The sequence below is a fragment of the Bacteroidota bacterium genome (assembly GCA_016213405.1).
In the GTDB taxonomy this organism is placed as follows: domain Bacteria; phylum Bacteroidota; class Bacteroidia; order Palsa-948; family Palsa-948; genus Palsa-948.
On sequence record JACRAM010000100.1, the window covers coordinates 1 to 57,671 of the forward strand.

The following is a 57,671-nucleotide window of genomic DNA, read 5'->3' on the forward strand; positions in this document are numbered from 1 at the left end:
CTTCTATGATGAGTTCGGCAGCGAAATAAAATCCGTAGAACTTCCCTACAAAGGAACAAAAGCAGAATTGAATCTTTCCACTTCCAACCTCGCATCAGGAATTTATTCCTACTCACTTGTGGTTGATGGAAAAATTGCGGAGACGAAGAAAATGATTAAGAGCAAGTAAAGCAAAGCAGGTATAAAGGTATAGGGTATAAGGGAAAAAACTTATACCTCTATACCCTATACCCCACTCCCTCCCATTCAGCAATTCTCCTTCGTAAAAATCCCTGCCTTCCATGCTTGATGCACTGCGCCTGTGATGGACTGAACGCCCAACTTCTGACGAATCATTCTCAAATCCCAATCCACAGTGTGGCTGCTCATGCTCACCTTAGCAGCTATCTGTTCTTTGGTGAATTCCATAGCAGCATGTTTGAGCGCTGAAAATTCCCTGCTTGTTAATGGGAGTTTCGCAATTTTTGCGGGCTTCTTTTTTTTCTGTTTCATAGCGTATATGGTTTAAAAGTTATGGAACAGAATTACGCAAACCCGTAACACCCGCGCATCTTTTACATACTTTCATAAATTACATTTGTGCCTCAATAAATCAATCATTAATCATTAACCTTTTATCTTCATGTCAAAAAAAAATCTTCCTAAAATCGTATTGGCGCTCAATACGCGCAAAATGGACACGCCCACATTAGTGAGTTCTGCAAAAGGAATTATACTGACAGGCGACCCTGATGCCACCGCTCCACCCGTACCCGACACCACCCTGCACGCGCAAGCCGATTCCCTGCTGCTCATCCACACCAAGCGCCAGACCAAACCGCCCACCGCCACGGCTGACCAGGAAACGCAGCAGCGCAATATTGTTGACCGCTCGTATAAAAAAGACGGGCTGTATGTGCAGGGAGTGTGCAATGATGTGGCAGTCGCCAATGGCGATGTTACGGCAGGAGAAGCAGTGGCGCAGCGCATCGGCTATACGCTCAAAAAGCAAGCAACGTTTAATCCCACTGACTTTGGAGTTACTTCTCACGAACCGGGGCTGGCGGATGTGCAGGCAAAAAAAGCAAAGAAAGGAACTGAGGCGCATCTGTGGAGATACGGCATTACCCCTGCAAAAGACACTGCGCCCACCGCGTTGAAAACCCTCGTTACGGTGGAAGCGCATATTATTATTCAGAACCTGCCAAGCGGCAGCATCCTCGGCATTCAGCATGCCAGTGTGTTGCCTGTGAGCCACACTAAAAAAACCAGCGCTGCTGAAACAAAAACCAGTAAAATCGCCACGCAAATCTCCCTGAGCAAAGCAAAGCATCCTGTGTTCAGCCACCTCAGCGCTGACCCCTACCAGTGGACTAATTTTGTTTATACCGGAATCCTGTAATGGTTAAGGGTTGATATTTGATATTTTTAGAGATTCCCATTACCGCTCGGTAAAGCAGTGTTACCGCTCTGTTTAGCGGTGTTACCGATAGGTAAAGTGGTGTTACGGCTCGGTTAGCGATGTTTACCGCTCTGTTTAGCAGTGTTGCCGCTCGGTAAAGCAGTGTTACGGCTCGGTTTAGCGATGTTACCTATAGGTATAGCGATGTTACCACCCTGTTTAGCGGTGTTGCCGCTCGGTAAAGTGGTGTTACGGCTCTGCTTAGCAACAATACCGATGGGAGTGGCGCTTACTGCGATGCAAGCAGCCGCTTCGTGGAACAAATCCTTAACCTTGCCTGCCGGAATAATTGCCTTTGGCAGAATCTTTGTATGTTTGATAAATTAAAACTAAAAACATGACAAAGATTTTATTTTTCATTGCAGCGGTTTTCTTCCTGTCTACTGTTGCTCCGGCTCAGGACATCAACAAAACACTTAATGACGCGCAAAAGAACGCGCAGAAAGAAATTGACAAATACACTAAAAAGAAAAAGAAAAACAAAGCGCTTTCAAATGATGAAGTCATCAGGGGTTTAAAAGAAGCGCTCAATGTAGGAACCAACAATTCCACCGCTTCCACATCAAAGATGGATGGGTTTTATAAAAATCCGCTCGTCTTCATTCCGTTTCCTCCGGAAGCGGAAAAAGTGCGGAACACGGTTGTGAATCTGGGCATGCAAAAGCAGGTGGATGAATTTGTCATGACGCTCAACCGGGCTGCCGAAGAAGCCAGCAAAGAAGCAGCGCCTGTTTTTATGGATGCCATAAAAGCAATGACCATTCAGGACGGTTTTGGAATATTGAAAGGGGCTGACAATGCTGCCACAAAATATCTTCAGGATAAAACCACTCCTGAGCTGACTACAAAATTTTCTCCCATCATCAAAAGAGCCATTGATAAAGTGGAAGTGACTAAATACTGGAATCCTCTGATTACTACCTACAACAAAATACCTGGTGTTGAAAAGCAGAATCCTAATCTTGAGCAGTATGTAACATTAAGAGCAATGGAAGGGCTTTTCAAGTTAATTGCCGGAGAGGAAAAAAAGATTCGCACCGACCCTATAGCGCGAATCAATGATATTTTGAAAAAAGTTTTCGGATACAAGTAAAAAACAAGCGAACAACGGCTAGTTCCTTACAACCTGATGAGCCATTTTGTATTTGCGCATCTGAGGAATAATGCTAAGAACAGGAATGTCGGAATTATTCACAACTTCCTGGGCAGTTGAGCCAATGAACATGCGTGTGAAATTAGTTTCCTGCTGTGTCATGATGATGAGGAGATCTCCCTCCACTTTGTGGGCATAATCAATGATGCACTGCGCCAGCGAATCTTCGCCTTTCACGGTTTTGATAATCTCTGCAGAGCATTCAACCCCCTGCTTCTGAATAAAACTTTTTACCTGTTCAAGTTGCCGTGTAAGTTTGTTTACAATAAATTCATCCGTGCTCTGAAGAACTGACACAACACGAATGGCAGCTTTAAAAGTTCCCAGATTGGCAAACTCAATTGCCTGTCGGACTTTATCGCGGGTCTCTTTTGTTAAATCAAGCGGCAGAACAATATTTTTGCACCCTTCGCGGTGCGCCTTGCCTTTGATGGTAATTACAGGGCACGTTGCCTCGCGAACAACACGCAGTGCATTTGACCCGATGAAAAGTTTCTGAAGTTTTTTCTTGCTGTTGCATCCCATGATAATCATCAGGGCATCCGTCATATCGGCTACTTCTATTATTTTTTCATAAGTTTTTCCTTTCGCAATCATTGTATCAACATGAACCTTGCTTTTCTTTGCTGTTTCTTCAGCAAGTTTGTCTAATCTTTTCTGAACATCTTTTTTCATGCTGTTCAACTGTTTTGAAGTTGCAATTTTCAGAAAACCGCCATCTTCCATAACATATAAAAGAAGAATTTCAGCTTTGTATTCTCGTGCGAGATTATAGGACTGACCCAGTGCGATTAAAGATTGTTCCGAGAAATCTATCGGAACCAGTATCTCATTTTTGATTGACTTTGCCATAGTGATATAAATGTTTATAGTTTTGCTGAATTAGATTGAGAAGCGAAAGTAATAAAAATTTACAAAGTGAAAAAAATACCCTCTACCGAGCTTATATTGAACCCTGATGGGAGTATTTATCACCTCCATCTCCACCCTGAGCAGATAGCCAATGACATAATGATTGTTGGCGATCAGGGAAGGGTGAAAATGGTGTCGGACCAGTTTGATTTTGTTGAGCATAAGGTTCAGAATCGGGAATTTGTTACGCATACGGGAACTTATAATGGTAAAAGAATCAGCGTTATTTCAACGGGAATTGGGACTGACAACATTGATATTTTTATGAACGAAGTTGATGCGCTTGCAAACATTGATTTAAAAACAAGAACCGTTAAGAAGAAGCAATCCTCGTTCAACATTGTGCGCATTGGCACTTCAGGAGCTTTGCAAAAAGATATCGAAGTGGATTCTTTCGTAGCTTCAGAATATGGAATGGGTTTGGATGGGTTGCTTCATTATTATGATGCGAAGAAAGTGGATGAAGAAAAAATTTCTTTTTCATTTGCCAAACATGCAAAGTGGGACAGGAAACTTTCATTTCCTTACACAGTTAAAGCATCGGAAAAACTTTTAGGAAGAATTGGTGAGGGAATGAAAAAAGGAATCACGGCAACCGCTCCTGGTTTTTTTGCTCCTCAGGGAAGAGAACTCAGACTCATCCCTTCAGTCAAAAACCTTGAACGCAAACTTTCTTCCTTCCGATATAAAAATGACCGCATTGTAAATTTTGAAATGGAAACATCTGCTTTGTTTGGTTTGTCAAAACTTCTCGGGCATAATGCCTGCACAGTATGCGTGATTGTGGGCAACCGCATCTCAAGAAAGTTCTCTGAAGATTACCATCCTGCCATGGAATCTCTTATTAAAACTGTTTTGCGGAGATTAACTTCTTAGTGTTAACATCTTTCTCTCCGAACTTCACCTGCATTTATTTTTTGAGCTGAACTTTGCATCAAACAAATTGATATGGACAAAAACGAATTGAATGCTTTGCTGAGTTTGCTGGATGACCCTGATAAAGATGTTTTTCTGCAAGTGAGGGAAAAACTTTTATCTATAGGCAACAACGCAATTCCTGCACTTGAAAATGTATGGGAGCAGTCCTTTGACACTACCATGCAAACAAAGATTGAGGAAATCATTCACAACATTCAGTTTAACACCACTGTTCAGGCGCTGAAAGAATGGTCCACTACCCCTGACCAGAATCTTCTTACTGGAGCACTTCTTATAGCCAAATATCAATATCCGGATCTGGATGAGCAAAAAAATAGAAAAACGATTCAACAGATTCGGCAGGATGTTTGGATTGAACTTAATGACAAACTTACTGCGCTGGAACAGGTGAAAATCCTGAACCATATTTTATTTGAAGTGCATAATTTCAGCGGCAACACGCAAAACTATCACGCTCCGCAGAATTCTTATGTTAATAATGTGCTTGAGAGCAAAAAAGGTAATCCGCTTTCTCTTTCACTCGTTTATCTCATTGTTGCGCAGGATTTAAAAATTCCGATTTATGGTGTGAATCTTCCTGAACATTTTGTTCTCTGTTATAAAGATGTTCACCAGCTGATGACTGTGAAAACAAAACGAGATGCAGAAATGATTGAACAAGGAATTTTATTTTATATCAATCCATTCAGCCGTGGATCTGTGTTTGGAAAAAAACAATTAGAGATATATCTTAAAAAAATGAATCTTGAGCCTAAATCAGAACACTATCAGCCATGTACGAATCTTGAAATGATAAAACGCCTATTGAGAAATCTTGTTTTCTCCTATAAGAAATTGGGATATGCAGAAAAGCAGGATGAGATACAGAAACTGCTGAATGCGGTCAGTTGAAAATCTTGGCGATAGTTTTCAAAATTATTTTCAAATCGGCAGCAAAATTTTGTTCTGAAATATATTTCAGATTTAGTTTTAGTTTAGCAGGCATGATTTCTTCAATATATAACTCTTCAGGATTCTCTGATCTGGCGATAATCTCATTTTCATTTGAATATTCAATCGAAGCATAATCAGTAATTCCCGGCTTAATCGTTAAAACTTTTTTCTGTTCTTCCGTATACATCTCCACGTATTTTCTTACTTCAGGTCTTGGACCGACTAGACTCATATCGCCCAGCAGCACATTGAATAATTGCGGTAGTTCGTCAAGTTTATAATTTCGGAGAAAGAAACCAATATTTGTAATTCGTGAATCTTTTTCACCTACCGTGAGCAACCCTTGTTTGTCGGCATCTTTTTTCATAGTACGAAATTTCATAAGTAAAAAATCAATTCCATTTTTTCCAACTCTTTTTTGATAATAGAAAACAGGAAATCCCGAATCAGCAATAATCAGGAGGGCAAACACGAAAAAGAAAGGAAGGAGAATAATAATACCGATAAAGGAAAAGATTATGTCAAACAATCTTTTCATCCAATAACTTTTTGGACTGAAGAAATCACAGCGTTTATTACAGTTTGCATTTTCTCATCTGTCAAATCGTAATAAACGGGAAGAGAAATTTCACGAGAGTAATTGTTATACGCCACAGGGTAATTCTTGATTTTGTAGCCGAGCTTTCTGTAAAAGCGCATCATCGGTACAGGAATGAAATGCACGTTTACGGAAACTTCTCGTTTAAAAATTTCTTTTATTATCTCATCGCGCTGTGTTTCCTTTATTCCTTTTACGCGAAGAGGAAAGAGATGGTATGAAGATTCCCTGCTGCTGTCTTTTAACACAGGGGTCTGCGCCCATTCATATTTTGAAAATGTCTTTGAATAGGTTTCGCATATTTTTTTTCTCTTTACTAATGTATCTGAATCATAAGTGCTGAGTTCAACCAATCCCATCACCGCTGCCATATCGGTCATGTTGCATTTGTAGCCCGCTTCAACAATATCATAACGCCATGAGCCTTTCTGAGTTTTAGCCAGAGCGTCTTTATTTTGTCCATGGAGAGATTTTATGCATAACTCTTTATAAACTTTTTCGTTGTTAAAAGGTGATGGAAGATTCAGGCATACTGCACCGCCTTCAGCTGTAATAAGATTTTTCACAGCGTGAAATGAAAAAACAGAAACATCTGTAAGGGATCCTGTTTTTTTTCCTTTGTAAACGGCTCCAATTGAATGTGCCGAATCGCTGAGCACAAGAACTCGTTTCAGCTGTTTTTGCTCTTTCGTATTTGTTTTGAATTTTTTTCGGATATCTTTTCTGCGCACTAATTCATTTATCGCATCATAATCACAAGGCAGTCCGCCAAAATCAACAGGCATGATAACTTTTGTTCTGGAAGTGATAGCTTTTTCAATTTTTGCTATGGAAATATTAAAGTCATCCGGATTTGTATCAACAAAAACAATTTTCGCCCCACAATGTATGACCACGTTGGCTGTAGCAGAATAAGTATATGCAGGAACAATTACTTCATCACCTTTTCCAACTCCGTACCAGCGAAGAATCATTTCAAGGCCGGCAGTAGCTGAATTCAAACACAACGTTGACTTGCATCCGCAGTATTCAGTAATCCTTTTCTCAAATTCTTTTGTTTTCGGTCCTGTTGTAATCCAGCCGGAACGCAGAACTTCTTCGACTGCTTTTACAATTTCATCAGTTATTTTTGGTGGGGAAAAGGGAATCATATCTTTTCTTTTCCCGAAGTTTCATTCGGGGCAGGTTGAGAAAACAAAAGTAAAGAATTAAAGAAAGCGTAGAAAACAACTCCTGCCTGAGTTTCAAACATGGATTCAGTAAAAAGATTTAAAATTATAATCAAAATAAATATAACATAAACATAATTTTTATTTTTCCATCCCATGAATAATGGAATTAACAAGGATGAACACAAAGAAATAAATCCGATAATTCCAAGCGCGGTAAAACTTTGTAGAAATTGGTTGTGGGCGTTTAAATCTTCTTTCAGGGCAAAAGTCATTCCTTGCTTGCTGTATTCATCCGTCAGTGCATCTTTCACATCTCCAGTTCCAGTTCCGATAAAAAAATTTTCAGCTATTACAGTTTTGGCTGCATTCCATATTGCAATTCTTGAAGCGGTGCTTTCTTCACTTTTTCTCATGTCAATATTTTCAGAAAAAATATTAAAGATGCTTTTTACCCGAATAGTAAATTCGGGAGCGGAAAAATAAAGGGAGACAAAGAGAAGAACCGAGATGATGATACCTACCACTGCAAATTTAATTTTCTTCTCTTTAAATATTAATTGCCAACTGACAAAAGCTCCAAAAAGAAGAAGCGATAATATTCCTGCTTTTGAATTAAAGAACAAAACTAATGCGGCTAAAATAGCAGGAGTAAAATATTTTTTCAAAAAAGATGCATACTGTTCTTTTTCTTTGAGCAAGTAAATTGCTGTAAGCGCCATCACAAAATACATTGATCTGTAACTGGGATGCATCCAGAGCGAAAGGCGGTCTTTTAAAAAAAAATTAATACCGTAATCCCAGGCCCAGATGCCCTTCGATATTGTGTATTGTGTTATGAAATATTGATAGGTGGCATATCCAATACAAATTGCAGATGCTGTCAAACATCCGTAGATGAATTTTCTGAATACGGATTTCAATTGCTCTTTTTTAAATTTATCAGATGAAAAATATATTAGAGGAAAAACTAATAAAGAAAGTTTTATTTCTAAATCTTTTAATCCATACTCATAATTTTCAGAGTAGAATAATCCGATTACATAAAGCAGATAAAGAGAAATAAAAAGTAAAAAATAAAAACTGTTTTTATTTTTTCTAAATAGATAAACGAAGTTTCCACTTGCGAGCCAATTGATAAACAGCAATGCAATTGCAGTGGGAATAATGCCCGGATAAATTGGAAGCAAGAAAGCTAATAATGATGTGAGAAGAAAATGAAAACGTATGTTTAATTCTTTATTCAATATTTCTCCCCAGAGGGTTATTTTGTAAATACTGATGAATAGTTTCTTTGTCAAAATAATTTTGCTGGACTAATTTTTCATTAAAATATTTTTTATCCAATTCTTTTGTACTTCCTTTTATCATACCAGGATTACCGACCACTATAGAAAAATCAGGTACTGATTTATTAACTAATGTTCCGGCTGCAATTAAGCAGCCTTTTCCTATTTTAATGTTGGGTAGAATGGTGGATTTTGCACCGATAAAAGTATATTCTCCAATAATAACCTCACCTGAAATATAGCCCATACGTTCGTCTTGCGGTGCTTTGATGTAACTTTCTCCTCCATATAATCTTATTGCAATATGGCTGCTATGAGTGAAAATACCCACCCATGCACCTATTTGACAACCTTCTCCAATCATAACTTTATTAGTCGCATCAATGATAGAATAATGCCAAATCCAAACATTATTCCCAATTTGCAAATTATTTTTGTTCATGATAATAACAGATGAAGATATTCTTGTGTGCTTTTTGAATTTAGAGTCAAAGCAGCTGTAATAGCCGTATACCATAAAAGGTCTGGAAAAAAAACTGAACCAATTCTGAATGATTGAAATAACTCTGCCGAAAGGGGAAAAGTATATTTGTTTTTTTAGTTCCATCTTGATTTTTTCTAGATAGTTATGATTTTTGCATTAACCATTTTTTTAGAAGCGGATTATTATATTGAATCATGAGAAAAGCAATTAGAATGCTCATTTAGTTCTATTTAATAATCAGGATTTCATTATCAAAAAAATTATTTTTTCAAGATTCAAGTCTTTAGACATATTCTTGCAAGCATAAGTAAATCCGTTTTCACCCATTTTTATTAATTTCTCTGCCGGCAGATTCCTTATTTCAGTCATGCATTTTGATAATTGTTTAATATTTTCAGGTTCTAAAACATAGCCGCAATTTGCCTCTTTAATACAAGAAGCAGAATCACTGCCATCATCAACGCATGCAATAATAGGTTTTTTAGAAAACATATAAGCAGGAAGTTTAGATGGAATAGAGAAACTGGCAGCGCCTTTTATTAAAGGAAGCAATAATACATCAGCCAAACTTTGTATTTCAGGCACTTTTCCATCTGGGACTGACCAAAATTCTATTGTGCCCTCTTTTATGCCATTTACTTTTTTTTCCAATATTTTTCTCATTGAGCCAGAACCTGCTATAACCAAACGGCTATTAGATAGTTTAGCATCTAAAAAAGAATTTATTAGTAATTGCACTCCTGCAGTGGCGCCAATATTTCCTAAATACATAAAAGTAAACGGGGCATGATTAGATTTTTTTAGTTTGTCTTCTTGTTCGTACTTGACAAATGTTTTTTCGTCCTGCCAGTTTAGAACAACGTTTATTTTATCATAAGATATTTTTCTGGTTTCAGTAAGATATAATTTCATTTTCTCTGAAATCGTAATGATTTTGTCTGCGTTTTTTAGTACGTATTTATCTATACGGAATAAAATAAAATAAAGCAATTTGCCAATCAGATATTTTTTCTTGGTTAATGATTCCGGGTAAATATCCTGTACATGAATAATGATGGGAACATTAAATTTATTTGCAGCAGCTACAGCGAGGCACTGCGCTATCAACGGCCATGTGTTAGCGTATATTACTTTTATATTTTTATGATTTTTCGAAATGTATTTATAACAATATTTCCCAAAGCTATAGCTTTCAATAAACCTTCCTAATATATTTGGTTGAGGACTGACGAAAGAATTTGACTGAATATGGTTAAAATTATATTCCGAATTCATTGTATTGAACTTGAACCCAAGGGGACGGGAAGGTTTTGGAGAAATAACTGTTACGATCTCTTTTGCTGAAATAGCATTTGCAATATCAAATGATAATTTTGCAGACACTACAGGCTCAGGTGGAAAAACAGCTGAAATAATTAAATTGGTTTTCATATTAAATCAAGATGCACAATCCCAAACAAATTCATTTTGCCTTATATTTTGAAATCAGTTTTCTTTTATTATAAACGCTGTATCGAAAAATCATTTTTATCAAATATTTAATTATTCCTTTAATCCCGGAATTATTAATTACTGAAAAGGGCTCCAACGGGATATCAAAGTTCCTGTCAACTTGCCTTATTATGTTTTCTGTTTCATCCAGTTCAATAAAATAGGGCACGTATAAATTATCAACTATTGTGCGTGATTGTTCTCTCCAGCCTAAATCAACGATATCATTTTTAAAAAACCTTACATGATGAAAATGATAAAATATTGCTTCAAATTTTGATTTTGAGGTTTTGTCAAAAAAAAGTATTCGATTATTTTTTCTTTCAATGAACTCGTATTGCTCTACATTCCATGCAGCAATTCCCCCTCCAAGATGCTGTAATACATGCACACCTTTGAAACGCGTTGTCCAGTCGTCTAAATATTTTTGATCGCCAAATTTGTCGTCTTCATACCGATTGAAACACCAGTCAATGCAGGCATCTCGCCACCAGCGTAACGCTTTCGTTCCATTTTCGTCATTCACAAAAGTGATGAATTGCACGCAATAAACTCCTGAGGAAGAAACGCGGTTGAATTTCAATGGGTAGCGATGTTCTGTCAGGAGTATAGATTTACTGCTCATTTCATCGAACAACACATTTGGATTTTGATAAAAAAACAAATCGGCATCAATGTAAGTGCAGTTGGGAACATTATACTTTTCAATTATATATAATATGGATGATGATGTACAAGTCCAGCAATATTCAGCTTTGGTTCTTGTGGGTTTAACAGCTAATAACTTATCATCTTCAAATTCCGAAAGTGATATAATGGTTGCTTTTTGAAGTTTTAGTTTATTTAGAATATTATAGCTTCTATCATCAAATGCAAAAATATAGAGATGAAAATTATCACATGATTTTTCCAGGGACCTGTACATGGTTAGACCTTTAATCAGATAAAAGGAATCAAATAATGTACAGTAGTAGAACATTGAAGTAAAAAAAATATTAATTATAATTTATTCAATGTTTCTAACATTATGTAAATGGGTCATTCAGTGTGGAAAAGATATGTGCAAACTTAATTTTTTACTATTGATTTCTCAACTTAATATTGAACTCAAGTGTTATTAATATGAATTTATTTTTTCAAAATATTAAAGTAAGTAGTTATCTTTTTTAAAATAATAGCAAAATTAGTCAATTTTATTTTTAACATGTCACGTAACATGAAAATGAATCCTTATTTTCCCTCACAAGTGTATTTTAAGCAGTTAGAAAATATATTCTTGCATAGATGGCTAAAAGAATAAATTTGAAAAGGATACCAATAAACTAATATTGAATTAAAATCATTCTGTATGCAACGAAATTTAATTTATCTATTGTTTACTGTATTTCTTTGGTTTGTTTTTGGTACCACTCTCTGCATAATTATTTGGGGAATGAATAAAGGGTTTGATTTTACTGATGAAGGTTTTAATATTCTTTCGTTTTCTAAAGGTCAGGAAAATGTCTTGAACTTCATTCCGATATATCTATTAATAAGTAAGTTGTCTGGTACATTTGAGTTTGGAATTTTGTTTTTTAGAATTTTAAGATTGACTCTTTTATTGTTATCATCTTTTGTTTTTTCATTCGGTTTTGTTAAATGGTTTCGTTTAACGATGAAATCCAATCTCCCGACTTTCAATTTGTTTTACCCAATCATTTTTCTTTCAACCCTTATGAGTTATGCGTTTGGCTATCAAATTTTATCATATAATTCACTTACGCTTTGTGTAGTTCAAATAGTAATAGGGTTATTTTTTTTGTATGTATGGTTTATCCAACAGGAAGAGAAAAATGTAATAAGAATAAGAGCCATTCTTGTGTCTATTGGTTTTTTGGTAGCGCTATTATTTTTAATCAAGTATCCAACGGCAATTATTTTAATGATTGTTTTAGGAATAATTTTTCTTATTACTGAGTTGAAATTAAATGACAAGAAAATAAAAGATGTTCTTTTTAACGCTCTATCAGTTTTTGTCGGTATTATATTGTTGGGACTATTGTTATCTGCTTGTTTTCATTCGCCCATGTACATAATCAATGGTATCCTAAAAGGGAAAGAATATTTGCCTGCTCATAATGCCGATTTTCTTTTTCATCTGTATGCTGAAGATTATTTTGATAATTTTCTGAAAATAATTATTTATCATAAAATAATGCTTATAAGTCCGATTATAATGTGGCTGTTCTTCAGATTCTCTTATAGAAAAATATTTTTTATTTCAGCCGTTATTTGTTTTTTATTAATAGCAAATGATGTTTTAGTCAATGAATATTACAAAGCAGGAATGACTCATATCTATGTTGCTTCTGCATTTTACAGACTGATAGCCCTGTTTTCTATTATATTCCTTGTTCTAAACATTATTGATAAACGAGCGAGGAATTTATGGCTGCCGTTTATTTCAAATCGCTTAATTTTTTTCTGTGGACTGTTTTTATTATTCATGACTCCTATAATCTGTTCTTTTGGTACAGCCAATGTGCCATCTGTTCATATAACTCAATTTGTTTTTTCGTGGGTGTTGGTTTTTGTTTTTATCCTGTCTGCTTTATTTTCAAAATTTCTTTACACTGAATATTTATTTCTAATAGTTGTTTTTTTAATAATGATAAACATGTCATCACAAATTATTTATGGAAATGTGTATTCTCCCTATCGGATGAATGCGCCTCTGACAGAGCAGAAATTTACTGTTCCAGAACTCCCGGCAGGTAATAATATTCAGTTTGACTATGAAACAAGTGTTTTTTTGAAAAGCATTACTGAAAAACTGAAAAGCCATCATGCTCTTACCAAAGGCCAGCCGATAATTTCAATCTATAATTATCCGGGATTGATTTATTTGCTCGGAGGCCGCTCCCCGGGAAATGCTTTGTATTTCGACACTGGGTTTGCAAACTATTACAATAGCGGTTATTTGTTTGATTATGATAAAAGTAATTGCTTCTTTATTCGTAATTCGACTATGGAAAATTTAAACAAGACGGTTATATTGATAGAGCAGGAATTTAATGTGTCGCAACAATTATATGAATGTTTAAATAAAAAAGGAATTTGTTTCCCTGAAAAATATTTTAAAGCAGATTCCGTTCGCATTCCAGCAAAAAAAGATTATTTGTTTTTATTTCTACCAAAGAATTAATCTAATAATTCTTTTTTGAGGTATATAATATTAATATATCCTGAAAAAGAATCAAATTTATTTTTAAGGAAGTATTGAAAAATACTACTTAAAATTTATTCATTGTTTCTGCTACGTTGTAAATATCTTCTTCGGTGTGACAGAAGGATATCGGAAGACTTAAAGTAGTATTGTGAATTTCTTCGCTTATCGGATATTTCTCATCCTTGAACATTTCTTTCAGAGCAGTTTGACTATTGGGCGAAACGGGATAATGTATTTCTGTTTTAATATTGTTCTTCTGAAGATAATTTTTCAGATCATCACGTTTTGGATGGCGTATGCAGAAAATGTGAAATACATCGTAGTAATCCGGATGAACGGTGGGTTTAATGAAATCGGATTTTAATATTTTAAAATAGATGGAAGCAAGTTTTCTTTTGTGATCATTGATTTCATCGAGACGTTTAAGTTTAACCGAAAGAAAAGCAGCATGTACTTCATCCAGCCGCGAATTATATCCGACAAGTTCGTTGTAATATTTTTTCTCAGAACCGTAATTTCTCAATTTAAGGATGACTGATGCCAACGCATCGTCATTACAGACAACAGCGCCTGCATCTCCAAGCGCACCTAAGTTTTTTGTGGGATAAAAACTGAATGCACCAAAATCTCCAAAAGTGCCTGTGTTTTTGTTTTTGTACTTTGCGCCATGTGATTGAGCGCAGTCTTCAATTAACTTAAGATTGTATTTTTTGCACAGAGCCATGATTGGATCCATGTTGCAGGATTTACCGTACAGATGAACTGCGACAATCGCTTTTGTTTTTTTTGTGATACTCGCTTCAATCTTTGCAGAATCAATATTATAAGTTTCCAAGGATGGTTCTACCAAAACAGGTTTCATGTTGTTTTGAAGCACGCTCAATATAGTTGCCACATATGTATTTGAAGGGACAATAATTTCGCTTCCTTTTTCAAAATTGAAAGCAGCAATGGATAATGTGATTGCATCCAATCCGGATGCAACACCGATGCAGTGTTTTACAGTGTTATAGCGTGCAAATTCTTCTTCGAATATTTTTACATGACCTCCTAAAATATACCATCCCGATTTTAATACCTTATCGAAACTCTTTGTGAATTCAGCAAAGAAGCTAGCATTAGCCAATGCAAGATTTTCGTATTCAATCATTGTATTTTTCAAATATATAATCTTTTTGATCAAAAAAATCAGAAGCAAGTACCATTAATATTGCGTCTTTTGAAAAACGATGCATCTGGTGCCAGTCATTCGGTTCAAGAATTAAACATTTGTCAGGAGAGTCAAGAACAAAAACTTCTTTTTTAATATTATCATTATTGAAAATTGTGCAGCTTCCTTGTAGGCAGATTGCAGCCTGTATAGTTTTTTTATGGCGGTGCCCCCCGCGGGTTGACTCATCAACTCCATAAATGTAAAAAATTCGTTTTATGTCAAAAGGAATAACCTTTTCTATGACCGTAAGATTTCCGCGTTTGTCTGTAAAAGTTTTCAAGTTTAATAGGTGCGCCATAAATTCCCTTGTGAAAGTTTTTCGAAGATAGTTGTTTTATTTTCTTCGTTTAAAGAAATAACTTTTTAATGCAGTATTGCGAAGATTTATTCTTTCGCGAGATTCAAAATCAAAAATCAATTCGTAATGTTTGGATAAATAGTTCAACAGTTTTTCTTCATTTAGGATCCTGCATGGATATTTAGCATCGTAAATATTTTTTGGCACTTTTTGGACAGTAATCCTGTCTTCGCCCTTACTTAGTAAAGGAGTTCTGTCAATAATCAGGTATTCGAAATTACTGAGCATGATTTCATCCAGGAATTTATATGGACTTTCCAGATATTGAAGCACGGAAGCCAAAAGCAAAACATCAATTTTATATTTTGCCGTGCAGCTTTGCACATCATAAAAAAAATGTAAATTATTGTCGAAAAATGTTTTTTGTCCTTCTTTCACAAAATGCGGCTGTTCCACAATGCACCAATTGAACTCATTGATATTTTTAAGCAAATTTTTATTCTGGTAGTAACTGCTTCCCAAAGAGCCTCCGAAATCCAGAACATTTAGTTTCCCATTGTTCTTCAGAGCAATTAATGCTAAAGCAGATAGGAGAGGAAAAGAGTAATGAATTTTATTGAAAAGGACAGAATCTCTTTCAAAAACAGCTTCTCCGTTTTTTACTTTTAATAAAGCATCTTTTACTTTTGAAAAAATTATACCACTGTCATAACCTGAACATTTTTTTTTTGCTTCTGCCCAGGATGAGTAATTTCCATTCCACCCGTAAAAAAAGCCGGTCATGTAATTCAAAAATGCAGGTGGTATAAATTCTTTTATCATGAATGTTTTTTTCTCATGAATAAAACTATTTTTTTTTATTCTTTAATACATAGATATTGCCAAAATACAGATCAATATTTCTAGGAAAAAAATATGAAAGCAATCCTAACAAATTATTTAAAATGCTGAACGGAATTATAAAGATCCATGCAGTTAATCCTGGTATGTATTTTTTAATAGTTGTATATAAATAACTATTTATTAATAAAAAAATCAATCTGAAATCAGTTAAGTATTTTTTGTGTCGGACGATTTCAAACCCATGTGCATCAAATAAATGTTTTAATCCAAATGAGGAATAGCGGGCGAAATCATAGGGCTGCTCGTGTTCTCCCCAGATAAAAGGAATTGTAATCAAGCAATGCCCGCCTGGTTTTACAACTTTTTTTATCTGCATAAAAAATTTGTCCGGATTAAAAACGTGTTCCAGCACTTCAAAAAACACTAATGAATCAAAAGAATTTTCTTCAAAAGGGAAATGCTCTCCATCATAAAATACTTCAATGTGTTCATTTTGGTGGGTATGCCCGGATTGTTCTATATCCATACCTGTATAGGAAGTGACTTTTGAAAAAAGATGGACATACGGTTTGCTTCCACAGCCAACATCCAATGTTTTTCCCGAAACAAATCCGGAGAATTTTTTAATATTAATATACATGGCACTTTTTCCCAGGAAGAACGGATTAATTAAAAATGCTGTCAGTCCCGGGTGAAATAATTGCTGCAATATATAAGATTTAATTTTTTGCATTTTTAATTCTATTCATATTATATCTGTGGGATGAATATTATTGTCATCAAAATATTTTTTCTTGTCTTTCATTTATTAAATAATTTAAATTTATTATAAAACCCGTCTATAAACTATTTCTTAAAATCTTATCAATAACTGCTGCTCGGTTTTCTACTGTGTGATATTTTAATGTCCTTTCTTGTCCGGCTTTAGCAATCTTTTCACGTTCATCAGGGTTATTTAATAACCATTTTACTTTATCCATACATTCTTCCGCAGATTTATAAGTCACAATTTCTTTTTCAACATCAAATAAATCAGTTAAATTTTCTCTCCAATCCGTGACCAGACATGTGCCCGTTCCTGTTGCTTCAAATAATCTGATGTTGCCCGCACATTTTTTAGCTATTTCTCCATGTATATTAAAACAAATTTTTGATGAAGCTAAAAGTTTAAACATTTCCAAGCCAAATACAGGTGGTTTTACAGAATTAATTAATTTGTTTGAGTAATAATTAATCTTTTCATCTCCATAATTTATATTCTTTTTTAAGAGAGATATCTCATTAATTATGAAATTGCATTTAATATTTTTCAGAAAATTAATCGCATAATACATGCCTTTTTTTGAAAGCACTCTGGATCTGGTTTCTAAATTTCCAAATATGCTTATGTTAATATCTTCTTCAAGCATCTTTTCAATATACTCTATTCTTGATTTATGCAATCCATATCCTGTAAACAAAGAACCTGTAAAAATAAAATCTATTCTGGGATAATTCTTTGTTTCTGTTTTTAATGATTCCAGAATTGAAGGGTCAAAAGAATGATAAATTAATTCAGCAGTTGATCCCATGTCAGTAAGTTCTTTTTGCTGGCATGGGGCACAAGTAAACATAATATCAAAAGAAGAAAATGAATCGGCTATTTCTGAATTATAGGGTGCGCAAATATGGCCCACAATTAACTTAAGTGAACGAACCTCATTTCTTAAATTCTGAATCCATTTCTTATTTAATAATTTAGTAGGATCGACCCAAACAACATCAGGTTTATAATATTTAATTTGTTCGGATATTAATTTCTGAAAAGTTAAATATTCATTGAGGTTATGTTCTTTAGCCCAGGCTCGCTGCAAAGGTTCCGCATTTGCAATAATTTCCATGGCATCAACTCCCATGTTTCTTAAATATTTACCGAAAGAACTTGTCAGTTCAACCGAGTCATTCTTTAAATGATTATGTTGTTCTTCGTAAGATAAATGAGACTTGCCAGGAAACCTTTCATAATAACTTTTTAGGTATCCATCGTAGTAATCCGTAATCCTGATAAATCTATAGCTCACAAGATTTTATTTAAGTTGATATTGAAATTGATTTTCTGTTATTTAAAATGAGAATAGAAAGTAATATAAATAGAAAAATTCCGCCAGTGATCAAACAAGTCAGCAGGGGTGCACTCAAGATGATATAAATGTAACAGAAAAATATTCCATAATAACCTTTGTGAAGTCTGAATGAATTAAATAAGCTAAAAAGAAAAATAAATATTGCAGAGAATAGAATAACTCCAATATACCCAAGGTTCATGAACCCGTCTGACACTATTCCGTTATTTGCAAAAGCGGTGGAATCACCCCAATAAACTTTTGTGATTAGAAATCCTATTGGCATGTCATACGGGCTGTGCACAAAGTGATTAAAGAAATGGCTCTCGGCAAAGTAAAAAGGGTTGCCGTCAAAAAAATCAAAATAGAACTGTGTAGTCAGTGCGGGAATGAAAAGGAATCTGTTTATAAAAGTTCCTCCAAGTAAATTTATTTTAAAAATAAAATTATCAATAATGGGAACCAGTGCGAAAAAAATCAGTACAATCAGAAAAAAATTACTCAGTTTTGAAACATGACTTCTTCCGATGTAAAAGAAAAAAACAACAATGATGGAGGTGAAATAGACCAGCTTGTTTCCTGAAATCACAAAAAGATACAGCAGCAGCAAGAGAAGCAGTCCAATAAAAAAATATCTTCTGCTAATCATGAAAAACACCAACGAAACAGGAATGATTGTTTTTGCTTCAAGGTTATAGAAGTAGGCGAGAATTCCATGCAGATTTTTAGAAAAAGTTTCCCGCGTTTCATATATTTCAGAAAGAAGCAGTGTTCTTAAATTAATATTCAATTTAAAGGTGAGCAGAATAGGTATAAGTAAAAGTAAAGCAATGCTGATTAGCGTCAATCCCTTGTATTTGACCGGAATGGATAGGTCAGGAATAGGAAATTTTATGTAAGGCGTAATCAGGAAAAAAGAAACAAAGAAGGCATTTGAGACAAAGGGTCCCGTGGGAAAATTGCTGAATGAGAATAAAATTGCATTAGGAATGTAAAAAAAGAAAATCAGCAAAAGATAAATTGAATACAAAAATTTGCTTTGATTATACAAGTTAAATGACCCTATGAGCAATAGAAGAAAAACAACTTTTGTAATGGCATACTTCAATAAATTCAGATCGGGAATAAATCCCATATAATCATACTGTTCAGAAATGAAATAAGAATAATACATTTCCATGGCAATGTAAATAATTGTCAACAGCGTTTTCAGCAGGAGAAATTCTTTTTTAACTATTATTTTAAATGAAGACATCTACAGGTGAATGTGTTTCTTTATTTTGTTTTCATAATTGCTTACTATGAAATAAATTATTATGCAGTAAACCGAAAGCATGCCTATTTCAATAAGTACGTAAATTTTCAGGAAACCATAAATGCCAAGCCCCTTAAAAAAAAGCAAGGAGCATATTGCTAAAAAATAGAGTATCTGCCAGATGCTGTTCAGGCGGATTTTTTCAAATGTTATAAAAATTGAAGAAAAGGCAGAGCCGATAAAATTCAGAGCAAAACTGAAGACTAGTATCTGGGAAAAGAAACCCGATACTTCGTATTTTCTGCCAAATACAAACCCGAATAATGCAGGACCAAACAGAAGGATGAGCAGGGCTTCAACAAAAATTACTGCTAAAAGCATGTACAAAATATTCATGATGTCTTTTTTAATGCTTAAGGAACTGTTTTTTTTTTCAGTTGTCTGCTGGAAAAAGACATGGGAGATGGAAGAAGAAATAAATATGAGCGGAATAGATAAAACAAGCCTCGACAGATCAAGGTAACCCACAGTTTCGGTAGAATAGAGTTTATTTATAAATAAAAAAGGCAGAACTGTTGCTGCGCTGCTGAGCAGTGTCGGCAGTACATTAAACTTTGGAAAGTCACTGTATCTTTTCAAAACACATTTGATTTTTTTCAACGATATAAATTTTAATGCGAAATCATTTTTAAATAACTGACGGATGCCTGAAAAAACATTTGCGATGTTTCCGGCTAAGTCTCCAAAAAATAATCCTCCGGGAATTTTTAAAATTCCTGAAGCAGTCTGAACAGCTCCTTCAATTCCTCTTCTTACTATTTTATTAGTTGCTGAAGCCTTGAAAGCTTTCTGCCGAATCAGCCAATAATTCATGTTTTGAAAAATGCTGAAAGCAGAGCAGGCAAAGGGCAGGAAATACAAATAATTGGAATATTTATTAGGGAAATTAATTAATTGCACTATCTCATTCTTAAAGAAAAACAATGCAGCAAACAGAATAATGGAGAATGAAATAGTTATTAGGCAGGCAAGCGAAAGAATATTCGCCGCGGCAATATTATTTTTAGGCAACACAATGGCCGCTTCATATCTGAGCGAAGAGGCAATGGTGATCATTCCGAAAATAGTCAGGTATACAGCCATAGCTCCGAAATCTTCAGGAGAATAGATCCTTCTCAGAAACGGCTGTAATAGTATGGGAATGCTTTGCGCAACGACAGTGCCGATAATTAATACGAAAGTGTTTTTAGTAAACTCAGACTTTAATGAGAGCGTTTTTAACATGAAAGCAGAATCTTCTGAAACTATTTAGTATTATTTTCGTTGTACTAAATTCATAGCAAATGCAATAATAAATCCGATAACAATTCCAAGAAAGCTGTAACCCAAAACATTCAAAACGCCCGCCCTCCTATTGCTGATGAAAATGCAGTCGGGATTTATTGGTATAAAATTTACAATCTTATTCAGCAATAATTCTTTTTCTAAGTTTTGTTTTTTCTCAAATACTTCAACAGAGTTCAGAGAATTTGCATTCTTGCCGGCAGTATCCGATAAAGCAATTTGTTTTTTTAATACGGAAAGCAATTGCCGCTGTTGTTGTTGCTGAAACTTAAATTTTTCATTTAGGGCCTCAATCGAATTAATGTAAACAGTTAACAGATTCAGCACACTGTCAATGTCAGCAGAGCTAAAAACTTCTATGGTGACTCTAAGACGCGTTTCTTTATTGTTGTTCGCTGCTAATTTTCCTTGAATATTTCTTGAATTCGGAAATAAAACTCCGTTTGTGTTGGTGCTTTTTTCTTTCGGGTTTAATGGAATGTTATTTATTATATCGCAAAGAATTTCGTTTGAAATGACAGAAGACTGAGCAATAAATTCTTTCCTAAAGAAGGCTTTGAAGTCTAAAGGATGCATTAATAAATTGCTGAAACCAAAAAGTATTCCCAGCAAGAAGAACGAAAGTATTACTGTCTTTCTTTTTTTTAACAGATTAAACCCATTACCTATCAGCTCCCATAAATCAATTTCTGAATTAATGTCTTCCATGATTGTTTGATATTACTTCGCAATATTAACCGCTCTTGTTTCCCTGATGACAGTCACTTTCACTTGTCCGGGATACGTCATTTCGGTTTGGATTTTATTGGCAATGTTGAATGAAAGTTCTTCTGCAGCTTTATCAGAAATTTTTTCCGCTGCAACGATTACTCTGAGTTCGCGACCTGCCTGAATGGCATATGCTTTTTCAACTCCGTTATTTGCCATCGCCAGATTTTCCAGGTCTTTCAAGCGTTGAATATATTGCTGGTGCACTTCGCGCCTTGCACCGGGGCGTGCTCCTGAAATCGCATCGCATATCTGAACGATAGGGGAGTAGAGCGAGGTCATTTCAACTTCATCATGGTGAGCTCCGATAGCATTGCATATCTCAGGATTCTCTTTTAGTTTTTCAGCGAGTTTCATTCCTGCAATGGCGTGAGGTAATTCCAGTTCCTGTTCAAATACTTTGCCGATATCGTGAAGCAATCCGGCTCGCTTGGCAACTTTCGGATTCAATCCAAACTCAGCAGCCATTACGGAGCAAAGATTGGCCACTTCGCGGGAGTGCTGCAATAAATTTTGTCCGTATGACGAACGGTATTTCATTCTACCTATGAGGCGAATAAGTTCTGCGGGAAGACCGTGGATTCCTAAATCAATTGTAGTTCGCTTTCCTGTTTCGGCAATTTCATCTTCTATTTGTCTTTTCACCTTCTCAACTATCTCTTCAATGCGTGCCGGATGAATGCGTCCGTCACCAACGAGCTGGTGCAACGCAAGACGTGCGATTTCTCTTCTCACAGGATCAAAGCAGGAAAGAATGATAGCATCAGGCGTATCGTCTACAATGATTTCAACACCAGTCAAAGATTCAAGTGTGCGTATGTTTCTTCCTTCTCGTCCGATGATTCTTCCTTTGGTGTCATCGCCTTCAATATGGAATACGGTAACTGAATTTTCCACCGCATGTTCGGTAGGAATCCGCTGAATGGTTTGTATCACAATTTTCTTTGCTTCCTTGCTTGCAGTTAGCTTGGCTTCTTCCATTGACTGGTTGATGAACGCCATTGCTTCCGTTTTCGCTTTGTCTTTGAGCGATTCAATGAGTTGTGCTTTGGCATCTTCACCCGAAATTCCGGCAACTGCTTCCAGCATGGCAATCTGTTTTTGCAAGCCCTTATCCAGTTCTGATTTTTTCTTCTCGATAATTTCCAATTGACCGGTCAGGTTGTTTTTCAGCGTATCCAATTCGCGTTCTTTGCGCTGAACCTGCTCGAGCTTTTGCGATGCCTGCTGTTCTTTTTGCTTTGTTCGTTGCTCAGAAGCAAGCATGTTCCTGTTTTTTTCATTGATGACATGCTCGTGGTCTGATTTCATCTGCAGGAATTTTTCTTTCGCCTGAAGAAGTTTTTCGTTCTTTATCTTCTCCGCTTCAATCTCTGCCTCTTTAATTTTTATTTGTCCTTTTCCTGCAAGCGACTTGCGGAGCAGGGATGAGGCAATCAGAATTCCGATTCCAAGTCCTGCTATGGCTGCAATGACTATGAATATGATGGAGGTTGTATCTAAGTTCATAGAATATAATTATTAGAAGCCCATCCTACCTGCCCGTCCGGCAGGCGGGAATCCTTCCCGAAGGAAAGGACTTTCAGGGCGTGTTGGTTTGTGTTTATATAAATAAAAATTCCCATTTAGTTCAATCTATGAACTGATATGGGAAACAATTTTCCTCCCGTTAGGGGGAGGGGCAAGGTGCAATTAATCTTTTAACTCAGCAGAAACAGCTTTTTCTATTTTCTCTAATCGCTCCAGTATTCCTTTTTCTTCTTTGCTGGTATTGTGATTGATTTCTGTGGCCTGTGAAGCGAAATGAAGCGAACTCATTGCGAGCAAATCCTGTCGGTCTTTGATGTTGAAGTTTTTTTCGTAATCAGTTACTTTTTCGTTGATGACCTTAACCGCTTTTCTTACGTTTTCTTCTTCACTTCGTTCAATAGTCACAGGATAAATTCTGCCCGCAATAGAAACTTTTATGGATAGTTGGTCTTTCATTTACTTGCTTTCTGCGTGTTTACTTATTCAAAAGAGCCATGCACTTGTCTACTTCCCGTATCAGTTCGTTTATTTTTAGTTTTAGTTCAGTTGTGTTTTCGTTGGTGGTTGATAGTGATTTTGATAGTTTGAGAACTTTAGATTTATCCTCAAGTTCTTTTATGGTTTGTTTTTGTTGTGATGCAGTTTGAGTTAAGTTGTTGTGTTGGGTTTGAAGAGCGGATAATTCCTTCTTCGTCCGATGATGCAAATCTACTAATTTTTCGATTTTGCTTTCAAGTGACGAGGCAACTGATTTTAAATCGCTCATCTTATCAATAAATATTTGTTCACAAAAATAGTATTCATTGCTGATTTGGCAAGGTTATTTCCTGTTTTTTTGAGCAGGATGAAAAAAATATTTTCCCACCGCCCTAAACCCCGTAGGATTAGAATTATCCAACGGGGTAAAGGGTGCTATAGATTTTTTGTATTTCTTCCGCCAGTTGGCGGATTGGTTCTACTTCTCTTTCCATTTAACTTAGGAAGCGCAATCATTCGGCAGGATGCAGCTCAAACCAAATCATCACCCAAAAAATTTCCGCAGGGATATTTTGTTGAGCCCACCGATTCTTCGCTGAGCATTGCCGGAAACTTCGGGGAGATACGTCCCAATCATTTTCATGCAGGCATAGATATTAAAACGGGTGGGAGAGAAGGCGCTTTCATTTATGCCGCAGCCGATGGGTATGTGTCGCGCATAAAAATTTCTCCATGGGGATATGGCAAGTGTATTTACATCACGCATCCGAATGGATATGTTACTGTTTACGGACATCTTCAGCGATTGTACGGAAAGATTGCCAAGTACCTGGAACTGGAACAGTACCGGTTGGAGCAATATGAGGTGGAACTTTTTCCTGATTCAAATTTACTGAGAGTGAAACAATGCGACACGGTTGCCATTTCAGGAAACACAGGTGGCTCGCAATCTCCGCATCTGCATTTTGAAATCCGCGATGCGGTAACAGAGAACGCGTATAACCCGTTTCTTTTTGGATTCAGGATACATGATACCGTTCCCCCAAAACTAATGACGCTTGCCATTTACCCCGTTGAACATCCGTCCTACGGGGTTTATCCTGCGAATGATTCAAGTTCGGTGAATGGAAAAAATGTTCCGAAGAAAATAAAAGTTTACCCCGTTGGACAAGGTCAAAAGTCCTACGGGGTTTATGGAAGTAAGGGCAAATACAAACTTTCTTCGGCTGAAAAAATAACTGTGAGCGGTGATATCGGCTTTGGAATTGAAACGTATGATTATGCCAACATTAAAGAAGCGGGAAAACTGGGAGCATACTCAGTTGATTTATACATTGACGGACATCGGATTTATTATCACGAGCTGAACGAAATTTCTTTTGACGAATCCCGCTATGTAAATTCCCTCATTGATTATGCCGAAGAAGCAAAGAGCAATAAGGAAATTCAGAAATGTTTTCGTGAAGAGAACAATATGCTTTCTATTTATCAGTGCATGGTGAATGAAGGGTTGTTTCGGTTTGATGACTCGCTTTCTCATCCGGTGAAGTTTGTGGTAAAAGATTTTTTCGGGAACACTTCAAGTTTGGAGTTCAAAGTTCGGAGTTCGGAGAAGAAAATTAAAACACTCCCAACTCCCAACTCCCAACTCCCAACTAAAATGAAATGCTCTGACCTTAACAAATACGAAACCGAAAACATAAAAATCGAAATTTCTCCCTGTGCATTGTATTCAGATATTGATTTTGATTATTCCATGAGCAAGGATACGCTGCCCGGAACTTTTTCTCCGGTTCACACCATTCACAAAGAAGTGGTGCCCTTGCAAGTCAACTATTCTCTTTCTATAAAAACAAAATATCTTTCTAAAAACCTTCAGTCAAAAGCTACCATTGTTTTGCTGGATGGGAAGAATAATATGACGGATCAGAAGGGCAGCCCATCCCTAACCCTTCCCGAAGGGAAGGGAACTGCACGCCCAAGTTCTCCCCCTTCGGGGGAGTTAGTGGGGGCATTGTGGCTCACCACCCAAACCCGCTACTTCGGGCGTTTTACGGTTGCGCTTGATACGGTTGCTCCCACCATCAAGCCATACAATATTTATAATGGCAAGAACATGGCAAAGGCAAAAACAATTTCCATTATCATTTCAGATAACCTCACAGGAATTAAATCATATCGCGCCACCATTGACGGCAAATGGGTGCTGATGGAATACGAACCGAAGAAGGCGTTGTTGTTTTATGAATTTCAGACCCCCACTCTTATCTCCCCCAAAGGGGGAGAGGCTCCTTCCTCCCGACAAGTCGGGACGGGGGAAGGGGTGGCACACACCTTCGTTCTCACTGTTACTGACGGAAAAAATAATGTCAGCACTTACAAGGTAGAGTTTGTGAGGTGAGAATTTATTACAGAGAATCTCTAAATACAGGAAGATTGGAAGAAAGCTCCGAAGGAGTCCCTTCAGGAGAAGATTGGAAGGTTGGGAAAACATCCATTCTTCCACCATTCCATCCTTTAACTGGTTGCAAGACAAAATGGAAGAATGGAAGGTTGGAAGATCGGGCTGTTTCTCATTCTTTCATTCTTCCACCATTCCATCCTTCCGGTTTTTAGAGTAAGGAAAAAACATCTGCCACTAAATCACTAAAACACGAAAGAAACACTAAAAATTCTTTTGTGAAATTTTGTGTCTTTGTGTTTTTGTGGCATAAAATGAATTATGAAAGAAATCTAATGTCCAAAATGGACAATGCTTTTGTGAATTCTATGTTTTATATTCGCCTCAAATGGCGCAGATAAAGGAGTTTAAATCGTATAGTGAAATCAAAAACAAGTTTCTTCAAAATTTTTTCAATCAGAGCAGCAAATCTCTTTTCATCATGCACCTGGGGCATTACCAATGTGGGAAAAAGATTTTATGGCTATTTCCGCTGGTATGACCCCATTCATCCCGATAAGAGCGGACCCTGGACGCAGCCGCACACGGCAGTGCTTTCATAGGGAACAGCCGAAGAAAGTTCCAAATTCCAAATTCCAAGTCCAAAGTCCCAAGAAATACAACATCGGCTGTTTCTTGGTACTTGGTACTTGGTGCTTGTGACTCAAATGATGTCTTTTAAACTCTCAAAATATTTTGTGAAAGCATCATTCAGTGTGCATAATGTATCGCTTACATCTGAAAATTTTTCAGGTAGTTTTTTAAATTCCTTTAGCGTGTTTTCATCTTTTTCAGCTTGCGCCTGAAAAGCGGAATAAGAAATTAACAGATCAATATATGCTTCGTTAAACTTTACCGAATGGGTTGATATTTTTGCAAAGTATTTTATATTTTCTTCAAATGAAAGTTTGTTTTCATTTTCATCAGCCATCGGGGAGTTTTTCAGCAGTTCATAACCTGTGCGGTACAGTTCGCGCGTAGCATCATGATCATTGCAAAAATCGTTTGCCCATTTATTTGTTAAATCAAGTTTGAAAAAATTGTTTTCTGCCATTAGACATTATTCAGATTAAGGGTTCACCCCGTTGGATACTTATCCAACAGGGTGAACAATAGAATAATTGAACATTTGAATTACGAAATCAGAAGTAAAATGCATTCACCCCGTAGGATATTGTTTTAATTTTTGATTCCCCATTGAACCATGTAATTATCCAACGGGGTGAACTTCGAATGTTCGCTATTCAAATGTTCAAATGTTCTTCATTCAAAATAGATTTTAGAGATGCCCAAAATTTACTTCCGCCCTTCAATATACCTGTTCAAATCATCAATGCTTGATTCAAAGGTGAAGGCATCATTGAGTTTGTAATAATTGCCCGGGTCAAAGGTTTTTCCCCAAGCCAGTTTGGCAAGGTCAAGGCGGGTATCTTCAAAGCTGAACACCAGCATTATTTCTTTCACTTGTGACGAAAGCAGGCAGTTGCTTCCGAGTATTTGTTTCGCCATGGTGAGTTTGCTGTCTTCAAATGATTTTGCTTTGATGCTCGCCTTGGCGCTTTCAAAATCTGGGGGGCTCATGGGCCAGGGGCAGTTGTTGGGTCCGCTGTAGCCGGGCAATACATACACAGTGCCTCCGCTTCCGCTGGTGGTGGTTGACGAAGTAGTGGTAGAGGTCATGGTGGATGTGGAAGAAGAGTTGGAAGAACCGTCATTCACATTCACATTCATATTGAAGTTCACACCGGGCGCGTTCATTCCCACATTCACATGATCGCCTGTTGGCGCAGTGCCGGTGGTGGTGGTGGTCACTGAAGTGGTGGTGGATTGGTTTACAGGCGGAGGAACGGTGGAATAAACAATCACCGTTTGCCCTTGTGTGGGTGGCGCTTGCGCGATAACCGCTTCGCTTCGGTAAGCGAGTTTGTATCCCTTGTCAACTTTTTTCAGATTGCCGGCAACGCCAATCAAACCGCCTTCTGTCATGGCGCTGTCTGAACCTTTTGCCGTGGTGCCTTTTTTCATTTTGAGCGCATACACAAATTCATATCCCTGCACTTCATTGCCGCCCGACATTAAATAAACTTTCTGGTCAAGGTCAGGAGTTTTGCCATCTGCGAAAATGATTTTTGTTGAAACCATCGGCTGCATAAGACCGGTTACTTTCACATTGGTTTCGGGTTTGGCATTTTGTTTAATGCCGTTCAGCACCACATAAAACTGTTCGCCCTGTTCGCTGAAAATGACGAGGTTGTTCTGGGCAAAGCCCGATGTGCTGATTAGCAAATTAGCTGATATGCAGATAAACAGCGCAACTCCGAACGCGAGGATGTGTGGTTTCATTTTCACATTTTCACATCTGCACATTTGCAAATTTGTTTTGTTTTGTTTTTTCATTGGATTGGTTTTTATGGTTTGGATGGATGCGTTTACAAATGTTATGCCAAAATCTTCCGCGAATGTAAATATTTTAACTTCGCCTTGTGAAGTGGAAGGAAAAAAAAGGGAATAAGGAAATACAGGGAATAAGGGAACAACATGAACAAAACAAAAAAATATACGGAACCAGAAATTAATAGCTCCTATGTGGAAGAGCCGCATGTTGGTTATAATGAAGCAAAAGATTTTACTTCATTAATATGCTGGCAGAAAGCACGTAGTATTAAATTATTTTTTTATGCTAAAATAATTCCTTTAATGCCAAAAGCCGAAGAATTCAACTTGGCTTTTCAAATGAGGAAATCCTGCGTTAGTATAACAGAAAATATTGCAGAAGGATACGAAAGATTTCATTACCAGGAGTTGTTGCAGTTTTGCAGAATTGCAAGAGGATCGATGTTTGAATTGAAGGATGATTTAATTACATGCATTGACTTAAAATTTATTTCTGAGGATTTATATAATGAGGGAATAAAGTTAATTGAGGGGGCAAAGTTACATTGAACGGTTATATGAAATATGTTAAGAATGAGAAATCTAAATTTACAGATAAATGAAACTTGAATTTAACCCTATTGCCTGTATTTCCTGTATATCCCCTATGTCCCTTATATCCTTTCAACGATGAAAAATATTCTTCTCATAGGTGCCGGGCGTTCTGCCTCTACATTAATAAAGTACCTGCTTGATAATTCTCAAAAAGAGAACTGGAAGATCACCGTTGCTGATATTTCTCTTGAACTCGCTGAGCAGAAAACAAATCATCATTCAAATGCGCATGCCATTGCTTTGGATATTAATAATGAAGAGCAACGAGCTGCAGAAATCAGTAAGGTTGACTTGGTTATTTCCATGCTTCCCGCCACCATGCATCTGCCTGTGGCGAAAGAATGTTTGAAGCAGAAAAAACATCTGGTCACTGCAAGCTATGTTTCCAAGCAGATGAAAGAATTGGATGCGGATGCAAAAAAAGCGGGCGTAATTTTTCTGAATGAGATTGGATTGGACCCGGGCATAGACCATCTTTCCGCCATGAAGGTGATTGATGAAGTGAAAGCCAAAGGCGGAACGATGATAACTTTCAAATCCTATTGCGGTGGATTAGTAGCTCCCGAATCAAACGATAATCCATGGGGATATAAATTCACCTGGAACCCGCGTGCTGTGGTGATGGCAGGGCAGTCTGGTGATTCCACCGGAGCAACTGCTCAGTTTCTAGAGGATGGAAAAACAAAATATGTTCCTTACACAAGATTGTTTTCGAATGTTGAAACAATTTCTGTGGACGGTTGGGGAAAGTTTGAAGCATACGCCAACCGCGATTCTCTTTCTTATATGGAATTGTACGGATTACACGATGTAAAAAATATGCTTCGCGGCACTTTGCGTATGCCCGGCTTCTGCAAAGCGTGGAATGCCTTCATTCAACTCGGGCTTACGGATGATAACTGCAAAGTCTCTAACTCTTCAACTATTTCTTACGCTGAACTGATTGATTCCTTTTTGCCCTCACCCCATCCCTCACCCCGAGGGAGAGGGAGAAAGGGAGAGGGCTCTGTAAAAAAGAAACTGGCAAAGTTTCTCCGCGAAAAAGATAACTCCCCTGTAATGAAAAAGCTGGATTGGCTTGGCCTATTTAAGAATCAGAAAATAGGTTTACAAAATTCATCTCCCGCAGAAATTCTTCTTGACTTATTAATGAAGAAATGGAGTTTGAAAGAACACGATAAAGACATGGTGGTGATGCAGCATCTTTTTGAATACAAAGAACCAAGTCTCAAGTCTCAAGTCTCAAGTCTCAAGAGAACAGCCAAAGGCAAAATTCAGAAACTAACTTCATCGATGGTTGTGATAGGTGATGACCAGATTAATACTGCCATGTCAAAAACAGTTGGGCTTCCACTCGCAATTTCTACCAAACTTATTCTGAACGGAAAAATAAATCTTACTGGTGTGTGGATTCCTACTGTAAAAGAAATTTACAATCCTGTTCTGGCGGAACTGGAAAAATTTGGAATTACATTTATAGAAAAACATAACTGATATGTCAGGGCTGAAGCCCTTTTTGATTTTTGGAATTTTATTTCCACGACCTTAAGGTCGTGGCTATTAGAAGCAAAATTAATAACGGGCTTTAGCCTAAACCGAAATGCAAAAAAAATCCAACCTTGTTCCGATTTTCATACTGGGAGCATTGTTTTTTATTTTCGGTTTTGTTACCTGGCTCAACGGAACCCTCATTCAGTATTTGAAAATCGCCTGTGAGTTAAACACGTTTCAATCTCTTTTAGTAGCGTTTGCATTTTACATTTCCTATTTCGTAATGGCGCTTCCTTCTTCATGGGTGCTGCAAAAAACTGGTTTCAAAAAAGGAATGATGCTCGGATTATTCGTGATGGCTGGCGGTGCTTTACTTTTTATTCCTGCCGCTCATTCGCGTACTTACGAATTATTTCTTCTCGGACTTTTTGTAATCGGAACAGGTTTGTCCATTCTTCAAACTGCCTCTAATCCTTATATAACCATAGTAGGTCCGATTGAAAGCGCAGCGGCAAGAATCAGCGTGATGGGTATTTGCAATAAAGCGGCTGGCGTGCTGGCGCCAATTATTCTTGGTGCCATTGTTTTGTCAGATGCCGATGCGTTGGTAAAAGAATTACAGCAATTGGATGAAGCGCAAAAAATCATTAAGCTGGATGAACTTGCTTTACGTGTGGTTCTTCCTTATTCTTTAATGGCGGCTGTTCTGATACTCCTTGGATTGATGATTTATTTTTCTCCGCTTCCTGAAATAGAAGATGCTGCCCCCTCCAACTCCCCCGATGGGGGAGGGTTGCGTGGTCGATCTCCCTCCCTTCGGGATGGTCGGGGTGGGCTTGGTATTTTCCAGTTTCCGAATTTAGTTCTTGGCGTTATAGCGCTTTTTCTTTATGTTGGTGTTGAAGTAATGGCAGGTGATACCATCGGCAATTACGGTCAATCACAGGGAATTTTATTATCCGAAACAAAAAATTTTACTGCTTATACTTTAATTGCAATGGTGATAGGATATATTGTTGGAATTCTTACAATACCTAAACTAATTTCACAGGCATTTGCTCTTTCTATTTCTGCAATAATTGGCATTATATTTACCATTATAGCAGTAACCACTCGGGGATACACTTCTGTTCTCTGCATTGCATTGCTCGGACTTGCAAACGCGTTGATGTGGCCTGCTATCTGGCCTCTTGCCATTCACGGCTTGGGAAAATTCACCAAGACAGGTTCTGCATTGCTCATCATGGCGATTGCCGGAGGCGCAACACTTCCTCTTCTCTACGGAAAACTTGCCGACATTTCTTCCATCGGACATCAGTATGCCTATCTGATAATGATTCCCTGTTATCTTTTCATTTTATATTACAGCATTAAAGGATATAAAATTTCTAAATGGTGAAAATTCACTGGTAACGAAATAACAAATCTGATAACGAATTTTACGAATCATGGCTGGTATTCATTCGTTATATTCGTAAAATAATTCGTTACTCCGTTACCAGAAATTTTAAAATGAAACTATTTGTAAAAAACATTCATCCTGAGGTAAATGAACTTGAACTGGAAAGCATCTTTGCCGTTCACGGAGAAATCCTTTCCACCAAAATTATTTATGACCGTGCCGACTGGTCATCCAAAGGATTTGGGTTTGTAGAATTTGAAAAGAAAGCCGATGCGCTCAAAGCCATAGAAGCATTGAACGGAAAAGAGCATCGGGGAAAAATGTTGGAAGTGAAAGAAGCAGTGGAGAAGAAAAATAGGTTTGACAAGATTAATTAAGTTCTAGTTTTCATAGCGGATACTCGCCCGGAAAGTTATCCACCATTATTAATTTTTCTTGTATGTTGAAATTGTAAAAAAATGTTACTTTTGGCAACTATTCATCGTACTAAAATCATTTCAATAAATACTCAATGAAAATGAAACAAACCACCCTCTTTAGTTTTTTGAAAAGTGGTATCTGTCTTGTCATTCCTGCTGCCATTTTCTTTTCTGCATGCGGAGGAAATGAAGATGCTGAAAAAGTAGATAAGCAGGTTCAGAACATGATTGATTCGAACAATGTGGCGCTGGGCGTTAGCGGAAAGATGTTCATCATTCCTTCCCCTATTCAAACAGCTATGCTTATTCAGAAAAGCGGTGCCCAGTATGACAAATCAATGCTTAATCAAACCGACAAGTCAAATTCATATTCCACAAAATTTCAGAAGTGTCTGAATCTGGGAATCTATGGAGCTGACCTTGGCTACACCACTCTTTATGACCAGACGCAGGATGCGCTCGGATATTTTAACGTGACGAATAAAATTGCCACTGACCTCGGATTGTCAACTGCATTTGATAAAAATCTTATTCAGCGTTTTCAAAAAAATCTTGGTCAGAAAGATTCCATGCTGGTGCTGGTTTCCGCTGCTTACCGGGCTAGCAATGATTTTCTGAAGGATAACGAGCGCAACGAAGAAGCCGCTCTCATCATCGCTGGCGGATGGATTGAAACACTTCAGTTTGCTCTTAATGTTCAGAAAACAAAAGGCAACGATGATGTGAAGCGCAGAATTGCAGAACAGAAAAATACATTAAACAATTTAATTGCGCTTCTCTCTGCCTATCAGGGCAATGAGGAATACGCTGAACTTTTGCAAAAACTCAACGACCTCAAATCTGAATATGACAAAGTTCAATACGTGTATAAATACGAGCGCCCTGTTACAGATGAAGTAACTAAAACAACCACCATCACCAGCAAATCAGATATTATAATCACTCCTCAGAGTATAGAAACCATTACTGAAAAGGTTGCCGCCATCCGCGGATTAATCACAGCATAAATGAAGCCCCTCTCCATCTCTTCCCATAGGGAAGAAGGAAGGAAAAGAAACAAAGACATAATACAACCATGAAGATGAAAAAAATAGTTCTCAGCTTAGCTTTCACATTAATTATTCTCCCTTCCCTTTGGGAAGGGTCGGGGATGGGTTTACACGCGCAGTGCGATACCATCGCTTCCATTTGTGCGAAGCATATCATGTCGCCCTACATTTCTGACGGACAACAATACCGCGCGCTTCTGCTTTCTGATCAGAATGCGGAATTTCATACCACATTTTATGGCGGAGGAACGTATCGCATCGCTGCCTGCACTGGCTTGAAAGATGGCAATCTTATTTTTTCAGTGTTTGATGAAGAGCGCAATCTTCTTTTTACAAATAAGGAATATAGAAATGCTTCTTACTGGGATTTTAAAGTGACTTCAACACTGGATGTAATTCTTGAAGCGACTCTCGGAGGCGCCCAGTCAGGATGTGCGGTAGTATTAATCGGCTTTAAACAATAATTAGTTAGTAGTCAGTGATCAGTTGCCCGTTGTTTTAAATACAACTGACGACTATCAACTAACAACGGACAAAATTTATGAGTGAACGTATATTAAAAGCCCTGATGCAGATGTTCGCCATCATTGCGAAAGTGGATGGCGTTTCCAATTCAGGAAGATTAATTGTACAGTCATTTCTGAAACAGCAGCTGAACCAGGAAATGGTGGAACAATACCTGAAACTTTTTGACCAGTTTCTCGAAGATTACCATAAAGTTTCTCAGCGCAAGGAAGGTGCGGCAAAAAGAACTTCGCTCGGCTCGGTAAAGGTGTTGAAAATATGTTCTCAGATAAACACCGAACTGGAACAAAAACAAAAAGTGGTTGTGTTTGTGCGCCTTCTGGAATTTATTTATTCCAGCAATGATATTTCACAGCAGGAATTGGAATTTGTGCAAACCGTTGCTGAAACGTTTAACATCAGCGATGACGAGTTCAAGCGAATGATTGAGTTTGTTCGCAGTCAGGCGGATGCTGTTCCTGATTCAACGTATCTGCTGGTAGTTGATAACAAAGACGCTAAGCCGAATTTTAAAGTAAAGCATATTCAGTCCGTTCATCTCACAGGGCAAATCCGCGTTTTGCAGATTCAGAGCGTGAGCATGTACATCATGAAACATTTCGGAACGGATGCGCTTTACCTGAACGGACAGGTTATCGGTCAGGATAAATTATACATCCTTACAGAAGGATCCTCCATTCGCAGCCCCCGCGTTCACCCGATTTATTACAGCGATATCATCGGGCGATTCCTTGCCGACACGTCAAAAGCAAAAACTTCTTTCGTTGCCGAAATTGAAGAATATAAATTCCCTACAGGAAAAATTGGGTTGCGTAACGTAAATATTTATGAAGAGTCAGGGAAACTTATCGGCATCATGGGTGGAAGCGGTGCCGGAAAATCAACGCTCCTCAATGTACTGAACGGAAACGAAATTCCCAGCAAAGGGCATGTCCTCATCAATGGAATAAATATTCACACGGAAAGAGACAAAGCAGAAGGAATCATAGGAATGATTCCGCAGGATGATTTGCTGATTGAAGAACTTTCAGTTTTTCAGAATTTGTTTTATAATGCCAAACTTTGTTTTGATAATCTCACCGATTACGAAATTACCGAGCGAGTAAATTCCGTTCTGCAGGATCTGGGATTGTTTGAAGCGCGGAATCTGAAAGTAGGTTCGCCTCTGGAAAAAACAATTTCTGGCGGACAGCGCAAGCGTTTGAACATTGCTCTTGAATTGATTCGCGAGCCATCCGTTCTTTTTGTGGATGAGCCCACTTCCGGCCTTTCATCGCGCGATTCGGAAAACATCATGGACCTGATGAAAGAACTTGCGCGCAAAGGAAAACTTTTGTTCGTGGTGATTCACCAGCCATCGTCAGACATTTATAAAATGTTTGACAAGATGATTATTCTTGATGTGGGCGGCTACCCGATTTATTATGGAAACCCGGTTGACGCCATCATTTATTTCAAGCGCCTCATCAATCATGTGAAGAGCGATGAAAGCGAATGTGTAGAGTGCGGCAACGTAAATCCCGAACAGATTTTTAATATCATTGAATCAAAAGTATTGGATGAATACGGAAACCTCACGCGCAACCGTAAAATTTCACCGCCTGAATGGAATGTGCATTATGTTGAGCAGATAGAAAAAGAACTGGTCAAGCCGACAGAAGTTAATGAATCGGTTCCAAGCACGCTGAGCATTCCCAATAAGCTAAAGCAGTTCAAGGTTTTTGTAACGCGCGATGTTCTTTCAAAACTCGCCAACAGGCAATACATGTCTATCAATTTTCTGGAAGCGCCACTGCTCGGTTTTATTCTTGCTTTCATGGTAAGGTTTTACAATACGGATATTTCTAACAAGACAGGATATATTTTCCGTGAGAATGAAAATCTTATTTCTTACCTTTTTATGTCAGTGGTGGTAGCTCTCTTTATTGGCATGATGGTGAGCGCAGAAGAAATCATTAAGGACAGGAAAATTCTGAAACGGGAAAAATTTCTGAATCTCAGCAAAGGAAGCTACCTTTTTTCAAAACTGACGATATTATTTACACTTTCAGCTATACAGATGATTATGTTTATTGCTGTCGGGAATTCTATTCTCAACATAAAAGGAATGTATTTCGACTATTGGTTTGTTTTGTTCACTACTGCCTGTTGCGCCAACGTTCTTGGTTTGAATATTTCATCCGCATTCAATTCAGCCATCACGGTTTATATTATCATTCCGATTCTTCTTATCCCTCAGCTGCTTCTTAGCGGAGTCATAGTTAAATTTGACAAATTGAATCCGATTCTCACCACTCAGAAAAATGTTCCCTTTGCTGGCGAAATGATGACCTCGCGCTGGGCATTTGAAGCGCTTGCCGTAAATCAATTTAAAGAAAATAAATTTGAAAAGCAGTTCTATTATTATGACAAGAAAAAATCAGTAGTAGATTTTGTTAAAAATTATTGGGTATCAAAAATCAGGTCTAAAGTAGATGTCTCCCTTACTAATTTGAACGACCCCAAATTAAAGGATCAGGTTGTAAGCGATTTAGAATTTATTAAAAATGAAATTTCAAAAGAGACCAAACGCGATAAAAATATTAAATGCTCAGTCATTGATAAATTAGAATACGGAAAATTCAATGAAGAAGTGGCGGGGCAAACCAATGCTTATTTGGATCAGCTTCAAGGTTATCTTAATAAAGTGTACAACAAAACAGATAAGGCGAGAGAAGATATTCTTGCGAAGAAAAACTCTACCGAACAAGGTCGCAAAGAGTTCATTCAAATGCAAAATGAATACACGAACGAAAGTTTAAATGATTTTGTTCTCAATAAAAATGATTTAAATAAGATCATTGAGGCAGATGGAGAACTCATTCAGCGTGCCGACCCTGTTTTTCTCGACCCTCCTTCAAATAAATTTTTACGCGCTCATTTTTATGCTCCAAGAAAATCACTCTTCGGAAAATTCTTTGACACCTATTGGGTGAACATGTTGGTCATCTGGTCCATGACACTTACGCTTGTGATTACGCTTTACTTTGATGCGCTCAAGAAATTAATTGACGGAGCAGAGAATCTTTTCTCCAAAATCGGAGGCGGTAAAAAACAAGATTGACAAGTTTGGAATTAAAGCGCGTTAAATTCTTGTTTCCCCTTTTCAAATTCATTCACAATATTCTGCCGCATGGTGATGAGCTGCGAAATAAGCGTGGCTCGCTTCATGAAAAGATTAAACACTAACCATTTGCCCCTGAGGTTGCTGAAGTTTCTGTAATACTTATATGCGAAGAATCCGCTTATCGGGAGGAAGGCGAAGTAGGAGAGAGTGATCCATGCGTTATGAAAAAAGTGTTGAACAAAATAAAGTTGAAGCGAATAAAAAATAATGAACGTAAAAACTCCAGAAGCGACAAACATGGCTCCGTGCCAGTCCTTTTTTTTTGTAAAAGCAATTGTGATGTAATACGGAATCTTGTAGGGCAGATAATTATTGATGACTCCAAATAACCAGAACGGAAACCCAAGAATGAGATACACCAATGTGAACAGAGTACGAAAAAATACTGAACCCGATTTGGAGAAATTGTTCAGCAAATGATCTTTCAGATGCAAGCGGTCGAGCGATATAAAATAATCATCCGCCATTGCAGATATGCGCTGCACACGTAGTGGCTGTTTTTCTTTGAAATAATTCACGACATCAATAATCCGTTTTGTCATTTCAAAATCTTTTTCTTTTTCCGGGCGGGATTTTAAGTCGAGGTCAGCTATTTCCTGAAGGAGTTTTGCTTTATAAATAGTTTCAATTCTCTTTACCAGTTTATCGGTATTGGCATCGTCAATGGAAATGATATGTTGCTCCAACCGCTGGCGAATCAAATCGGTGAGTTCATGTGTGGCTTTGAATAAATCCTGTTTGTATTTCTCCGCGAAATCTGAAACATTAATGGGCGTATCCATGCTAATGAAAAGATGACTTTGAAATCTATGTGGATTGGAATAATTCAAACCTACTGTGAGAATTTTAACTCCGAGTAGGTAGTGGTTTGCTGCTTCTGCGCCAAGCGCAATGCGTGCGGCTCCTGTTTTTATTTTTTCCAGTTTACGCTGAGTCAGACTCACCCCCTCCGGGAAAATCATGATAGTTCCTTTCTTAGCCAAGTGTTCGTAGCATTTGTCAAACGTTTCTTCGTTCTTGTGCATTAAATTCGCATCATCCTGCTTGCGGTAAACAGGTATCATATTGAACTTTGGCAGCAGCCATTTCGCGAATCCTGATTTAAAAACTTCTGCCTTGGCGAGAAAACAAAGTTTTTGTTTCATCTGCAATCCAATCACAATCGGGTCAAGAAAAGTGCTCGGATGATTGGCAACAATAATCATCGGACCTTCACCAGGAATGTCAGAAGTTTTTTTTACGGTGATGCTTTTGAAATACACACGCACCGCTATGCCAAGAATAAAGTTAAGGAAGTTATACAGCAAGAAAAAACTATTAATATAGTTTCAAAATATTTCGTTTGAACATCTGAACCTGAGAAAAGAAAAGGAAAGCAACTCGCCTCCCTTTCTTCATAGTAGATTACTAAATTTATTTTACCACAGAAACCTTCTTCGTAACAGTTCCCTCATCAGTTTTTATATTCAGTTGATAGATGCCAGAGGGTGCATCAAGGTTAATGGTTAATGGTTCATGGTTTACCCCGTTGGAATTGTTTCCTACGGGGCTAATGGTTGATGTAAATACTTTTTCTCCAAGCACGTTGTAGATTTCAATGGTTGATCCATTAGCCATTAAACATTGCACATTAAACATTCCGTTAGATGGGTTCGGATAAACTGTAAACTGATTACCGATAACTGATGACTGATTTATCCCGGTTGTTGACAAGGGTCCGTCCCACACCTGAAATTCATCCAGCGCGGCTTCTGATACACTTTGTCCGTTGCTCGGAAGAGATGCAATGGTGCTGTCTGAAGCGGTGAAGCGCACTTTCATTTGAGCGGTGAAAGTGGTATAGTCAAGCACCTTGAAAGCAAATCTTCTCCAGTTCACATCTGAATAATAGGTGTCTTCCATTTTTGTCCAGGTAGTTCCGTTGTCGTTCGAAATTTCTGCCACCCATGGATCGTTGCCCGGATTTGAACCGCCAACATCTGAGTAAGAACGATAATAAGTAATTGCCGGATTTGTGAAACTTGCCAAACTGAAAGAAGGAGATTCAATTCGTGTAGTGCCTCCGTCAATGTCGGCTGTTCCGATAGGATCGCTTGCGGAACCTGCATTGCCGGTTACAGCGCAATTTGTTCCGCTCTGTGCTGTGCCGGGCTGAACATTGCCTGAAGCAACGGGTGCGGCAATAATCCATGTTCCGGTGCTGTTGCCTAAACTAACAGGAGTCCACGTTCCGAAATCCTGCCCATCGCCCATATCGCTGTACAAACTTGCGTTGGGTGTGAACCCGACCATTATATAATAAGGAATGTTTCCGGGACTGAAATCAGTTCCTGTTGGAGTAATAATTCCTCCTACTTCAAAATAATACTGAACAATGGTTCCTGCCGATTGCCCGGGAATTGTTCCGCTCAGCGTTGGAGAACTGTAAGTCATGGGCGATGAATTCCACGGCAGAGAATTGCTTGTTCTCCAGAATAAAGTTCCTCCGGAAAGGGTGCATATGCTACTTGATGCAGTGGCATTTGCTGTAATGTTGATGGTTGTATTTGGGGTTGCAGTTAAAACAGGTGTATGCGTAACGGTTATGTTGGTGTACAATGTAATGCCGTGTGCTGAAAATGCCGGAAGAATAGCTCCGCTGTTTGGCGTCCCGTTGCAGATGTTGCCGTCATTGTCATCTGCCTGAAGCGCGGCAATGAGCACATCCATGTAAACCTGTCCTTCAGCACCATCGGGACCATTCGGACCGGCAGGAAAAGTTTTTATAAATAAATCAGACATGAAGGCAAGATTGTTTCCCATATTCAGATTAACTTCCCACCAGGCACCGGCAATAATTTCTCCATCGGCATGAACTTCGCCCACAATATCCTGTGGATACACTTTCCTGTTGGGCGGATCATATCTGCGGATTCCGCTTTGGTTCGCTGTGTAAAATCCTTCACCGATAATAGGGCTGTTGGTGATAGACATTCCCCAAACGTCAGAATAACCTTCACCCATTGCTCCGTTTGAAAAAGATTGACTGTAAAAACTATAGATGTCATAATTTAATCCGTGACCGTATTCGTGATACACCACATCATTAATAATAGAAGTTGCGTTGCAGCCACCGCCAGCAGCATAAAAATTCACAGCGCCATTATAGAACGCATTGCAGCTTCCGGAAACATCCACGTAGGTATTAATGGGGATATCTTCTGTTGTAAAGGTTGTTAATTGCGGAAGCGATTTCATGAAATCATGAACGATGTTGACGTGATAGTATGCAGAGCGTTCGCGGTCATTTGAATTGCTATCGAATGAAACAGTAGGATTGCCTGTGATGTTTGAGGTCATGGATGGAGTAGTGGTTCCTGTCATCGTGTTGGAGTACAATCCTTCCAGCGTGAGTGTTGCGTTTCCGGTATTCACATTGGTTGCAACGCCCATCGCATCAGTATAAGTAGTTCCGCCCGAAACAATTTTCAGGTGAGGCAATCCAACAACTCCTGTCATCGGGTTTCCATAAGGATTGGTCAGGTAAATGGTTCCGTTCACAGTTACTGTTGCCTGCGTACTCGGAGCGAAATGGTCAACTTTATTTTTCCGGTAAAGAATTTTTCCATCATTGGCATCTACGAGCGTATAATATTTAGTGGGAACTTTGTTGATGTCATCATACGTTTCAACATAAACTTCATACACTAAATGATATTCATATTTGCGATATTGAGGAACAGGAAGGATTTTTAATCCTTGTTCTGCATAAGAGTTAGTGATTGTTTCTGTAAAACCATTTTTCGCGAAGTTGAGGGCGGCATCTTCAGTAATAGAAGCAGAGGTGCTGATATTGATTCCGGAAAACACATCTGTCTTGAAATAGACAACTTCTCCCGCCTTTGTCATTTTAATCATCACGCGGCTGTCTAACACTTTCAGCCCTTGATACGTTTGAAAAAAATTTGCGTAATCAAACTTCTCGGCATTTGTTGTAACACTTTTTAATGAAAGGTCAGCCAGCGGAAGTTTAAAGCTGAGCAGTTGTGTATTGATAAAGTTCAACGCTTTGTCCTGCACGGTTGCGCCCGAAACAGGAATCGGCTCACCATACGCCATGACGGGCTTTTGATTTTCTTCGTTGAACAGAACGCTCCATGAAGGATTGTTGTCATAGAATGATTTCCAGGCAGAACTCTTCCGCAGAAGAGTTTGGTAGCTGTCGTCCGGCACACGTTTGTTATCGGTAATGTAGCGCACTTCGTAGCGGGTATCATTCGCCACAAAGTTGCTCGAAGCAAAAGCAGCGCTGCTGATTCCAATAGAAAAAAGCAGAATGGAAGAGTAAAATTTTGACTTCATAAAAGATTGGTTTAAGAAATGCGAGTGTAAAGGAAAGCAATACGAAAGAGAAAAGCAAGTAAAAGGAGAGAAATCTTTCAACTCTATTCCATCGAAGTACGAATTTGTACGAACCTACGAACTACGAAAGAATGTATTATTCGTACTTCGTAAGTTCGTGAATTTTAGTTCGTAGTTCGGTGATTAAACCCTTTCCATCATCGAAAAGAAAAAATCTGCTTCAATCTTTGCGTTCTCATCGCTGTCGGAACCGTGAACGGCATTGGCGTCAATTGATTTTGCGAACAGGGCGCGGATAGTTCCGGCTTCTGCTTTCTTCGGGTCGGTGTTGCCTATGAGTTTTCGGAAATCTTCCACCGCATTGCCTGCCCCTGTTTTTTCATCGGGATCTTTTTCAAGAATGGCGGCAACAATGGGTCCTGAACTCATATATTTTACCAACTCATTATAAAATGGTCTTGACTTATGCACTTCATAAAACGCTCCGGCTTTTTCAGCAGTGAGATGAACAAGTTTCATGGCAATAAGTTTGAATCCTGCTTTGATGATTCTGTCGAGAATGGCGCCCGTATGCCCGTTTGCAAACGCATCGGGCTTTATCATGGTGAAGGTTCTATTGCTCATACATAATTTTTGGTCAGCGAAAATACTAAAATTCGTTATGGTGTATTAAGTCCTTTCCTTGGTGAAGGATTCCGCCTGCCGGACGGGCAGGTAGGATGGGCTTCATCTTTTAAATACTACGAGCGTAGAAATTATATCCAGAAAAGCAGAGAACTCTTCTTTGGTGGCAATGCGTTTGGGAATGTTCATTGAAACCGAAAACGCATTGTGAAACTGAATGCCAGGATTTATGTAAGCGATGTATTGATAAAAAGTATTTTCCACGTAAACAAGTTTTGCAAAACAAGAAAACCTTTTATTGCTTGCATCTATGTTCTGCTGTTTGAGGTCGTGATTTTTTTCTTTGATGGTGTTGATGTCCAGTTCCATATCCTTGTTTACTTCTTCGTCCGTTTTTTTGTAGGTGAGCACTTGAATGATGGTTCCGCCCTTTTTCAAGTCTTCTTTATTTTTATAAAAGATAATATTCGCATTGTAATTCTTTGCGTTGTCCACATTGCCATTCCAGCCCATGGGCTCGTGAATGCTGAAAAGAAAACTGTCTCCGTAAATGATAATATTGTCAGCCGTATCCTTTTGAACTAAAGAAGTGCTTGCTGACTGTCCTGAAAGGAAATATGAAACGAAAAGAAAGAAGGCAGAGAGGATTATTTTTGGAAAACGTTTCATCATTGCAAAGGTAAACCAAAACCGTGCTAAACTAACTGCCACTCTTTCTCCGCAGTATTTTGAAAGATGGCAGAAAATTCAGTTCGTGCAGGAATATCTAAGAAAGGATAAACAACTTTAGAAAGATAAAGCCCTTGCGGATAGGCGAATTCAAGATTGGATTGTGATTCTTTTTTGATTAAATAGTTTTCAAACTCATCAACAGAAATTTCATTCGTTCCGACTTTCAGAAGTTTGGCTACAATCGCCCGAATCATTCCGTGCAAAAACCGGTCGGAAGAAATTTGAAAGCGAAGTTTATCCCCTTTGCTATCACAAAATAATTTTGCGGAAGAAATAGTGCAATGCGTGTGCTTGTATTGGTCGGGAGATTTGCAGAGCGCGCGGTAGTCTGTATGTTTTTTGAGAAGTGAAACTGCTTCTTTCATTTTATCTAAGTTCAAGTTCTTTTCTAAATAAAATGAACTAACGTTGCTGAGGAAAGGGTCTTTATATGTGTGAATGAAGTAATCGTAGGTTCTTTGTTTGGCGTCATACTGCGCGTGTGGAAGTGCGGAGTTCGGAGTGTGGAGTTTGGAGTTGGGAGTTTGGAGTTGGAGGTTTTCTCCGACCTCCGTACTCCCAGCTCTCATCTCAATTATATCAAAAATGGCAATATCGGCAGGCAGCATTTTGTTTAAGCGAAACAGTAAATCGAAATCCCATTTCTCTTTTATATCTGCATGAAAAAAATATTGGCTGGCGTGCACTTGTGCGTCTGTTCGCCCACAACCTAAAATGGTGGTTGGCTCTTTTAATATTTTGCTGAGGTTTTCTTCCAGCACTTGCTGAATGCTCATAAACTCCGATTGCCTTTGCCAGCCATGGTAATGGAAGCCGTTATAACCGATATGGAAGAAATATCTCAATTTAATGCCTGCATTTCATAGCAAAGTTACCCCATTTCCCCTTTTCACATATCTTTGCCACTCTTTATAATTATGACTCATCAGGATATCATAGAAATCAAAGAGCTTCTTTCTACCCGGAAAAGCATTGTGATTGTTACGCACAAAAATCCTGATGGGGATGCGATGGGTTCTTCGCTGGGTTTGTATAATTATTTATTGAGAAAGAAGCATCGCGTAAAAGTTGTTACGCCAAATGGTTACCCAACTTTTCTGCAATGGCTTCCGGGAGATGATAAGGTAATTGAACATTCTGAAAATCCGGAGAGGGCAGAGGCGGTAATTAAAAAAGCCGATATTATTTTTGCTCTTGATTTTAACGCGCTGAGGCGCATTGGTGATGTTGGAAAACTGGTGAAGAAAGCAAAGGCGAAAAAAATTCTGATTGACCACCATCTTCAGCCCGAAAAATTTGCGCATTACATGATGTGCGATAAAAAATCCTGCTCCACTTCACAACTTGTTTTTGATTTCATTGCACTTCTTGGAGATAAAAAATTTGTTAATAGAAAAGTGGCGAATTGTTTGTACACGGGCATTATGACGGATACGCTCAACTTTAAGATTGCCACCACTTCTGCGCACACTCACCATATTGTTGCCGAACTTATTGGAGCAGGCGCGCAAAATATGCTGGCATACTCCAACGTTTTCGACACGTACTCAGAAGACCGTTTGCGTTTGCTCGGTCATTGCCTGGGGAAAGAAATGAAAGTGCTTCATGAATATAATGCAGCGTTTATCGCGCTTTCAAAAAGCGATCTTAAGAAATTTAATTTTCAGAAAGGCGATACGGAAGGATTTGTGAATTACCCGCTCTCCATAGAAGGGATAAAGTTTTCTGCTTTGTTTACTGAAATGCCTGACGAAATAAAAATTTCTTTTCGTTCGAAAGGCAACTTTGACGTGAATAAATTCGCGCGCAAGCATTTCAACGGAGGCGGCCATGCCAATGCAGCAGGCGGTGAAGCACACAGCTCTCTGGATGAAGCGGTGACGAAGTTTGTGAGCATACTTGCTGAATACAAAGAACAACTTCTAAAGTAAATGACAAAGCCCCTCCTGAATCCTCCCCGTTGGGGAGGACTTTTAATTAGTGTATTGCATTCTCCCTCCCCAATGGGGTGGGCAGGGGTGGGGCTTCTTTTTCTTTTTCTTTTTTCCTGCGGAACCGAAAACGTTAAACCAAAACAAAAAGCTAATCCATCCCAATTCAAAGAACAGTTAGTGAAAGTGAACAAATACGAAATGGAAAAAGAATCAGATGAGATAAATCAATACATAGCGCGCCACAACTGGACTATGGAAAAAACAGGAACGGGATTGCGTTATCTTTTTCTGAAACAGGGAACAGGCGATTCTGCCCGCTCTGGCGATAATGTGAAAGTGAATTATAAAATCTCTTTGTTTGACGGAACAGAATGCTATTCCTCCGACAAAGACGGAGCATACGAATTCAAAGTGGAAGGCGATGCGATTGAGAGCGGTCTGCACGAAGCGATTCAATTGATGTGTGTTGGAGATAAAGCAAAATTCATTCTGCCTTCTTACATGGCGCATGGCTTGCACGGGGATGATGCAAGCATTCCGCCTCTTTCAACGATAGTAGTAGATTTAGAACTTTTAGAGATAAGATAAAAATGACAAAGCCCCTCCTAAATCCTCCCCGTTGGGGAGGACTTTTAATTAATGTATTGCATTCTCCCTCCCTAACGGGGAGGGTTGGGGTGGGGCTTCTCTTCTTTTTATTTTTCTCCTGCAGCGATTCTCCCTTTCCTGATTTCACAAAAACAAAAAACGGGCTTTACTACAAACTCATAGATATTGGCGAGAGCGATAAAAGAGCGAAGCCGGGGGATTATGTAACCGTTCAGATGATTATTAAATCAGAAAAGGATTCTATTCTTTATGATACAAGAAGAATCGGGTTGGACGGATCAGTGACATTCCTGCTTACTACTCCCCAGCAGGAAAAAGATTACCGTGAAGGATTTCAATATCTCTCCGAAGGAGACAGCGCGGCTTTCATCACGGATGCCTATGCTTTCTACATGAAGAAAAATAATAAGCCCGTTCCGATGGGAATGAAAATGGAAAGCATTATTAAAGTGCAAGCGCGTGTTTTGAAAATCCGCACGCCAGAGGAACACGCAAAAGACATGCTCATTGAAAAAGGAAAACTCGAACAGGCGGAATTCGAAGAAAAAAAAATCCTTGATAAATACATGGCGGACAGTTCCATTCCGGCTCAGCTGATTGGAAACGGAATGTATTACATAAAGCTTCAGGAAGGAAAAGGATTAACCCCCGATTCCGGTAGTGTTGCTCTTCTGAATTATCGGGGAAGTTTTCTGAACGGAAGATGTTTTGATTTCTTTTTTGAAAGCCAGCCCTTCGAATATATGGTAGGGCAGGAAGATCAATTAATCAAAGGTTTAGAGATAGGAGTTCGCAGGATGCACGAGGGTGAAAAAGCCAAATTTATTATACCTTCGCACCTCGCTTTTGGAAGCAGCGGTTCATCCACAGAAATTGTTCCGCCATTCACAACAGTGATCTATGAAGTTGAATTATTAAAAGTGCAATAAAACAAAATGTATGAAAAAATATTTCGGACTTAAGTTGCTTGCCTTCTGCCTTCTGCTTTCTGCCTTTTGCTTTCTTTTTTCCTGTTCGCACTCTGAGTTTTCCGATTATGAAAAAACAGAATCGGGATTGATGTATAAATTCCACAAACACGGAACCGATACGCTGCATGCCCAATATGAAAATGTAGTGCGGGTAAAAATGAACAAGCGCTTTAACGATTCTCTCCTTGAATCTACCAACAGCATGATCCCTGAAGGAATTGAGCAGTATCTCCGAAAACCAGCTTTCCCCGGAGCGATTGAAGAAGGAATTCATATGATGGTGATTGGCGACAGCGCAACTTTTCTCATTAGCACCGATTCTATCAACAAATACTACCCTCCAAAAGATTCAACAAAAATTTTCGAACCAAATAAATATCTCGCGTTTGATATTAAATTAGAAAACATAAAAACGATGGAAGAAGTCAGAGCAGAAGAAGAACAAAGAAGAAAAGAGTTTGTTGCAGAGCGAAAAGAGAAAGGACCTAAAGAGCTTAGTCAATATATTGCAGATAATCACATTGAGGCGAAACCAACTGCCAGCGGATTGTATTTGATAGCAAAAGAAAAAGGAAAAGGCGCGATGCCAAAAGATGAGGATACGGTGGTTGTTCATTACACCGGAACTTTTTTAGATGGAACCATTTTTGATTCTTCCGTGAAACGAAACCAGCCGTTTTCTTTTGTAGTGAACGATAAAGGTAGTATGGGAGTAATCCCCGGCTGGAACGAAGCCATCAAGATGATGAATAAAGGAACCATCGCAACTGTTATTCTTCCACATTCGCTTGCATATGATTCAGTGGGCGTTCAAAACCCACAGTCCGGCAAATATTTTATTCCACCTTACTCTCCTCTTAAATTCGATATTCAATTAATAGACATTAAATCAAAAAAATAAATCAATCTATGAAAAAATCAATTTCAATTTTCATTATCGCATCTTTAATGATGTCAGTTTCTTCTTTCGCTCAAAAGAAAAAACCTGCTGAAGAGAAAAAAGCCACCATTGAACTCAACAAAGAGTACACTACTGCTTCGGGATTAAAATATAAAATCACGAAGAAGGGAGCAGGTGTTCAGCCCGTAAATGGCGATCAGGTTTCTGTTCATTATGTAGGAACCTTGCCCGACAGCGCAAAAACTAAATTCGACAGTTCGCGCGACCGCGGACAGCCGTTTTCATTTGCGCTTGGTTCCGGACAAGTTATAAAAGGATGGGATGAAGGTATTGCACTTCTTCATGTAGGCGACATGGCGGTTTTCACTATTCCTTCTAATCTTGGATATGGCGAAAGGGCAATGGGAAAAATTCCTGCCAATGCAACGTTAGTGTTTGAAGTGGAACTGATGGATGTAAAAGCTGCCCCCAAGCCATGGAATGTGAAGGGGTTGAAAGTAGATTCAACTACTGACGGATTAAAATATATTGTAGTGAAAAAGAATCAGGAAAAAACAATAAAAGCAGAAAACGGAAAAACAGTTTCTGTTCATTATTCGGGTTTTCTCGGTGACGGAACCTGGAAATTATTCGACTCTTCCGTTCAGCGCGGACAGCCAATCGAATTTGGACTTGGCACTGGTCAGGTTATTAAAGGATGGGATGAAGGGATTGCGCTGATGCATGTAGGAGATAAAATGCGCCTCATCATTCCGTATCAGCTAGCTTATGGTGAAGCCGGGCGCCCTCCGATAATTCCTGCAAAGGCAACTTTAATCTTTGATGTGGAGTTAATGGATGTGAAATAAATGCTATAACACAACCGTCATTACAAGGAATAAATTTATATGTTTCTTTTGAGATTTAGAACGTAACAGAATGAAAAAAGAAAATAAAAAAGTTACCACACACACACTTCTGCAGATGAAGCAGAAAGGAGAAAAAATCTCCATGCTCACTGCGTATGATTTTACTACGGCAAAAATACTGGATGATGCCGGAGTTGATGTGTTGCTTGTTGGTGATTCTGCTTCTAATGTAATGGCTGGCCACGAAACAACTCTTCCTATCACGCTTGACCAGATGATTTATCATGCTTCTTCGGTTGTCAGAGCAGTGAACCGTGCGCTCATCGTTGTTGATTTGCCTTTCGGTTCTTACCAGGGAAATTCAAAAGAAGCGTTGAACTCTGCCATACGCATCATGAAAGAATCTGGCGCACACGCTGTGAAATTAGAAGGAGGCAAAGAAGTAAAAGAATCCGTTGAGCGAATTTTGTCTGCCGGAATTCCTGTAATGGGGCATCTCGGATTAACTCCTCAGTCAATTTATAAATTCGGAACGTATGAAGTACGCGCGCGGGAGAAGCAAGAAGCAGAAAGAATTTTAACTGATTCTGAATTGTTGGAAAAAACCGGGTGCTTTGCCATAGTGCTTGAAAAAATTCCTGCCAAACTTGCTTCACAAGTGGCAAAGAACGTAAGTATTCCGATAATAGGAATTGGAGCCGGAAGAAATGTTGACGGACAAGTTCTGGTTCTTCACGATATGCTTGGACTCAATAAAGAATTTAGCCCGCGGTTTCTTCGCAGATACCTCAATCTTTATGACGATATCAAAGGCGCAGTTGGAAAGTATATCAAAGATGTGAAGAGCAAAGATTTTCCAAATGAAAAGGAGCAGTACTAATGACCCCTCCCTATCCCTCCCCAAAGGAGAGGGAACAAAACCCAGATTTCATACTACAGACGGGCCAATGTGGAACCTGCTTCATGACAAAGCTATTCACATGCGACAAAACCCTACTCAGGCAGAGATGGCGTTATGGCAATCGGTTAGAGTAAATGCATCCGGATACCATTTTAGAAGACAGCATATTATTGGAAAATTTATAGTAGATTTTTTATGCCTCTCAAAAAAATTAGTTGTGGAAGTTGATGGAGATATTCATGATTACCAAAAAAAAGAAGATGAAGAGAGAACAAATTTCCTTAATGAAAATGGATTTAAAGTAATTCGCTTTAAAAACGAGGAAGTCTTAGGAAATGTGGATTGTGTTGTAGAAAAAATTAAAAAATATCTCGAATTGTCTGAGCCCTCTCCCCTTCGGGGAGAGTTGGAGAGGGGTGGTATTCATATTTTGTTTGAAGACAACCATCTCATCGCGATAAATAAAAAACCTTCCGAGATTGTTCAGGGCGATAAAACAGGGGATGAACCACTCAGTGAAAAAGTAAAAGAGTATTTACGAAAAACATATAACAAACCGGGAGAAGCATATCTCGGTGTGGCGCACCGCATTGATAGACCAGTAAGCGGAGTTGTCATCTTTGCAAAGACGAGTAAAGCCCTTTCACGTTTGAATGAAATGTTTCGCGATAAAGAAATAAAGAAAACCTATTGGGCAGTTGTTAAAAACAAACCTGCTTCAGAAAGCGGACATCTGATTCATTATCTGAAAAAGAATGAGCAGAAAAATATGTCACGCGCTTATGATAAAGAAACCCCGGGTGCATTAAGATCAGAAATGGATTATAAAATACTTTTCAGCTCTGATAATTATCACCTGATGGAGTTAAAGCCTCAGACAGGAAGGCATCATCAGATTCGGGTGCAGTTATCCGCTATCGGCTGTCCGATAAAAGGCGATATCAAATATGGTTTCAGAAGGACGAACGAAGATGCATCCATTCACCTTCATGCTAGGAAGGCAGAGTTCATGCATCCTGTTAAGAAAGAACCCATAATCATTATCGCAAACCCTCCCAATGAAGTGCTGTGGAATTTCTTTTCTGAAAAAGTGAAATAGATTTTTGTTAAAGATTGCGCATGTAACTCAGAAAGGTGAGCGGTCCAATGGAAATCGGATTGCCGGCAATTTTCCTGGTTACTGAAATACGTGCAATTCCGAAATCAAAAGTATTTTTTTCTCCCATGATACGAAATCCTCCTGTGAAAGCGCTTATTCCTTCGGTAGGAGTAAACCAGTTTTCTGTCACCACAGCATATTTGGGGGCAATGCGTTTCATCCCGCTGACGGAAATAAATCCGAGTTCTATCTTTTCAATCTTATTGTAGTAATAATATTTCTGAATGCCGTCAACAAATCCATAAGCTCCGCCAACGCTCAGGTGCCCGTTTCTGTTTCCGAATGTGCATTGTGCATATCCTGCTGCACCATAAGGTTTGTAGGTAATGTCTGCAAGAATAAACCCACATTCTACATAAACTCCTTTTGTGATTTTAGCACTTAGTCGCGGAGAAATAAACATAGCTGTTGGAATAATCACACCTCCTATGCACGAGAAATTCTTTGTGATTCCCACATCAAATGAATTGTAAAGTCCCATCGTGTTCTGATAGTAGGCTTCTCCCGGACTCAGAGGAATTGCAGAAGGCGTTACAACATAATGTGCATCAACATGGGTTTTAAACCAGTATTTCCCGTCTTTCATGTTGCCGGGATTTATGCTTTTGATGGTTTTTATTTTACTTAAATCAACCGCCACATCTCCGATGCTTGCAGTTTCCACCACAATTTCTTTTTCTTTTCTGTTCACTATTTTTCCCTGCAAAGTTGTTCCGTTCATCAGGGTGATGAGGTAATAATCCTGCGGTTCTACTTTTTCCATGCTGACAACTTCTTTTGCGCGAAAAGTAATGCTGCCCAGCATTTCATCCTGAAACTGAATCGTGCGCTTTCCCTGGTTTAGAATTTTTCCTTTCAGTACGGTACCGTCTTTTAATGTGACAATATGGTACGATGGCATCGTGTCGGTGGGAGAGAACAAAGTTTCCTGCGAAAAACAATTCAAAGAAAAGAAGATGAAAAGAAAAGCGGATAAATATTTATTCGGCAAGATCATTTCTGATACAAAAGTAATTTTTAAATGCTAAAGACTCAAAACCAATTCCGGCTTCTTCCTTTTTTCAGATCAGAATGTTTCTTTTTTCTGCTGAGGCGCTTTTCTTTTGAACCCTTTGTGGCTTTGGTATGAATTCTTTTTTTCTTTTTCTCAAAACAAGAAGCAATCAGTTTCCTGAATTTCTTCAGCGTTATTTCTTTGTTTGCTAACTGCGAACGGCTTTCCTGTGAAGTTATTTTCAGAATGCCTTCTTTATTGATGAAGTTGAAAAGTTTTTCAGAAATTCTTCGTTTCTGTTCATCCGTTAATAATCTGGAATTGCTCACATCAAAATTCAATTCTACCTTTGTAGAAACTTTATTCACGTTTTGCCCACCGCTTCCACTGGAACGGGATGCTTTAAAATATATTTCACTCTCAAACATGATGCAAAGATGAGAAGAAGAATTCAAATAACACTGTTTACAGTTTACTGTCTGCTGTTTACGGTTACTTGCGCTCAGGTTAATTCTGACAGTTTGATTTCTGTTTATACGAAGAAAGTGCAGAAGTATCTGGATAAAGAAAATAAAGCATCAGAGGTTTTTTCTTTTACGAAAGACGGAATTGAGGTTTATGCACCAGCAACGGATACTTCGCAGAAAAAATTGGAATTTATCGTGTACTGGGATATTTACTGGAATGATACGGTCAATTTTCCGGTGTCTGGTCCCGGTGATATAATTGAAAATTATTTTACACATCCTTATGCCCCCTTTGATTGGAAAAATTTTGCAAGGAGGTGTAAAATTGAATATGAAGCCAGAAACAGTGGAGGAAGATTGATTGCACCGTTCTATTCTCTTGTATATGCAGGACCCAAAATAATGCATGGGAATGGGAAGTGGATGGATGGTTACAAAATCGCCCTCGACCCCGGACACATAGGCGGAGATATTGAAACCGCCAAAATGGAAAAGAAGTGGGTGGAGATGAAAGTGAATCCGGCTAAGGGCATAAAGGAGCCGATTCAACTCATCGAAGGAGATTTGACTTTAGCCACTGCAAAAATTCTGAAGCAGAAATTAGAAAGCGAGGGCGCTGATGTAATGCTCACAAGGAAGGAACCGGGCAAATCCGCATTTGGAATTACGTACGAAAAATGGAAGGACAGTTTGTTTCTTCGCTCGGTTGATTCAGCATTTGCGAGAAGGGATGTTTCATTTGAAGAAAAAAACTTCCTGCTCACCAAAGCAAATGACATAGAAATCTTCCGCAGGTTTTTCCTTCAGGAAGAAATGCGCGAGCGGGCGAAAAAGATAAATGAGTTTCATCCTGACATAACACTTATCATTCATTTCAATGCAGATGAAACCAACCAGAACTGGAACAAACCGACAAAAAAAGATTTCAATATGGCATTTGTCGGAGGAAGTTTTGGCGCGGATGAATTAGATAAACCGGAAGCGAGAATTGATTTTCTGCGTTTGCTCCTCACGGATGATATTGAAAGGTCAATTGATTTTTCAAAATATATGGTTGAAAGTTTAGCACAGAAAACAAATGTCCCCGCTGCATTAGATTCGAATGCAGTTTATCTGAAAGATAATTGCATTTCCACGGGTACTAACGGAGTCTTCTGCCGTAACCTCGCGTTGACAAGAATGGTAAAAGGAACTTTGTGCTATGGTGAATCGCTTTACCAGGATAACATCAATGAATGTAAAGCGCTCAGCAAAAAAGAAATTAAGATTGACGGAATAGAAACTTCAAAGAGAGTAGAAGAGGTGGCTGAGGCATATTTCCAAGGCATTATCAATTTTGTTAAAAATAAAAACAAATAAATATTAGGAAAATGAAAAACATTTTACTGCCATTACTATTTACAACCATAGGTGGATTAGTAAATGGTCAAACCATTCAATGGACTTTTAATTCAGGTCCCGATGGATGGGTATTAACAAATTCCCTCAGCGGCACAGTGGGCAGCGGTGTGTATGACATCACCATAACAGGTGCCGATCCGTTTATGCATTCACCTAATAATGTAAACATTAACGCTTCTGCGATGGGGCAGGTAAAGATTCGTCTTCAGAATATCACTCCCGATACTCAGTATCAGTTGTTCTGGATAACCAATGCCGATAACACCTGGAATCAGAGTAAATCAGTTTTGTTTCCTGTAAATGCAAACGACATCACGCAAACAGATTATATTGTCACTTTGCTTGGCAACACACAATGGTCAGGCACTATCAAACAGTTGCGCTTAGACCTTGGCAACGCCAACACCAGCGGAAATGTGAAGATAGATGAGATAGATGTTCTGCCCCTTGAGTTCGGGTTGGACAATGGCATTTTGCACCTGCGGCTCGACCTCTCGCGCGGAGGATCCATTTCTTATATTTCAAAATCATCTGACTCACGCAGCATTGTAAACATTGCTGACGAAGGCCGTTATGTACAGCAATCATATTATGCCGGCATACCGCTAAACCGCCAGGCAGAAGGGCAAAATCCTGCCTGGTCGCCATGGACATGGAATCCCATTCAGGTGGGCGATTCCTATTTGAACAGGGCGCAGATACTCAACTATCAGCAGAACACAGATACACTTTATGTGAAATGCACTCCCATGCTTTGGGATATGAATAACATGCCTGCCGAAGCGGAAATGGAGCAGTGGACGATACTCGACAGCAACGCTGTTAAAGTAAAAAACAGGTTGACCTGCCATCGCACCGATACTATTTATGGCGAAGGCATCTTCAATAATCAGGAACTGCCCGCAGTGTATCCCATTTCGGCATTAAAGAATTTGTATTCTTATTTCGGCACAGCGCCTTTCACCAATGCCCCTTTGGATAATCCACCTGTTGTAAATCTTTCAAGTGGTTTCTGGGGAGTGTATATGAACGACACCGTAACAGAAAACTGGATGGCTTTTGTGAATGATACTTTATGGGGAATGGGAGTTTACAAACCCCTTAATCCAAATTTCCTGGCGGGAATGGCAGGCAGTCCCGGATACGAAGCAACCGATGGCTCCACTTCTTACATTGCACCGGTTAAATTAGAAGCGCTGATGAAAAATTCTGTGTATGAATATACCTATTACCTTGTGATAGGAACATTGGGTGAAATACGCACAAAGATTTACGCTATCAATGCCGATTCAGTTTCTACCGATGCAGCGCAACCGGCAATGGATAAAGAAACCATATCTGTCAATCCCAACCCAACAAGAGGAGTGTTTAATGTGCAGATGAGTAAATTTGAAAATGTGCAGATGAAAATCTATAATGTGTATGGTGAATGTGTTCATCAGCATATCTGCACATCCGCACATCAGCAGATTGATTTAAGCGAAGCGCCCAAGGGAATCTATTTTATCCGAATCAATGACAGCGAAAACGTTATAACCAAAAAGTTGATAATTGAATGAGTAAGTTTTACCCCGCCTGCCAAAGGCAGAGGTACGGAGTTCCTAAATTAATCTTATTACATTTGCTTAATCAATACTACTTACAAATGAAAAAAATTATTTTACTCCCGTTCATCGCGGTTATTCTTTTTTCCTGCGGACCCAGCAAAGAAGAAACAGCGAATGCAAAAAAGAACTTCCTTCAATCTCTTGACAGCATGAATGCTAAACTGGAAGAACAAGTGAACGATTACTGTAAATGCCTGGAAACAGGAACTACGGATGAGTGCAACGACAAATATCAGGTATTAGGTGCTACATGGCTGACTGTCAGTAAACAGACGGACGATTCCTATAAATACAAGGTTACACCGGAAGAAAGCAAGATGGTGCGGGATAAAACCAATGAACTATTTGATAAAAAAGCTACATGCGTCAAAGAGGCAATGGCAAATACGATAACGGACGCAGATGGAAAAACGCACCGTGTTGCATCAACTGCCGACAGTTCAGCAAGCACTGATAAAACCACTTCAACTGAAAGTACCGGCAATACAAACGCCACTAAAAAAAGTGCAGAAAAAACTAAATCAACGAAGAAAGAAGGGGAACATCATTCAGAAAAAAAATCTGATAATGATATGTAAACTCTCTACTGGTCAGGATGCCTGACCTGAGCTCAGTAGCCGCTAAGCTTTGCTTAGTGGCTTTGCATTTCTGTAAGCTCAGCTTACACATAACTTAGGCACGAAGCACAACTTCGCGCCTACTCAAATACAGCCCTGCCGGCAGGCAGCTTAGCGCGGACTGGGACAAATCCAAAGCAACGGGAGAATGATTACTTTATAACTCGTTGAATAATTCTTCCGCAGAACGACCTTTCAGTTTAATCAGAGTAGTATTTCACTGCATCAGAGTAGTATTTCACTGCATCAGAGTAGTATTTCACTGCATCAGAGTAGTATTTTACTACTCCAGAGTAGTGTTTTACTGCTACAAAGTAATGTTTTACTACTACAGAATAGTATTTCACTGCAGCAGAGTAGTATTTTACTACTCCAGAGTAGTATTTCACTGCATCAGAGTAGTATTTTACTACTCCAGAAACCATAAACAACACCAAATACAAGGGCGGTAGTTAAATCTGCTTATTTCTCTCCCGCACTAAGCAGGAGCTTAGCGCGTACTGGGGATTTTTTTCTTTCCGGCAGTTCTTTCGCCTTTCCAAAATTGCCTGCGCCAGAATTTACGAAGATGTTTTGCCCATTCGCCCGTAACCGTTAGTTGTCCTTTGCGTTTATGAGCCATAATTATAAATTTTTGTATTTCTTTTTGTAATCTTGCTTGCATGCAAACACGCGCAAAATAAAAATTACATTTTCCTCCATGCTGAAAATAATTACATACGGGAATTTCTGAACATACATTTCCCGCGTGAACCTGTATTTATTCGGATAGGCAAGCGGATGGCGTTTTATATTATCAATAGAATCGAAAATCACATTGGCAAATCTGCCGCCAAGATTTTCCTGTTGTTTATTATACCATTCTTTTGCATGAACAATATCGCTGACGGCTTTGTCAGTAATTATTAAACGGTACATCACTTCTTTGCTTTGCCGTAAACTGCTGACTGTGCTTGTTCGAGAGAGTAATATTTCAGTTTTCCGGCTTTGTGCTCTGCCAATGTTTTATCTAATTCTTGTTTTTGCGCATCGGATAAAATGCTTTCTTCTCCCGAATGAAGTTTCAGCACTTTATACACCACTTCCAAAACATTCTCTTCTGCTTCATCAATGTATTGATGTACTTTTTTACGGATGGCTGTTGTTGTCATTGTAGTTTTATTTTAATACAAAGGTAAGAAATTATACTTGAAAATTATTTCTCTCCCGCACTAAGCAGGAGCCCTGCCTGCAGGCAGGCAGATTAGCGCGTACTGGGTCTTATGAATTCTGCTTTGCTGCTTGACGCAACAGTTCGTCAAGAACTGAAGTTGATTTATAATCTTCTATCTCCTTTCTAATAGATTTTTGACCAGAATTATATTTAACAATATCTCTAAGGATTGTCCACGAAACAACTCCCTTTTTTTTATATACAATACCAAGTAATAATCTATAAAATGCCTTATTGTTAATAAAGTATCTCTCTTCTTCTGCTTGAGAAATACTTATATTTTTCAGTAATTCATATTCATCTATAACAACATTATTAATAGAAGACGCATTATTTATATTTCTTAATGAAGCAAGAAGCTTAACATATTTCGCAATATCCATATCTTTAAATATGGTATTAAATATTTTTGTTTTAAATAGTTTTTTATAAATCCAAACTACTGTAGGATTATTAAAAAACTCCACAAATTCATCTCCAGAAACATCATGCTTAAACTTAAATGCTAAATTAATTTGCTTAACAATAAATTCAGGAACTTGACTTTGCTTAGGATGAGTAAGTTCTTTTATATGGATATCAATTACATTGTCGATTCTTTTTCTTTCATTCCTTGGAAGATATTTTGCTAGAGATTTTATTTCAGATTGCATTTCCATGACCGTTTCATCAATCAACGGAATAAGAATATTATTCTTTTGCTTGGAAGACAACTCTCTGTCCTTAAAAATAGGAATTAGGACCTCCTCTATGGTTTTATTAAATGGAGTAAATGAATCGGATAAATTATAATACAAAACAGAATCTACCTCTTTAATATTTCGCAATGATTCATCATATGATTCCCTTAGCATAGTAATTTTTTTTTCATCTATTTTTAAAAATCTTTTTCTAAGAACAGGCACACTCATCATAAGTTCATCAGATGGCTCATGGCTTCTAAAAAGTTTTTGAAGATGAGCTAGCTCCTTCCATATGTGCAATATATTAGCCGAGGCTATCCGGACTCTTTTATATAGCTCTTGCTTTCTATCATATTTTTTTCCTCGTATTGCCCATATAAAAGCAATGCACACCGCTATTATTGCACCTATATTAAATGCCCCAATAGTTTTTAGTATTGTTTCTGTTGTTGAAACTGAAGGTTCCATTATATTATTTAAAAAAGAATTACTGAGGATTTTCTGTTTTCCCGGCTTCAAGTAACAACTCCTTACTTCTTTCAAGAAGTAATTGTCGATTTGAAATCTCTTTGCCTTCAATAACAATTTGTTTTGTTAATGTATTTTTTGCAATAATATCCTCAACATTTTCAAGGATTCCTTTTTTAAGAATAGCTGACATTTCGGGCTCAATGAGTTTTTTATCCTCTGCTTCCTTTATCTTTCCTAAAACTGTTATCGTTTTCTCAACATCCTTTAGTGT

At 38.3% G+C, this 57,671-nt stretch carries 59 protein-coding genes (1 of these 59 running past the window's edge); 26 read left to right on the forward strand and 33 right to left on the reverse strand.

Annotated elements, in window-relative coordinates:
* A partial coding sequence (locus HY841_12015) for a hypothetical protein (protein MBI4931484.1) occupies nt 1–169 on the forward strand: 169 nt, incomplete at its 5' end.
* 77 nt (nt 170–246) lie between these two features.
* On the opposite strand, the gene HY841_12020 is transcribed toward HY841_12015, so the two are convergent.
* Nucleotides 247–492 (reverse strand): hypothetical protein, encoded by a 246-nt coding sequence (locus HY841_12020; GenBank protein MBI4931485.1) that lies wholly within the window; start codon nt 490–492, stop codon nt 247–249.
* Nucleotides 493–622: 130 nt separating this feature from the next.
* On the opposite strand from HY841_12020, the gene HY841_12025 reads away from it, so the two are divergent.
* The 3 genes from HY841_12025 (at nt 623) to HY841_12035 (ending at nt 2,534) form a co-directional block, all read left to right on the forward strand.
* Entirely contained in the window at nt 623–1,381 is a 759-nt protein-coding gene (locus HY841_12025) for a hypothetical protein (protein ID MBI4931486.1), read from the forward strand.
* 204 nt (nt 1,382–1,585) lie between these two features.
* A complete protein-coding gene (locus HY841_12030; GenBank protein ID MBI4931487.1) occupies nt 1,586–1,768 on the forward strand; it encodes a hypothetical protein in 183 nt (60 codons plus the stop codon).
* A gap of 10 nt (nt 1,769–1,778) precedes the next feature.
* The gene (locus HY841_12035; GenBank protein MBI4931488.1) at nt 1,779–2,534 is read left to right on the forward strand and encodes a DUF4197 domain-containing protein; all 756 of its coding nucleotides are present in this window, start codon (nt 1,779–1,781) and stop codon (nt 2,532–2,534) included.
* Between the two features lie 18 nt (nt 2,535–2,552).
* On the opposite strand, the gene HY841_12040 is transcribed toward HY841_12035, so the two are convergent.
* Nucleotides 2,553–3,446: a universal stress protein gene (locus HY841_12040; GenBank protein ID MBI4931489.1), complete on the reverse strand. Its 894-nt coding sequence runs from the start codon at nt 3,444–3,446 to the stop codon at nt 2,553–2,555.
* A gap of 159 nt (nt 3,447–3,605) precedes the next feature.
* Between HY841_12040 and HY841_12045 the strand changes: the two genes are divergently transcribed.
* Both HY841_12045 and HY841_12050 read left to right on the forward strand, forming a co-directional pair.
* Complete coding sequence (locus tag HY841_12045; GenBank protein MBI4931490.1) at nt 3,606–4,382, forward strand: nucleoside phosphorylase; 777 nt, start codon at nt 3,606–3,608, stop codon at nt 4,380–4,382.
* Between the two features lie 72 nt (nt 4,383–4,454).
* The gene (locus HY841_12050; GenBank protein ID MBI4931491.1) at nt 4,455–5,336 is read left to right on the forward strand and encodes a hypothetical protein; all 882 of its coding nucleotides are present in this window, start codon (nt 4,455–4,457) and stop codon (nt 5,334–5,336) included.
* On the opposite strand, the gene HY841_12055 is transcribed toward HY841_12050, so the two are convergent.
* The 6 genes from HY841_12055 to HY841_12080 form a co-directional block, all read right to left on the reverse strand.
* A complete protein-coding gene (locus tag HY841_12055) occupies nt 5,329–5,916 on the reverse strand; it encodes a sugar transferase (protein ID MBI4931492.1) in 588 nt (195 codons plus the stop codon). The two genes, HY841_12050 and HY841_12055, sit on opposite strands and share 8 nt — an antisense overlap.
* The gene (locus tag HY841_12060; protein ID MBI4931493.1) at nt 5,913–7,127 is read right to left on the reverse strand and encodes a DegT/DnrJ/EryC1/StrS family aminotransferase; all 1,215 of its coding nucleotides are present in this window, start codon (nt 7,125–7,127) and stop codon (nt 5,913–5,915) included. The genes HY841_12055 and HY841_12060 overlap by 4 nt, the downstream gene beginning before the upstream one ends.
* Nucleotides 7,124–8,446: an O-antigen ligase family protein gene (locus tag HY841_12065; GenBank protein ID MBI4931494.1), complete on the reverse strand. Its 1,323-nt coding sequence runs from the start codon at nt 8,444–8,446 to the stop codon at nt 7,124–7,126. Before HY841_12065 ends, HY841_12060 begins: the two co-directional genes overlap by 4 nt.
* Nucleotides 8,385–9,041, reverse strand: coding sequence for an acyltransferase (locus tag HY841_12070; GenBank protein MBI4931495.1), 657 nt, complete (start codon nt 9,039–9,041; stop codon nt 8,385–8,387). The genes HY841_12065 and HY841_12070 overlap by 62 nt, the downstream gene beginning before the upstream one ends.
* 114 nt (nt 9,042–9,155) lie before the next feature.
* A complete protein-coding gene (locus tag HY841_12075) occupies nt 9,156–10,349 on the reverse strand; it encodes a glycosyltransferase family 4 protein (protein MBI4931496.1) in 1,194 nt (397 codons plus the stop codon).
* Nucleotides 10,350–10,380: 31 nt separating this feature from the next.
* Nucleotides 10,381–11,388, reverse strand: coding sequence for a glycosyl transferase (locus HY841_12080; GenBank protein MBI4931497.1), 1,008 nt, complete (start codon nt 11,386–11,388; stop codon nt 10,381–10,383).
* Nucleotides 11,389–12,063: 675 nt separating this feature from the next.
* Between HY841_12080 and HY841_12085 the strand changes: the two genes are divergently transcribed.
* Nucleotides 12,064–13,593: a hypothetical protein gene (locus HY841_12085; protein MBI4931498.1), complete on the forward strand. Its 1,530-nt coding sequence runs from the start codon at nt 12,064–12,066 to the stop codon at nt 13,591–13,593.
* Nucleotides 13,594–13,681: 88 nt separating this feature from the next.
* On the opposite strand, the gene HY841_12090 is transcribed toward HY841_12085, so the two are convergent.
* From HY841_12090 to HY841_12140, 11 genes are all read right to left on the reverse strand, one after another.
* A complete protein-coding gene (locus HY841_12090; GenBank protein MBI4931499.1) occupies nt 13,682–14,767 on the reverse strand; it encodes a DegT/DnrJ/EryC1/StrS family aminotransferase in 1,086 nt (361 codons plus the stop codon).
* Nucleotides 14,760–15,128 carry an FdtA/QdtA family cupin domain-containing protein gene (locus tag HY841_12095; protein MBI4931500.1) on the reverse strand — a complete coding sequence of 123 codons (369 nt, stop codon included), beginning with the start codon at nt 15,126–15,128 and terminating at the stop codon, nt 14,760–14,762. The genes HY841_12090 and HY841_12095 overlap by 8 nt, the downstream gene beginning before the upstream one ends.
* Before the next feature lie 36 nt (nt 15,129–15,164).
* Nucleotides 15,165–15,950 carry a methyltransferase, TIGR04325 family gene (locus tag HY841_12100; GenBank protein ID MBI4931501.1) on the reverse strand — a complete coding sequence of 262 codons (786 nt, stop codon included), beginning with the start codon at nt 15,948–15,950 and terminating at the stop codon, nt 15,165–15,167.
* A gap of 25 nt (nt 15,951–15,975) precedes the next feature.
* A complete protein-coding gene (locus tag HY841_12105; protein ID MBI4931502.1) occupies nt 15,976–16,704 on the reverse strand; it encodes a class I SAM-dependent methyltransferase in 729 nt (242 codons plus the stop codon).
* A 106-nt stretch (nt 16,705–16,810) separates the two neighbouring features.
* Nucleotides 16,811–18,031: a glycosyltransferase family 1 protein gene (locus HY841_12110; GenBank protein ID MBI4931503.1), complete on the reverse strand. Its 1,221-nt coding sequence runs from the start codon at nt 18,029–18,031 to the stop codon at nt 16,811–16,813.
* 10 nt (nt 18,032–18,041) lie between these two features.
* Nucleotides 18,042–19,328 carry an oligosaccharide repeat unit polymerase gene (locus HY841_12115; GenBank protein MBI4931504.1) on the reverse strand — a complete coding sequence of 429 codons (1,287 nt, stop codon included), beginning with the start codon at nt 19,326–19,328 and terminating at the stop codon, nt 18,042–18,044.
* Entirely contained in the window at nt 19,329–20,612 is a 1,284-nt protein-coding gene (locus tag HY841_12120; GenBank protein MBI4931505.1) for a lipopolysaccharide biosynthesis protein, read from the reverse strand.
* A gap of 30 nt (nt 20,613–20,642) precedes the next feature.
* Entirely contained in the window at nt 20,643–21,380 is a 738-nt protein-coding gene (locus HY841_12125) for a hypothetical protein (GenBank protein ID MBI4931506.1), read from the reverse strand.
* 12 nt (nt 21,381–21,392) lie between these two features.
* On the reverse strand, nt 21,393–22,928 hold the full coding sequence (gene rny / locus HY841_12130) for a ribonuclease Y (GenBank protein MBI4931507.1): 1,536 nt from the start codon (nt 22,926–22,928) through the stop codon (nt 21,393–21,395).
* Between the two features lie 204 nt (nt 22,929–23,132).
* Nucleotides 23,133–23,426 carry a cell division protein ZapA gene (locus HY841_12135; GenBank protein ID MBI4931508.1) on the reverse strand — a complete coding sequence of 98 codons (294 nt, stop codon included), beginning with the start codon at nt 23,424–23,426 and terminating at the stop codon, nt 23,133–23,135.
* A 19-nt stretch (nt 23,427–23,445) separates the two neighbouring features.
* Nucleotides 23,446–23,736 carry a hypothetical protein gene (locus HY841_12140; protein ID MBI4931509.1) on the reverse strand — a complete coding sequence of 97 codons (291 nt, stop codon included), beginning with the start codon at nt 23,734–23,736 and terminating at the stop codon, nt 23,446–23,448.
* A 183-nt stretch (nt 23,737–23,919) separates the two neighbouring features.
* Here HY841_12140 and HY841_12145 point away from each other — a divergent pair, with 183 nt between their 5' ends.
* Complete coding sequence (locus tag HY841_12145) at nt 23,920–25,848, forward strand: M23 family metallopeptidase (protein ID MBI4931510.1); 1,929 nt, start codon at nt 23,920–23,922, stop codon at nt 25,846–25,848.
* Nucleotides 25,849–26,267: 419 nt separating this feature from the next.
* The gene (locus HY841_12150; GenBank protein ID MBI4931511.1) at nt 26,268–26,450 is read left to right on the forward strand and encodes a hypothetical protein; all 183 of its coding nucleotides are present in this window, start codon (nt 26,268–26,270) and stop codon (nt 26,448–26,450) included.
* 101 nt (nt 26,451–26,551) lie between these two features.
* Here HY841_12150 and HY841_12155 read toward each other — a convergent pair whose 3' ends face one another.
* Entirely contained in the window at nt 26,552–26,941 is a 390-nt protein-coding gene (locus tag HY841_12155) for a hypothetical protein (GenBank protein MBI4931512.1), read from the reverse strand.
* A gap of 242 nt (nt 26,942–27,183) precedes the next feature.
* A complete protein-coding gene (locus HY841_12160) occupies nt 27,184–28,230 on the reverse strand; it encodes a DUF4476 domain-containing protein (protein MBI4931513.1) in 1,047 nt (348 codons plus the stop codon).
* A gap of 195 nt (nt 28,231–28,425) precedes the next feature.
* Here HY841_12160 and HY841_12165 point away from each other — a divergent pair, with 195 nt between their 5' ends.
* From HY841_12165 to HY841_12195, 7 genes are all read left to right on the forward strand, one after another.
* The gene (locus tag HY841_12165) at nt 28,426–28,830 is read left to right on the forward strand and encodes a four helix bundle protein (GenBank protein MBI4931514.1); all 405 of its coding nucleotides are present in this window, start codon (nt 28,426–28,428) and stop codon (nt 28,828–28,830) included.
* A 120-nt stretch (nt 28,831–28,950) separates the two neighbouring features.
* On the forward strand, nt 28,951–30,369 hold the full coding sequence (locus HY841_12170; GenBank protein ID MBI4931515.1) for a saccharopine dehydrogenase NADP-binding domain-containing protein: 1,419 nt from the start codon (nt 28,951–28,953) through the stop codon (nt 30,367–30,369).
* Nucleotides 30,370–30,475: 106 nt separating this feature from the next.
* Nucleotides 30,476–31,765 (forward strand): sugar MFS transporter, encoded by a 1,290-nt coding sequence (locus HY841_12175; protein MBI4931516.1) that lies wholly within the window; start codon nt 30,476–30,478, stop codon nt 31,763–31,765.
* Nucleotides 31,766–31,878: 113 nt separating this feature from the next.
* Complete coding sequence (locus HY841_12180) at nt 31,879–32,145, forward strand: RNA-binding protein (GenBank protein ID MBI4931517.1); 267 nt, start codon at nt 31,879–31,881, stop codon at nt 32,143–32,145.
* Between the two features lie 140 nt (nt 32,146–32,285).
* Nucleotides 32,286–33,194, forward strand: a complete 909-nt coding sequence (locus HY841_12185; GenBank protein ID MBI4931518.1) for a hypothetical protein — start codon at nt 32,286–32,288, stop codon at nt 33,192–33,194.
* A gap of 74 nt (nt 33,195–33,268) precedes the next feature.
* Entirely contained in the window at nt 33,269–33,700 is a 432-nt protein-coding gene (locus HY841_12190) for a hypothetical protein (GenBank protein MBI4931519.1), read from the forward strand.
* Between the two features lie 77 nt (nt 33,701–33,777).
* Complete coding sequence (locus tag HY841_12195; protein ID MBI4931520.1) at nt 33,778–36,864, forward strand: ATP-binding cassette domain-containing protein; 3,087 nt, start codon at nt 33,778–33,780, stop codon at nt 36,862–36,864.
* A gap of 11 nt (nt 36,865–36,875) precedes the next feature.
* Here the strand turns inward: HY841_12195 and HY841_12200 are convergent, their stop codons facing one another.
* The 5 genes from HY841_12200 to HY841_12220 form a co-directional block, all read right to left on the reverse strand.
* Entirely contained in the window at nt 36,876–38,234 is a 1,359-nt protein-coding gene (locus HY841_12200) for a 1-acyl-sn-glycerol-3-phosphate acyltransferase (protein MBI4931521.1), read from the reverse strand.
* A gap of 106 nt (nt 38,235–38,340) precedes the next feature.
* Nucleotides 38,341–41,268 carry a T9SS type A sorting domain-containing protein gene (locus tag HY841_12205; GenBank protein MBI4931522.1) on the reverse strand — a complete coding sequence of 976 codons (2,928 nt, stop codon included), beginning with the start codon at nt 41,266–41,268 and terminating at the stop codon, nt 38,341–38,343.
* 183 nt (nt 41,269–41,451) lie between these two features.
* A complete protein-coding gene (gene ndk / locus HY841_12210) occupies nt 41,452–41,892 on the reverse strand; it encodes a nucleoside-diphosphate kinase (protein MBI4931523.1) in 441 nt (146 codons plus the stop codon).
* Nucleotides 41,893–41,994: 102 nt separating this feature from the next.
* Entirely contained in the window at nt 41,995–42,564 is a 570-nt protein-coding gene (locus HY841_12215; protein ID MBI4931524.1) for a hypothetical protein, read from the reverse strand.
* 23 nt (nt 42,565–42,587) lie between these two features.
* Entirely contained in the window at nt 42,588–43,469 is an 882-nt protein-coding gene (locus HY841_12220; GenBank protein ID MBI4931525.1) for a tRNA pseudouridine synthase A, read from the reverse strand.
* A gap of 72 nt (nt 43,470–43,541) precedes the next feature.
* Between HY841_12220 and HY841_12225 the strand changes: the two genes are divergently transcribed.
* The 7 genes from HY841_12225 (at nt 43,542) to HY841_12255 (ending at nt 49,887) form a co-directional block, all read left to right on the forward strand.
* Nucleotides 43,542–44,555 (forward strand): DHH family phosphoesterase, encoded by a 1,014-nt coding sequence (locus HY841_12225; GenBank protein ID MBI4931526.1) that lies wholly within the window; start codon nt 43,542–43,544, stop codon nt 44,553–44,555.
* Nucleotides 44,556–45,146: an FKBP-type peptidyl-prolyl cis-trans isomerase gene (locus HY841_12230; GenBank protein MBI4931527.1), complete on the forward strand. Its 591-nt coding sequence runs from the start codon at nt 44,556–44,558 to the stop codon at nt 45,144–45,146.
* Between the two features lie 2 nt (nt 45,147–45,148).
* Nucleotides 45,149–46,096: an FKBP-type peptidyl-prolyl cis-trans isomerase gene (locus HY841_12235; protein ID MBI4931528.1), complete on the forward strand. Its 948-nt coding sequence runs from the start codon at nt 45,149–45,151 to the stop codon at nt 46,094–46,096.
* A 10-nt stretch (nt 46,097–46,106) separates the two neighbouring features.
* Nucleotides 46,107–47,039 carry an FKBP-type peptidyl-prolyl cis-trans isomerase gene (locus HY841_12240; GenBank protein MBI4931529.1) on the forward strand — a complete coding sequence of 311 codons (933 nt, stop codon included), beginning with the start codon at nt 46,107–46,109 and terminating at the stop codon, nt 47,037–47,039.
* 50 nt (nt 47,040–47,089) lie between these two features.
* Nucleotides 47,090–47,887, forward strand: coding sequence for an FKBP-type peptidyl-prolyl cis-trans isomerase (locus HY841_12245; protein MBI4931530.1), 798 nt, complete (start codon nt 47,090–47,092; stop codon nt 47,885–47,887).
* A gap of 70 nt (nt 47,888–47,957) precedes the next feature.
* On the forward strand, nt 47,958–48,767 hold the full coding sequence (gene panB / locus HY841_12250; GenBank protein MBI4931531.1) for a 3-methyl-2-oxobutanoate hydroxymethyltransferase: 810 nt from the start codon (nt 47,958–47,960) through the stop codon (nt 48,765–48,767).
* Nucleotides 48,748–49,887: a DUF559 domain-containing protein gene (locus HY841_12255; protein ID MBI4931532.1), complete on the forward strand. Its 1,140-nt coding sequence runs from the start codon at nt 48,748–48,750 to the stop codon at nt 49,885–49,887. The genes panB and HY841_12255 overlap by 20 nt, the downstream gene beginning before the upstream one ends.
* 7 nt (nt 49,888–49,894) lie before the next feature.
* Here the strand turns inward: HY841_12255 and HY841_12260 are convergent, their stop codons facing one another.
* Nucleotides 49,895–50,944, reverse strand: a complete 1,050-nt coding sequence (locus HY841_12260) for a hypothetical protein (protein ID MBI4931533.1) — start codon at nt 50,942–50,944, stop codon at nt 49,895–49,897.
* Between the two features lie 35 nt (nt 50,945–50,979).
* Nucleotides 50,980–51,369, reverse strand: coding sequence for an aminoacyl-tRNA hydrolase (gene arfB, locus HY841_12265; protein ID MBI4931534.1), 390 nt, complete (start codon nt 51,367–51,369; stop codon nt 50,980–50,982).
* Between the two features lie 9 nt (nt 51,370–51,378).
* Between arfB and HY841_12270 the strand changes: the two genes are divergently transcribed.
* The 3 genes from HY841_12270 (at nt 51,379) to HY841_12280 (ending at nt 54,994) form a co-directional block, all read left to right on the forward strand.
* Complete coding sequence (locus HY841_12270; protein MBI4931535.1) at nt 51,379–52,767, forward strand: N-acetylmuramoyl-L-alanine amidase; 1,389 nt, start codon at nt 51,379–51,381, stop codon at nt 52,765–52,767.
* Nucleotides 52,768–52,778: 11 nt separating this feature from the next.
* Nucleotides 52,779–54,368 (forward strand): T9SS type A sorting domain-containing protein, encoded by a 1,590-nt coding sequence (locus HY841_12275; GenBank protein ID MBI4931536.1) that lies wholly within the window; start codon nt 52,779–52,781, stop codon nt 54,366–54,368.
* Between the two features lie 86 nt (nt 54,369–54,454).
* A complete protein-coding gene (locus HY841_12280) occupies nt 54,455–54,994 on the forward strand; it encodes a hypothetical protein (GenBank protein ID MBI4931537.1) in 540 nt (179 codons plus the stop codon).
* A gap of 239 nt (nt 54,995–55,233) precedes the next feature.
* On the opposite strand, the gene HY841_12285 is transcribed toward HY841_12280, so the two are convergent.
* The 5 genes from HY841_12285 to HY841_12305 all read right to left on the reverse strand — a co-directional run.
* Nucleotides 55,234–55,458: a hypothetical protein gene (locus tag HY841_12285; GenBank protein MBI4931538.1), complete on the reverse strand. Its 225-nt coding sequence runs from the start codon at nt 55,456–55,458 to the stop codon at nt 55,234–55,236.
* A gap of 199 nt (nt 55,459–55,657) precedes the next feature.
* Nucleotides 55,658–55,951, reverse strand: a complete 294-nt coding sequence (locus HY841_12290; GenBank protein MBI4931539.1) for a type II toxin-antitoxin system RelE/ParE family toxin — start codon at nt 55,949–55,951, stop codon at nt 55,658–55,660.
* Nucleotides 55,951–56,184 carry an addiction module protein gene (locus tag HY841_12295; protein MBI4931540.1) on the reverse strand — a complete coding sequence of 78 codons (234 nt, stop codon included), beginning with the start codon at nt 56,182–56,184 and terminating at the stop codon, nt 55,951–55,953. The genes HY841_12290 and HY841_12295 overlap by 1 nt, the downstream gene beginning before the upstream one ends.
* A gap of 109 nt (nt 56,185–56,293) precedes the next feature.
* Complete coding sequence (locus HY841_12300; protein ID MBI4931541.1) at nt 56,294–57,397, reverse strand: hypothetical protein; 1,104 nt, start codon at nt 57,395–57,397, stop codon at nt 56,294–56,296.
* A 19-nt stretch (nt 57,398–57,416) separates the two neighbouring features.
* Nucleotides 57,417–57,671, reverse strand: the end of a protein-coding gene (locus tag HY841_12305) for a hypothetical protein (GenBank protein MBI4931542.1). The gene runs 708 nt beyond the window's last position; only the last 255 of its 963 coding nucleotides appear in the window; its start codon lies beyond the right edge, outside the window — the gene reads right to left on this strand; the stop codon is at nt 57,417–57,419.

Bases quoted from the DNA above. Each gene is read 5' to 3' on its own strand.
- HY841_12020 (MBI4931485.1), bottom strand. From the start codon at position 492: ATGAAACAGAAAAAAAAGAAGCCCGCAAAAATTGCGAAACTCCCATTA.
- HY841_12025 (MBI4931486.1), top strand. From the start codon at position 623: ATGTCAAAAAAAAATCTTCCTAAAATCGTATTGGCGCTCAATACGCGC.
- HY841_12030 (MBI4931487.1), top strand. From the start codon at position 1,586: ATGTTACCACCCTGTTTAGCGGTGTTGCCGCTCGGTAAAGTGGTGTTA.
- HY841_12035 (MBI4931488.1), top strand. From the start codon at position 1,779: ATGACAAAGATTTTATTTTTCATTGCAGCGGTTTTCTTCCTGTCTACT.
- HY841_12040 (MBI4931489.1), bottom strand. From the start codon at position 3,446: ATGGCAAAGTCAATCAAAAATGAGATACTGGTTCCGATAGATTTCTCG.
- HY841_12045 (MBI4931490.1), top strand. From the start codon at position 3,606: ATGATTGTTGGCGATCAGGGAAGGGTGAAAATGGTGTCGGACCAGTTT.
- HY841_12050 (MBI4931491.1), top strand. From the start codon at position 4,455: ATGGACAAAAACGAATTGAATGCTTTGCTGAGTTTGCTGGATGACCCT.
- HY841_12055 (MBI4931492.1), bottom strand. From the start codon at position 5,916: ATGAAAAGATTGTTTGACATAATCTTTTCCTTTATCGGTATTATTATT.
- HY841_12060 (MBI4931493.1), bottom strand. From the start codon at position 7,127: ATGATTCCCTTTTCCCCACCAAAAATAACTGATGAAATTGTAAAAGCA.
- HY841_12070 (MBI4931495.1), bottom strand. From the start codon at position 9,041: ATGGAACTAAAAAAACAAATATACTTTTCCCCTTTCGGCAGAGTTATT.
- HY841_12075 (MBI4931496.1), bottom strand. From the start codon at position 10,349: ATGAAAACCAATTTAATTATTTCAGCTGTTTTTCCACCTGAGCCTGTA.
- HY841_12080 (MBI4931497.1), bottom strand. From the start codon at position 11,388: ATGTTCTACTACTGTACATTATTTGATTCCTTTTATCTGATTAAAGGT.
- HY841_12085 (MBI4931498.1), top strand. From the start codon at position 12,064: ATGAAATCCAATCTCCCGACTTTCAATTTGTTTTACCCAATCATTTTT.
- HY841_12090 (MBI4931499.1), bottom strand. From the start codon at position 14,767: ATGATTGAATACGAAAATCTTGCATTGGCTAATGCTAGCTTCTTTGCT.
- HY841_12095 (MBI4931500.1), bottom strand. From the start codon at position 15,128: ATGGCGCACCTATTAAACTTGAAAACTTTTACAGACAAACGCGGAAAT.
- HY841_12100 (MBI4931501.1), bottom strand. From the start codon at position 15,950: ATGATAAAAGAATTTATACCACCTGCATTTTTGAATTACATGACCGGC.
- HY841_12105 (MBI4931502.1), bottom strand. From the start codon at position 16,704: ATGCAAAAAATTAAATCTTATATATTGCAGCAATTATTTCACCCGGGA.
- HY841_12115 (MBI4931504.1), bottom strand. From the start codon at position 19,328: ATGTCTTCATTTAAAATAATAGTTAAAAAAGAATTTCTCCTGCTGAAA.
- HY841_12120 (MBI4931505.1), bottom strand. From the start codon at position 20,612: ATGTTAAAAACGCTCTCATTAAAGTCTGAGTTTACTAAAAACACTTTC.
- HY841_12125 (MBI4931506.1), bottom strand. From the start codon at position 21,380: ATGGAAGACATTAATTCAGAAATTGATTTATGGGAGCTGATAGGTAAT.
- HY841_12135 (MBI4931508.1), bottom strand. From the start codon at position 23,426: ATGAAAGACCAACTATCCATAAAAGTTTCTATTGCGGGCAGAATTTAT.
- HY841_12140 (MBI4931509.1), bottom strand. From the start codon at position 23,736: ATGAGCGATTTAAAATCAGTTGCCTCGTCACTTGAAAGCAAAATCGAA.
- HY841_12155 (MBI4931512.1), bottom strand. From the start codon at position 26,941: ATGGCAGAAAACAATTTTTTCAAACTTGATTTAACAAATAAATGGGCA.
- HY841_12160 (MBI4931513.1), bottom strand. From the start codon at position 28,230: ATGAAACCACACATCCTCGCGTTCGGAGTTGCGCTGTTTATCTGCATA.
- HY841_12165 (MBI4931514.1), top strand. From the start codon at position 28,426: ATGAACAAAACAAAAAAATATACGGAACCAGAAATTAATAGCTCCTAT.
- HY841_12170 (MBI4931515.1), top strand. From the start codon at position 28,951: ATGAAAAATATTCTTCTCATAGGTGCCGGGCGTTCTGCCTCTACATTA.
- HY841_12175 (MBI4931516.1), top strand. From the start codon at position 30,476: ATGCAAAAAAAATCCAACCTTGTTCCGATTTTCATACTGGGAGCATTG.
- HY841_12180 (MBI4931517.1), top strand. From the start codon at position 31,879: ATGAAACTATTTGTAAAAAACATTCATCCTGAGGTAAATGAACTTGAA.
- HY841_12185 (MBI4931518.1), top strand. From the start codon at position 32,286: ATGAAACAAACCACCCTCTTTAGTTTTTTGAAAAGTGGTATCTGTCTT.
- HY841_12190 (MBI4931519.1), top strand. From the start codon at position 33,269: ATGAAAAAAATAGTTCTCAGCTTAGCTTTCACATTAATTATTCTCCCT.
- HY841_12195 (MBI4931520.1), top strand. From the start codon at position 33,778: ATGAGTGAACGTATATTAAAAGCCCTGATGCAGATGTTCGCCATCATT.
- HY841_12205 (MBI4931522.1), bottom strand. From the start codon at position 41,268: ATGAAGTCAAAATTTTACTCTTCCATTCTGCTTTTTTCTATTGGAATC.
- ndk (MBI4931523.1), bottom strand. From the start codon at position 41,892: ATGAGCAATAGAACCTTCACCATGATAAAGCCCGATGCGTTTGCAAAC.
- HY841_12215 (MBI4931524.1), bottom strand. From the start codon at position 42,564: ATGATGAAACGTTTTCCAAAAATAATCCTCTCTGCCTTCTTTCTTTTC.
- HY841_12225 (MBI4931526.1), top strand. From the start codon at position 43,542: ATGACTCATCAGGATATCATAGAAATCAAAGAGCTTCTTTCTACCCGG.
- HY841_12230 (MBI4931527.1), top strand. From the start codon at position 44,556: ATGACAAAGCCCCTCCTGAATCCTCCCCGTTGGGGAGGACTTTTAATT.
- HY841_12235 (MBI4931528.1), top strand. From the start codon at position 45,149: ATGACAAAGCCCCTCCTAAATCCTCCCCGTTGGGGAGGACTTTTAATT.
- HY841_12240 (MBI4931529.1), top strand. From the start codon at position 46,107: ATGAAAAAATATTTCGGACTTAAGTTGCTTGCCTTCTGCCTTCTGCTT.
- HY841_12245 (MBI4931530.1), top strand. From the start codon at position 47,090: ATGTCAGTTTCTTCTTTCGCTCAAAAGAAAAAACCTGCTGAAGAGAAA.
- panB (MBI4931531.1), top strand. From the start codon at position 47,958: ATGAAAAAAGAAAATAAAAAAGTTACCACACACACACTTCTGCAGATG.
- HY841_12255 (MBI4931532.1), top strand. From the start codon at position 48,748: ATGAAAAGGAGCAGTACTAATGACCCCTCCCTATCCCTCCCCAAAGGA.
- HY841_12260 (MBI4931533.1), bottom strand. From the start codon at position 50,944: ATGATCTTGCCGAATAAATATTTATCCGCTTTTCTTTTCATCTTCTTT.
- arfB (MBI4931534.1), bottom strand. From the start codon at position 51,369: ATGTTTGAGAGTGAAATATATTTTAAAGCATCCCGTTCCAGTGGAAGC.
- HY841_12270 (MBI4931535.1), top strand. From the start codon at position 51,379: ATGAGAAGAAGAATTCAAATAACACTGTTTACAGTTTACTGTCTGCTG.
- HY841_12275 (MBI4931536.1), top strand. From the start codon at position 52,779: ATGAAAAACATTTTACTGCCATTACTATTTACAACCATAGGTGGATTA.
- HY841_12280 (MBI4931537.1), top strand. From the start codon at position 54,455: ATGAAAAAAATTATTTTACTCCCGTTCATCGCGGTTATTCTTTTTTCC.
- HY841_12285 (MBI4931538.1), bottom strand. From the start codon at position 55,458: ATGGTTTCTGGAGTAGTAAAATACTACTCTGATGCAGTGAAATACTAC.
- HY841_12290 (MBI4931539.1), bottom strand. From the start codon at position 55,951: ATGTACCGTTTAATAATTACTGACAAAGCCGTCAGCGATATTGTTCAT.
- HY841_12295 (MBI4931540.1), bottom strand. From the start codon at position 56,184: ATGACAACAACAGCCATCCGTAAAAAAGTACATCAATACATTGATGAA.
- HY841_12300 (MBI4931541.1), bottom strand. From the start codon at position 57,397: ATGGAACCTTCAGTTTCAACAACAGAAACAATACTAAAAACTATTGGG.